A 52,568-nucleotide genomic window follows, 5' to 3' on the forward strand; every position below is an offset into this window, starting at 1 on the left:
CCCCCACGCCCGAAGGCACTACCACCTCAAGGTAGCGTGTCTACCAATTCCACCACCACCGCAGCAGGTCGCATTCTAGTAGCTTCCCTAGCAAAAGAAAAGCCTTAATTTAAATTATTCACCAGTTTTCGGTGCAGTTGGTGAAGTTTCAGGCGAAACCGGTTGCGCAGGCGCACTGGTTTGTACACTTTGCAAGCTATAAGCAGCTGTAGTCTGTTTTTTTGCAAAGACTGCCAGGGTCAGGCTGGTTACAAAAAACAGTGCAGTTAAAATAGCGGTGAGCCGGGTCATGAAGTTACCAGACCCTGAAGCACCAAATACGGTTGCCGCACCACCGCCTCCAAAAGAAGCTCCGGCGTCAGCACCTTTACCATGCTGAACCAGGATCAGTCCAATCATCAAAACAGCCAGAATAATATGTATTACCAATACAAACGTATGCATGCCGAACTCCTCATTCTTTTATTTGGGCAAATGCCTGAGCAATTTTATGGAAGGACTCGGCGTTTAAGGAAGCCCCGCCAACCAGTGCCCCATTAATATCCGGACAGGCTGCCAGCTCTACTGCATTCTCAGGCTTAACACTGCCACCGTAGAGGATGGCTATATTAGAGCCAAGCGGGGTGATTTGGCAAAGTGCTTCACGAATTTTTTCATGCATGGCCTGTGCATCTGCGGCAGAGGCAGTCTTACCCGTACCAATTGCCCAGATCGGCTCATAAGCAATCATGATATTTTGCCATTGCCCGGCCTGTACAACTTCGGCAATGTCACAAATCTGTTGCAATACCACTTGTGCTGCCTGCCCTGCCTCACGCTGCTCCAGGCTTTCCCCTACACAATAAATAATTTTCAGACCGGCATTTAATGCATTTTTAATTTTTTCTTTTAAAATCTTTAGATCATCACCTAACAGTTCTCGACGCTCTGAATGGCCTATGAGCACCCAGTGAATCTGACTGTCTTTTAATAGCTCTGCACTAACTTCGCCGGTATACGCCCCAGTTCCTGCTATACGTGAGACATCTTGTGCCACTACATGCACCGGACTTGCAGCATTTCCAAGCTGCTGTTTTGCAGAGGTCAGCGCAATTGCCACAGGCGCTATCCCCAACTGACACTGCTCAGGACTGATGTACTGTTCTATAAGTAATTGCTTAAATTGTTCAATGAGTTGCTGGGCATCTGCGTGCATTGGGTTCATTTTCCAATTACCAACAACCCAAGGAATAATTGTCGAACCCGACATACTTCTAACCTTTCATCAAAAATGCACCACATTCTACACGGAATTCATCTATTTGAAGATAAATTTCGTAACTCCATTGCTGCTATTAGGCTTTTAAAGTTAAGCTTATTGTTCTGTGATATGTCCTGACGATCTATATAGAAAATTCTTCCTAAAGATAGCCATTGTTCAGGTTAAATACATGATTTCATACCAGAGCCTTTATTTAAACTGTGGTATTTTTCGGCAACAAAAGTATAATTTTACAGAGATCTATAAATCGTCGGTCATTTAAAGGCGCAATAAACAATGACAGTTAATTTTACTCCAAAGTTTTCCGGTTTTATTCGCCGTCTGGTTGAGGATAACCACGTGTCTGCTGCTGAAATGCAGAATGCGGTCGATACTGCTAAAAGAAACCGGCAGGATATCGTGCCTTATCTGATCGATCATTTTAAGCTTTCACCCTTACTGATTGCAGAATTTATCTCGATTGAGTTTGGTGAAGCTTTATTCGATTTGGCTGTTTACGATACTGTCCAGATTCCACGAGATGTAGTTGATGAGAAACTGATACTCAAGCATCGGGTCTTGCCCCTCATTAAGCGTGGTCATACTCTGTTTGTTGCTACCAGTAATCCCACCAATATTGAAGCTTTAGAAGCTATCCGGTTTAACAGTAAACTGAATATTGAAGTTGTTATTGTCGAGCATGACAAACTGCAGCGTACTATTGAGCAGAATTTTTCTGAAGAAAGCAATTTTGATTTTGGTGATGAAGAACTCAATATTGATGTTTCAACCAGCAATTTAGATGAGGACGACAGTCAAGATAATGCGCCTCAGGAAGAAGAAGCTCCAATTGTTAAATATATTAACAAGTTATTGGTAGATGCCATTCGTATTGGTGCATCAGACTTACATTTCGAGCCTTATGAAAAATATTACCGGGTACGTTACCGGGTCGATGGCGTGTTAAGACAGGTGGCAACACCACCTTTACAGCTGGCCACCCGACTGGCTTCACGTTTAAAGGTTATGTCACAGATGGATATTTCCGAAAAGCGCGTTCCCCAAGATGGCCGGATCAAATTAAAACTCTCTAAGACCAAAGCTATTGATTTCCGTGTGAACTCACTGCCTACACTATTTGGAGAAAAACTGGTTCTGCGTATTTTGGATCCGTCCAGCGCCATGCTGGGTATTGATGCATTAGGCTATGAACCCGAGCAAAAAGCCCTGTTTATAGAAGCTTTAGAAAAGCCGCAAGGTATGTTACTCATTACCGGGCCTACCGGTTCCGGTAAAACCGTATCGCTTTATACAGGCCTCAATATTTTAAACCGTGAGGATACCAATATTTCGACTGCCGAAGACCCGGTAGAAATTAATCTTGAAGGTATTAACCAGGTCAATGTGAATAATAAAGTCGGGTTAAGCTTCTCTGCCGCGCTAAAGTCATTCCTGCGTCAGGATCCAGATATTATTATGGTAGGTGAGATTCGTGACTTGGAAACAGCAGAGATTGCCATTAAAGCAGCTCAGACCGGTCACATGGTTATGTCTACCCTGCATACCAACAGCGCTCCTGAAACATTAACACGCCTAAGAAATATGGGCGTAGCAGCATTTAATATTGCCACTTCAGTTAATCTGGTCATTGCACAGCGTCTAGCTCGACGTTTATGCAACCAGTGCAAGGTACCAGCAGAGATTCCTAGAAATAGTCTGCTTGAGATGGGCTTTACCGAAGATGATCTAGCCAACCCTAATTTTCAGGTTTATCAACCTGTCGGTTGCCCGGAATGTCGTGATGGTTATCGGGGTCGTGTGGGTATCTATGAAGTAATGAAAGTTACACCGGAAATTTCAAAAATTATTATGGAAGACGGTAACGCCCTTGAAATAGCAACAACAGCAGCACGCTTGGGTTTTGATAACTTGCGTCGTTCTGGCCTAAAGAAAGTCATGCAAGGTGTAACCTCTTTACAAGAAATTAACCGTGTGACCAGTGAATAAAGTCAGCATTTAAAAATAAGGATAAAGCAATGGCAGTCAAAAAAGCACGAATGATGCCGACTTTTGCTTATGACGGCGTCGACCGTAAAGGAATTAAAGTTAAAGGGGAGCTGACAGCCAAGAATATGGCGTTGGCTAAGGTGACTTTGCGCAAGCAAGGAATAACTATCAAAACCATTCGGGAAAAACGTCGCAATATTCTAGAAGGCTTGATGAAGAAAAGGGTTTCTACACTAGATATCACTATCTTTACACGTCAGCTGGCCACCATGATGAAAGCGGGTGTTCCCCTTGTACAAGGCTTTGAAATTGTTGCTGAAGGTCTTGAAAATCCGGCTATGCGTGAAGTGGTTTTGGGTATTAAGGCTGAAGTTGAAGGGGGCAATACATTTGCCGGTGCACTGCGTAAATATCCCCAATATTTTGACAATCTGTTCTGTTCACTGGTCGAATCTGGTGAACAGTCCGGTGCACTTGAGACTATGCTCGACCGGGTGGCCATCTATAAAGAAAAGAGTGAACTCCTCAAGCAGAAAATTAAAAAAGCGATGAAATATCCCGCCACAGTTATTGTGGTTGCAGTCATTGTAACCATTATTCTGATGGTTAAGGTAGTTCCGGTATTCCAGGACCTGTTTAGCTCGTTTGGTGCAGATCTGCCTGCATTTACCCAGATGGTTGTCAATATGTCGAACTGGATGCAGAAGTACTGGTTTATTCTTATTATTGTAATTGCTGCTCTTATTTTCGGTTTTCTTGAAGCCAAAAAGCGGAGCCAGAAGTTCCGTGATGCGCTTGACAGAATGGCTCTTAAACTGCCAATTTTTGGTGATCTGGTCTATAAAGCAATTATTGCCCGTTATAGCCGTACGCTCGCAACCACATTTGCAGCCGGCGTACCACTTATTGATGCACTGGAATCTACTGCCGGTGCAACTAATAATGTAATTTATGAGCAGGCTGTCATGAAAATCCGGGAAGATGTAGCAACCGGTCAGCAGCTTCAGTTTGCTATGCGTGCCTCTAACCGTTTTCCGCCTATGGCAGTACAGATGGTTGCCATTGGAGAAGAATCGGGCGCCCTTGATGCCATGTTAGATAAAGTCGCGACACATTTTGAAAATGAAGTTGACAATGCCGTTGACGGTCTGACTTCCATGATGGAACCCCTGATTATGGCAATTCTGGGTGTATTAGTGGGTGGCCTTGTGATCGCCATGTATCTGCCAATTTTCCAGATGGGTTCAGTTGTTTAATGCAAGAATTAATCACCTTATTAAGTAATAACCCGACTGCGCTCTATATTGTGGTTGGGCTTTTCAGTCTATGTATTGGCAGTTTTTTAAATGTCGTTATTCTTCGCACTCCTAAAATGATGGAGCAGGAATGGCGCAATGAATGTCAGTTATTGCTTCATCCAGATCAGCCCCTAATTGATGAAACAAAACTCACGCTCAGCTATCCGGCTTCTACCTGTCCCAACTGTCATACGCCGATTCGCTGGTATCAGAATCTGCCTTTGGTCAGCTGGCTGCTACTCAGAGGCAAATGTGGTCAATGCCAGAATCCGATCAGTATCCGTTACCCTCTAGTTGAACTTTTAACTGCTCTGTGTTCACTTATTGTAGTAGCTGTCTATGGCCCTACCCTGCAAATGCTATTTGGTCTGTTACTGACTTGGGCATTAATTACTCTGACCTTCATCGATTTTGATACCCAACTGCTTCCAGACCGGTATACCTTGCCGCTTGCCGCCTTAGGCCTAGCTCTGAACAGTTATGCATTATATACCTCGGCAAGCTCTGCTATTTGGGGTTATGTGATTGGGTTTTTATGCTTATGGATTGTGTATTACCTGTTTAAAGTCATCACCGGCAAAGAAGGCATGGGATACGGGGACTTTAAGTTACTGGCCGCACTCGGAGCCTGGATGGGTCCTTTAATGCTGCCTTTAATTGTGCTACTTTCATCTTTAGTCGGGGCAATTATTGGTATCGTACTGCTCAAGATTCGCAAGGAAAACCAGCCTTTTGCCTTTGGTCCCTATATTGCGATTGCCGGCTGGATCGCTTTTTTATGGGGTGAGCAAATTATGAAAATTTATCTGGGAGGCTGATATGACATTTATCTTGGGGTTAACAGGAGGAATAGGCAGTGGAAAGTCAGCTGCCAGCCAGTGGTTTGAGTCTCAAGGTATACAGGTCGTAGATGCCGATGTAGTAGCACGTGAAGTGGTACAGCGTGGCCAGCCAGCACTGGCACAAATTCATGATGCCTTTGGTGACTGGGTGTTACAAGAAGATGGCGAGTTAAACCGTCGGGCATTGCGTGAACATATTTTCAAGCTACCGGAAGCGCGTCAGACTCTAGAAGGAATTACCCATCCTGCTATCCGCCAGGCGTTAATTCAGCAGCTACAGGCTGCCCAAAGTCCTTATGCCATACTGGTTTCTCCTCTTTTATTTGAAACCAATCAGCATGAACTTGCCCAGCATACACTTTTAGTCGATACCAGCGAAGATATCCAGATTATGCGTGCCTGTGCGCGTGACCAGCAGTCTGAGGACCAGATCCGTCAGATCATTGCCGCACAGATGCCTCGCTCACAAAAACAGACTCTCGCTCATGATATTGTAACCAATGATGGCCATCTGGAGCATCTATATGCTCAATTACAGCCTCTTCATCAGCTTTACCTCATCAAGGCCGAAAAGCTAAAAGCAGATTAGGAGATGCGAGAGTCTGGACCAGAACCTTTTTTCTGGTTTTCCAGCTGTGCCTGTAAAGTATCTTTGCGGAACCAACGCCATGGCTGTAAAGCTCCAAAACTCATCCCGATTAATCCAGTAAGCACAGAGAGACTTAATGATTCGCCGAGCAGTGGTATGGCAAGCAAGGCTGCAATAAAAGGTGCCAGAGTTACAATACTTCCAGTTTTAAAAGCCCCTAAACGCTCAATGGCTGCCACATAAGTCAGGGTAGCAATGATTACTACAAAAACGCCGTGGAAAAGTGTCTGGATAACCAGATGCAGAGGTTCTGGCTCACTAAGATGTTTAGGTATAAATAATAAGTAAATTGGAACATAGATAAGGGCTGACCAAATTACGACGCTCGCCATAGAGTGCCACGCAGACAGCTTCCACTGTTTGAGCAGTACAGTAAATACGCCCCACCAGATGGCACTGATAAATAGAAGGATATCTCCTATACCAAATGCATGACTGCTTGAGCGTGAAATCAGATAACTCATGACAGCTAAAGCAAGTAGCATAATGCCAAGACTTAGCCAGGTATGCTGATCAAAAGGCTGTTTAAATAAAATCCATGCTGCTACAGCAGTGGTTAGTGGAATACAACCGTTGAGAAAAATCGCGGCATGGGCAGCAGGAGCATACAAAAATGCTGTATACACTGTTAAGCAGTATCCTAAGCCGCCAATCAGTGCCAACAGAACAGACTGTCTCGTCCATAAAAATGCAGTATCTTTTTTATACAGCAGAATAGGTATGAGAATGAAAAAGGCCAGACCGAAACGTAAGGCCGTAATATCCCAAGGGCTGATATGCCACTGGGCATTTAAACGGGAGAATAAAGTGAAACCGCCCCAGATACACATGGTAATCGCCACAAACAGATAACCTTGAACCCGGGGAGTCATGCTGCATCCTTTTAATTAATCAACTTATAAACTTTTAGCATTACGCTGACGACAGGCTTCATAGAGCGCCATACCGGTCGCCACACTGACATTTAAACTTTGCAGATTTCCAGCCATCGGAATGTAAACCTTGTGGTCGCACTGTGCCTGGGTGATAGGTCTTAAACCGGTATCTTCAGCACCCATTACAATCACTATAGGTCCGGTCAGGTCACATTGCTGAAGCGGCAATGCTTGTTCGTCGAGCATGGTTCCTATTACTCGTACTTGTGAATGCTCTTTCATCTGTGCAAGCGTACGGGCCAAATTGGTAACCTGAATGAACTTGACTTTCTCCGCCCCACCGGCTGCCACTTTCCGTGCCGTCGGTGTCAGACTGGCTGAACGGTCACGTGGCACAATAACTGCCTGTACACCCATTGCTGCGGCTGTACGGATACAGGCCCCCAGGTTATGCGGATCAGTTACCTGGTCTAGGGCCAGCAATAGAACATCTGGTGTTTGTTCAAGTAACTGTTCTAGATCTTTTTCATTCAGAACCGGATGTGGACGGACAGCAGCCACAACCCCCTGATGAAAGGGCAACCCGGCCAGCTTTTCAAGACTGTCCCGGCTGGCTTTTTGCACACTAATTCCGAAAGGTTCAGCCAGTTCCAGAATCTTTTGCAAACGCTGGTCTTCACGCCCTTTTAGTGTAAACAGGGTCAGAACCCGTTCTGGCTCCAGTTCTAATAATGACTCCACTGCATGAACGCCATAATAATATTCAGGTTTTGCCATGAACGACCTCTAAGCTGGTGACTTGTGAAAAACAAAAATCCTGCAAAGTAACTTCGCAGGATCTCCTATATCAGTCTAGTGTACCTGATTTATTGCAGAATGCTTAGCCTTCTAGGTGGCAAACATAATCAAGCACATCATCAGTTTCAATTTTAAAGGTGCTGTTACCTGGTACATAAAAAGACTGACCGGCGCGGAACAGTTCAGCCTCTTCATTATTGGCAATTTTAACACGGCATTCACCAGAGATAATCTCCATACGCTCAGGCACATGGGTTTCAAAGGTAAGCGGCTGCTCTGTCGGTAAAATGACCCCCAGAGTTTTTTTAGTACCGTCTTCAAATAAAATTGTATGGCTAATACACGAACCACCAAAATAAACATTTGATTTTTTTATTACTGATACATGATCAAACTGTGCTGACATGCGTATTCTCCAGATAATGCGCATTTATATACGTTATGATTGCGGTAGTTTAATTGCGGCGGCGCAACTAATCAATTGCCGTTTCAACAGGAAAAATCAATATTTTCCATTCCTTGCCGTTCAGTTTATTCAGATCTACAGGCAGCCTTGAACCAATAGTTGAAAGTTCCAGCATAACGGTTGATGAGCGACCATTTTTTATCATTCTCTGTCTATAACTTACTATGATATTGTGTCTGCTATATTTGTTGCACTTGTGCTTATAAAGATGAAATTTTGAGTTAAACATCTAATTCATCATTACATTTTTGATCAAACCGTATTTTTCATTTTGTAATTCTAACCATCAACAATATATGACTGGTATAACAACAATGGAACACTGATCTTTGCTGGCAATATATTCTCTTAATTAGTTTTCAGTATTGTTAAAGCGAATACAGCTTTTTGCCAAGAACAGAACAACTGTATTTACAAAATTTTTATTCGCATATTTATTTTAAGATCGCGTTATCATATTTTGAATGTCTTAAAATAAAAGCCATCTTGTGACCACAACAAAACTTGACTATCTTAGACACAAACCTTTCGCAGCCTGGATGCGTTTATGCTGACACATTTAACACTGATCAATTTTGCGCTTGCTGACCATCTGGCCCTTGATATTGAACAAGGTTTTAATGTACTCACAGGCGAGACCGGTGCTGGTAAATCCTTATTACTTGATGCACTTTCTGCCTGCCTCGGTGAACGTACCGATACCAACTATGTTCGTTATGGCACAGACAAGGCCGACATTACTGCCGTCTTCAGCTACCAGCCAGATAGCCCTGAAGCAGGGTGGCTCAGTGCGCATGAGTTAAATGATGAATCAGGTGAAATACATTTACGCCGGGTAATTTTTGCTACAGGCCGCAGTAAAGCCTGGATCAATGGCCGCCCGAGCAGCCTATCTGAACTGAAAGAAATTGGACGTCTTCTGGTTCAGCTTTATAGCCAGCATAGTCAGCAGCAGCTTCTGGAACCCCCTTATCCACGCAAGTGGCTAGACCGCTACAGTAATTTTTATAATGAGACCCAGCAAGTACGTGACGCCTATAGCCAGTGGCAGAAGAATATTCGCCAGCATCAGGCTGCGCTTGAAGCACAGGCTAGCCGATTACAGCGGATCAGTACGCTGGAGCTACAGCTTGAAGAACTTGAAGATATGGTTGCTATTCACTATAAAGAAATAGAGCAGGAATTTGACCGTCTCAGCCATCATGAACATATTATGCAGGACTGCGCTTACAGCCTGAATGTACTCGATGAAGCAGAAACCAATCTTTCTCAGGAGCTCTCTTCGGTAATTCGCCGGCTGGAAACACATGCCGGGCGTAGTGAACAGCTATCCAGTATTTATAATGCATTATTAAATGCGCAAAGTGAACTAGATGAAGGAACAGCGCAGCTACGCCAGTTTATTGACCGGCAGAGCTTTGATCCAGAACGTATGGAAGAGCTGAATACCCAGCTTGAGATTTTTCATCGTTTGGCCCGTAAGTATAGAATCCAGCCAGAGCAGCTAAAAGAAGAATATGAACTCTGGCAGCAGGAACTGGAAAAACTGCAACAACTCGAAGACCCAGAAATGCTGGCCGAACAGGTTGAACGCGCTCATCAGGACTTTTTGCAGAAGGCTGAGCATCTGGACCAGATTCGACGTGAAGCCGCGATACCACTTGCCAAACAGCTGACTGAACAGGTAAAACCACTGGCCCTGCCCGAAGCTTATTTTGAATTCCGTTTTGATGCACTGGAACAGCCTACTGCAGAAGGCCTGAGCTTTATCCAGCTACTGTTTACCGCCAATAAAGGCATACCGGCCCAACCACTGGCACGGGTAGCTTCAGGAGGTGAGCTGTCACGTATTGCACTGGTAATGCAGGTGATGAATGCCGAGAAAACTGAAGCTGAGGTTCTGGTGTTTGATGAAATCGATGTCGGGATCAGCGGCGGTACTGCCGAGATTGTAGGACGACTGCTTGGCGGGCTGGCACAGCATGTACAAATTCTGTGTATTACCCATCAGGCCCAAGTGGCGGCTCAATCTGACCAGCATCTTCTGGTAAAGAAACTGCAGACTGATCCGGCCAGCAGTACCATCATTGAACTGGATGAAGATGAAAGGATTCAGGAACTGGCCCGTATGACAGGTGGCGTTGAAATTAGTAACACCACCTTGCAGCATGCCAGACAGTTGCGTCAGCTTAAATTCCAGCAGGCTTAATAGATATATTTTTTAGCAATCAGCAGCCAGTTTGAGCTCTTGATTTTTATGAAATCGCCACAATTATCTTCAATCAGCAGATTTTATATTCTAGTCTGTCCCCATTCTGCAAGCCTTGAATAGTAAGTATTTAATTCAAGGCTACATCTGACCAATAAGTTTCTGCTTTTTTTTGCTGAAAGGCACAGATGCTTACGTGCAGAGGATTGTATTCTCGACAGTAGTCACTTATAAGTGGAGAGACCATACTCTGTAATTTTATTGAAATTTATCTTTTTGCCTCAATTTTTGTTCCAGACAAAACTTTATGCTGACAATTTAGGAGAACAGCTTAGGTGACCAAACAATATTTGACGCATCGTTGTCTTATCGCTCCTCCAGAAATTGCCGATGATTTCTTTGCTCATACGGTCATCTATCTGGCTCGACATGATGAAGACGGCGCACAAGGGATTATTATCAACCGACCTGCTGGCATTCAGATCAAAGAATTGTTGAATGACCTGGAAATTGATGCAGATAATGTCCAACCTCATGATGTGCTTCAGGGCGGTCCATTGCGCCCGGAGGCAGGTTTCGTTTTACATACTGGTCAACCCGTCTGGCATTCGTCTATTGCTATTGGTGAAAACGTTTGTATCACCACCAGTAAAGATATTCTGGATGCAATTGCACACAATGAAGGAGTGGACCGTTACCAGATAGCGCTGGGTTATGCCAGTTGGAGCAAAAATCAACTTGAAGAAGAGATTGCACGCGGTGACTGGCTCATCTGTGATGCAGATATGGACCTGATTTTTAATCTGCCTTACGATGACCGCTGGGACGCTGCCTATAAAAAAATGGGCCTAGACCGTACCTGGCTAGCTTCCGAGATTGGTCATGCCTGATGCCTCTCATCCAGGCCTGATTATGGCTTTTGACTTTGGCACTCAGAAAATGGGCATGGCTATCGGACAGGCAGCTATTCAGAGTGCTAATCCCTTGACGCTCTTCCCGATGAAGGATGGAATCCCGAATTGGGAACATTTGCTGAAGATTGTCAAAGAATGGCAACCGGACCTGTTTCTGGTCGGTTTACCCTTAAACATGGATGAGAGTGAGTCAGAACTTTCTGCCCGTGCCCGCAAGTTTGCACGGCGACTGCGTCATCAGACCAACATTGAAACCCTGATGGTGGATGAGCGTCTAACGACTCGCGAAGCCCGTAGTGAACTGAGTCAGTATCAGGCTCAGGGTGGGAACCGTAAACTTGCGGCTGACAGTATTGCAGCTGCCCTGCTGATTGAAAGCTGGTATCGGGAACCAGATGGTCTTAAGCCCTGATATTTTATCTTCTATAAAAAAGAAGAGTAATACTCTTCTTTTTAATGATTTTTGCCAAGACCGGTCAAATATGATTTTTGGCTTCAATGATTCGTACTGTTGCAGTACGGCCTGATACCAGGGTTAACCGGTTTTCTGGCAATTTATCAATCATGATTTTGACCGGTACCCGCTGTGCCAGTCGCACCCAGCTAAATGTAGGGTTGACGTTGGCCAGCAGGTTAGAACTGTTGCCACGCTCACGGTCTTCAATTCCTGTTGCTATGCCCTGCACATGGCCATAAATCTTTTCCGAATCTCCCATGAGCTGTACTGTGGCTTTATCTCCCACATGTATTCTGTCAAGTTTGGTCTCTTCAAAATAACCGACCACATAGAGCTGCTGGCGGTCGACCAAGGCAGCCACTGCCTGTCCAGATTTCACGTAATTACCAGGGCGCATATCAAAATTGGATAAAGTGCCGTCTGCCGGTGCAATAACTGCTGAGCGGTGCAGGTTGAGTTCGGCCAGATGTACCTGGCTGGTGGCAGCTTCAATCAATGCTTTCTGCTGACGGATAGTGGCCTGCGCCTGCTGAATAGCAGCCTGCATCTGTTCATGTTCGGCACGCGCCTGGTCACGCACTGCGAACATCTGGTCTTGTTCCTGCTTAGAAATTGCACCATTCATTAAGCTGGCATAACGCTGTGCATTTTTCTCTGCTAGCCGGATATTGGCTTGAGACTTGATTGAGTTGGCATGTGACTGGGCTAGAGCGGCTTCAGCTTCGGCCAGCCCAGCCCTGGCTTTAGCAAGATCAGATTTAGCCTGTTCGACATCCAGTGCCTGACGGGCGACATCTATTTTAAACAAGACCTGACCTTTTTTTACCGTCTGGTTATCTTGTACCAGAACTTCTGTGACCAGTCCGGAAACATCTGAAGAAACCTGCATCACATCACCCTTCACCCGACCGTCACGGGTCCAGGGTGCAGCATTATAGTAGTTCCATAAATGTATAATGGCATAAAGAGCAACTGCCGCCACCAGCAGCAGAGATAAGGGACGAAGCAGCTTGCGCGCATCAAATGAGTTCATCACGGTCAACCTATCACCAGAGAAAATCAAGCAGAAAAATAAAGAAAGAGCCAGTGGATACAGAGCAGTAGCACTAGATACCAGCAAAGATGAAATATGCCTGGCCACATAATCCAGCCATTTGTAACCCAGCGATGGGTAAATACATCTGTAAGCTTGAGTAATCCGTAAGCCAAAATCGCCTGTATCAGCAGAATCGGAACATAAAGTCCATAAATATTGACTTCACCCATCTCAAGCTCCTGCCATAGTAAAATGTGGTTGTGTATTGCTTATCCCGATATGGCAAATACTGCACTGGATATTGTTCAGTGAAATTAGCAGTCGAAGTCGCAGCTCATTATCTTCAACATTTGTGGCAAGTAAACGTAACTCTTGGAGCTGCCGTACAAGTTCAGTGGATGGTACAGCGTTCCACAAGCCTGCCTGCTCACGTATTTCAAAATAGTGCTCGAGCTGCTGGCCCAGCTGTGCAATCTGTTTCACCAGCAGCTCATGATCAGATAACTGACCTGCCAGTTCCTGCAGCCGGCTTAAATCGACAATCGCACTACATTCAACCAGTGCTGCATTAATCGAAGAACGAATCTCAGATGACTGAACCATTTTGGTATTCAGTACACCGATTCGGTCGAGCATGCTTCTAAGATGAATCCTGAACTGGGTACCATAAGGCAATACAAGTGCTTGGCGCATGGCTTTACTATGCAGGGCCAGTATCCGTGTTGCGCTAGTTTCTGGTGACATGGCGCGTACAAAATAGATCACAATCAGTGAGACCAGAACACCCAGAATCATGGCAAAAGAGCTGTCAAAATAGGTCACTGCATCCATATTGTAAGAATTACGCAGATTTAGCCCCATCATGGTATTAATACCCAGCACCATTCCTACTGGCATCAGAGAAGGATTGGCCATCATGGATACAGAAAACAGGAACATGGGCAGAAGCACCAGTGCCAGCTCCCAAAACGCCGTAATATGTGGAAAAATACCAAAGGCATATACAAATACCAGTCCAGCCGAAACCAGACTGCCCCAGATAAAGATACGCAGCACGGGTACCGGGTTATCAAGTGCTGTCAAAATACATGCTGTTACTGCCCCCATCTGTGCCATCATGAAGCCCATGCGCCAACCAGAAAGGATCCAGAGCGCACAAACGATCAGTGTAATCAGAAAGGCGCTGATACCTCCGCGCACTGCCACGCCATAATCACGATGTAAACTCGGATAATTTGTAGTAATTGGAGTAATACTCTCAGGGATATTTTTCTCACCTGCCTGAATCAGCCCCCACAATAATTTAACCGTCCGGATATTATGAATAAAATGCCGGATGTCCATTTTTATACTGCTTAAAACGATATATTGTTCAGGGTTAACATCTCGCAGCAATTCATTGAAGTCAGCCTCGAACTCTGCAGGCAATTCAGTCAGTTGGCTCTCGGCTACAGGCTGCTTCTGATTTAGAAAATTCAGCACATGCTGCTGAAGTTTTTCCAGATACTCAGATTTTTTAAAATCAAGTTGATGAAGCTGTTCGCGCTTTTCCGACATGGCGACCAGATTGGCAATTACCATGGACATTTGATGCAGCATTTCCTGCAACTGTTTGGTCATGCCCTGCAATTCACCCTTCTCGTAAGACAAGTGCACAGCAAGTGCATGAATATCACTACTGTCACGGGTTATTCCAGCCAGCAGTTCGCTATAGTTCTGATCTGGATGCGGATTTTTCAGCAAATTACTAAACAGGTTTTCAGTATCATTCAAAAGTTTAGTGACACGCTGTCTGATGACCGAGCCAATATGTACCGGTAAAACTGTCGCTGAGACCACAGCATGGGCAATCACCCCGATTGAAATTTCCAGTACCCGAGCCAAAGCCAGATCAAAGATGTTATAGCTGTCTATATAACCAATCGCATTACATACGATCATGGCAGTAGAATAACCGGCCAGCATAAATACATAACTGCGCGGTGTACGGTCCAAAAGAGAAATATAAAGTGCAAAACCGACCCATAGCGCCAGTACAACAGAAAATAGCCACGGTGTATTGATCAGGGGTGGAGTCAATAGCAATGCGATTATCGCCCCTGCAACCGTTCCGATAAGCCGATATACACATTTGGAAGAGACCATGCCTGAGAATGGACTGGCAATAATCATCACTGTACCAATTGACCACATCGGGTTAATCAGATCCAGACGAAAAGATACAAATAGAGCCAGCATGCCGGCAATAAAAGTTTTAAGCGCAAAAGTCAGTTCCATCCGGCCCGGACGAAAGGCCAAGATTTGTTTAAATAGCATGTGGTATCTCGAAAATAGAAATCCGTTTTAAGGCGTACTTCCAAGTCAACATCAACTTACCTAGACCTGCCAAATATCGCACATAGCAGGACCCTAGCTTTTAAGCCCTGATATAGATATTGCAGCAGTCAACACATCTCCGTTTTAAAAGCAGGATCAATGTTCAGGTAAGTTTTCTTTCAGACGAAAGAAAAGGAGAGAATAAACAGCACTTATTTTAATCTTGATAGTTTCTAAATAAGATACTTAATGTGAGTATTTTTTCAAATAAACAAAAAATAGTCAATAAAGTATCTTATTATGATAATAAATAAATTATTTTGATTACTAGTCATTCCTTAAGCTTACTTTAATAGGCCAAGTTTTCCAGCCTGAAAATATATTCACCAGTCTCTACAATTTGTTATAAAGGTAATAGCTCATCATTAAGATTTTGGACAACAGTAGGTATACATGGCACTTTCTAGTTTTGGCAAGATTCTGACGGTTCTTGATTTATTTTCAGTTTCACGGCCTGTCATCAATGTTGACATTATCTGTGAGGAACTCGGCCTGTCCAAACCGACCAGTTATCGTTACCTCAAGGAACTGGTTTCTTCAGACATTTTGCAGCGTATTAGTGGCACATCAGGTGATTATACGCTGGGTTCAAAAATTGCTGTACTGGACTATATTTCACGTACAACTGATCCTGTAGTACAGGCCAGCAGTCCGTTTATGAGTGAAATTGCAGAACGCACCGAATTGTGCTGTCTGCTCACTCACCTTAATCAGGATTACTGTATTGATGTGCATCATGAGGTTTTCCGTAATACCGACCTGCTGTCCTATGGTCGTGGTTGTCCACGTCCGGTATACGTCGGGTCTTCTCCTAAGGTTATCTTGGCACATCTGCCAAAACAGCGTCTCCATAATTATTATGAACGCTTTGCTACCCAGCTCTCTGAAGTCGGATTTGCGCAGGACCTGGAAAGCTTTATGCAGCAGATGAAAAAAATTAAAAAACAGGGCTATTATTTTTCTCAGGGCGAGCTCGACCCACGGGTATCCGGTTTGTCTGTACCCATCCGGTTTTCTTCTAAAGAAGCGCCTATGGCATTAACTGTACTGGCTTCAAGAAGCCGCTTTGAGTTTATTAACGTCAGTAAACTGATTGAGACATTGAAGGAAAATGCTGCACAAATCGAGAAGAAATTTTCTGTTATTTCAGAAGAAGGGAACTGATCTATTAAGTAATAATCTATACGATAATTTACATAAATTACTCGAAGAGATTTCTTGTAATTTTAAATAAATTCTCATATGATGATTTTGTTCTTCAGTAATTGCCAAAAGTGTTCCATGACATTACTGTTCTGTTTTTTCGAAAACAGCTCCTCTGAATAAAACAGCCCATGTCCTCCACACATGGGCTGTTTTATTTTATTGTCTCTGCTGGTCTGCCCTGCTTTTTAGCCCTCTGGCCAGAAATACCGAAATGTAAGATTAATACGGGGTTCCTGTACCCGAGTGCTTTTCATTAAGGCATGTTTCCAGAAATGCTGGGTTTCATCGCGCATTAACAGCAATTGTCCATGCTGTAATAAGACCTCTATCTTGTCATTTTGGGTTTTATGCCTAAAACAGAATTTACGGGTTGCCCCCAGGCTGACTGAAGCAATCACCGGATTTTGACCTAGAGTTTTTTCATCATCACTATGCCAGCCCATGCCTTGGCTGCCATCTTGGTACAAGTTGGCCAGACATGAGTTAAACTGTTGGCCCGTCAGTTTTTCAATATACTGTTTAAGTTTCCAGAGTCTGTCATCCCATATATGTCCTTTTCGTGTAATACCTGAATAGCGGTATTCAAATTTTTTATCACCATACCAAGCAATCATACGGCTGGTTCGTATATGCTTGCCATAAAGGATAACTTCATCATGCTGCCAGGCCAGCTGTTGTAGAAAATATTGCAGATAGGCTGTTGCGTCTGTCTCGGTCAGTATCTGACCATAATCTTTAACAGAGCCGTCATAAGGCAGCAAATTTGATCGGGGCTGGGCCGCAAAGAGCTCAAGGTTCATTACTGCTCCGGACAGATCAGGGTAATACTTATTCTAAACATAGTTTTATCACTTTGCTCAATTCACAAATTGTCACAGAGCGGTGGGTTGAGCCGATATATTTAAATCCTTAGACTGAATTTAGAACTTAAGAACAAGAACGACTTGCATGAATTTATGGCATTTATTTAAAAAGATCTCCCCTTTTGTCAGGCCGTACCGTCTGCTGGTTATGGCAACACTGGGCTTGACGCTAATCGGTGCATTTACGGCCCAGGTCAATGCACTGACCTTGCAGTATGCAGTCGACAGTATTAACCGTCTGGTCGAAGCTGGTCAGGGACTAAATGCAGGCTGGCATATTCTGGTTACCATTAGTGTAATTCTGCTGGGGAAGGAAATTATTAGTGCACTGGTTTCCTTTGGCCAAAAATTTTATGGTGAAAAACTTAGAATTCTGGTGTCACAAGACTTGGCCCAAGGCATTATTGAAAAATTTTTGACATACCGGCTAGCTTTTTTTAACCAAGAAAATAATCAGGCAGGCAAATTACAGACCCGAATTGACCGCGGAATCGGGTCTTTGACCCGACTGGTACAGATTTTTTTTATTGATATCTTGCCTCTATTTACCAGTGCAATTGTCGCGCTTGGTCTCATGTTTTATGCCAATGTCTGGGTAGGACTTGTAGCCCTGTGTATCGTACCGGTATATTTCTGGCTAACCTACAAACAAGCCCAGAAGCTGGGAGGATGGCGGCGCAACCTGCGCGATGGAAGAGAAAAAAAGAGTCAGGGCATTTTGAGTATTATTAACTCAATTACCGTAATTAAATCTTTTAATCGCGAGTCGATAGAAGCAGAGAAACAGCTCAAGCTACAAAAAGAACTGACCCAAAACCAGATGCGTACCCGTCAGACCAGCTTTTTGTTTGATGGCATGAAAACCTTTATTGAACAGATCGGTATTGTTCTGATCATTATTCTGACTGCGTATTTTGTTCTGTCCGGCCAGATGAGTATAGGGATGATCATGTATCACGTACTACTCTTCAATAACGTTTCTGCCCCTATTCGCTCGTTGCACCGTATTTATGATGAAGTTAATGATGCCATGATTTATTCAGAGAGTTTTTTCCAGATTCTGGAGGCTGATGATGAAATTGAATCAAGCGGTACACGCAAGCCGGTTATTCAGGGCCAGTTCGAGCTAGAAAATGTTGATTTTTATTATCCAAATGGACATCATGCTCTCAAGAATATAAATGTGCAGATTCAACCCAACCGTATTACTGCACTGGTAGGCCTGTCTGGTGCCGGAAAATCCACTCTTATCAGTCTGCTGGATAAATTTTATCTTCCAGCCTCAGGTAAACTCTACCTCGACGGAGTTCCAATTGAAGAGATTGATACGGCCTATCTGCGTGACCATATTGGTCTAGTGCTGCAAAAAAACCACATTTTTCAGGGTTCAATTCTTGAAAATATTCGTTATGGTAAGACTGATGCATCGCTGGATGAAGTCATCGAAGCGGCACGGAAAGCATCTATCCATGAGCAGATCATGCAGTTGCAACATAGCTATGAGACGGATGCCCTGATGCTTTCTGGTGGTCAGCAGCAGCGCATTGCCTTGGCACGGATGTTCCTTAAAGATCCACCGATTATTTTTCTGGATGAGCCCACTGCAAGTCTGGACGCGATTGCTTCCGAGCAGATCAAGCAGAGCCTAGACAAGATCAAGCAGGGACGGACGGTTATCATTATTTCACATAGCCTGTCGCAGATCATTGACGCCGACTATACGTATGTCATGAAAGAGGGACGAATTGTCGAGCACGGCGAACATGATGCACTTTATCATCAGGACGGAGTTTATAAGGAAATTTTCAATGCCATGGCGAAAAGCCTAAATATTGAAAAAATTGCCAAGACTTTTGGTGAAGAGGCTGAGGAAGAAACGCACAGTTAAGGCCTGTATTGGCTTAAATTGGCTTAAAGAAAGTTATAAAAAATCCCCTATATCATGGGGATTTTTTATAGGATCACTGTTAAGGCTGCTTTAAATAAGGCCAGGCGGCCTTTAAATAAATAAACATTGACCATAAGGTTAAAAGCACTGCGGTATAAAGCAGTGCATAAGCAATTAATTCAAGCGGCGGCCAATTCAGCAGAAATACAGAAATCGCAATCATCTGAAATGCTGTTTTGTACTTACCCACCGTAGAAACGGCTACGCTGGTCCGTGCTCCCAATTCTGCCATCCATTCACGTAAGGCGGAAACTGTAATCTCACGAGAAATAATGACAATCGCAGCAAAGGCCATTGAAATTGTCGGTTGCCATTGCACCAGCACAATCAGTGCCGCTGCAACCATCAGTTTATCTGCCACAGGGTCAAGAAAGCGCCCAAAGGCTGAGGTCTGATTCAAGGTTCGGGCCAGATAGCCATCGAACCAGTCGGTTACTGCCGCAAGTACAAAAATTGCAGTCAAAATAATATGCCGGGTCATACTGCTTTCATGCCCACTTACCTGCATTGCAGGTGGCCAGTAAACCACCAGCAAAAATACCGGGATCAATCCGATACGTGCCAAAGTCAAGATGTTCGGAATATTCAGGATACGACCTGTAGTCATAGACACCGCCAGTGTTTCCCCCTACCACATGATCATGTAATAGAAAATTTTGAGGATTTATCCATTTTTAGTAGGGTCACTTTATACGAAATGATATTTAGTGTCACTAGGCAAACACTGTTACAGTCTGCCGGGAAATCGCAATCAGGCGATTTTGGGCATCCCAGATATGGGCATATTCGGTTGAATAGCCGTCCCCTGCAAAATCTGTAAAAGCTTTATATTTAAACCAGTCATGCAACTCATGCTGGACCGGATGTACCAAAGTGATATGCCACGTCAAGGAACTGGCAGGAGCCACCTGTTTAAAGAGCGGTATCACAGCAGGTGGCCAGATATCCATCAAGGTCAACAAATGAGCCAGCTCAAGTTCACTATTATCATGAAATTCGGGCTTAAACCGGAACCAGCCACCAAAGTCCGGAGTCTTGCTGCCACTACAGGGTAACTGCCCTTCGGCCCAGCACAGTTCAAACTGCTGATAGCACGGTGGCAAGAAGCCCTCCCGATAAGGCAAACAGTTTAATTGTTCAGGCAACGGATAGTCAGGAGCATGACGCTCCTGATGGACTTCAATTGCAGATGGGCGCTCAGCACCAAAGCTGGCCAGCAGAATACTTTGGACTTCATCATTCTGCCATAACCTTACCTCTACCGTCGTTACGGATTTACCTTCACGTAACACCTCAGCGGTGATTCTGGCACGACTCTCCTGTACCGGGCCAACAAAGGTCACACTAGTGCTCAACAGCCGTTTTTGCAGATCATTGACAGTCGCTACAGCCTTGTGCATCAGTATACCCGCCACCAGTCCGCCATAAATGGTCCGGCCCTGTAACCAGCCTGCTGGAATATCAATCTCTTCTGAAACTGTCACAGCCTGAAAAAGTTGTTTTAATGACATCCCTTGCCTCAATTATTCTTGTACTCGGGCCATCATGACAAGTTTTTTAAGTGCTGTGAATGGCTGCTGACTCGGGAGTCATCCTCTACTTTGGTAATTTTTGCCTATTATTCATGCAGTATTTTATAAATCGTTCGAGCCAGTGCCGGACCCAAACCGGGAACTACCATTAACTCTTTTTCTGAAGCCTTCAGTACACCCTGAATCCCACCAAAATGGGTAAGCAAGTCACGCCGGCGCTTCGGACCAAGTCCAGGTATGACTTCCAGAACCGAACCTGCACGGCGTTTGTCCCGCTTGGCACGGTGCCGGGTTATGGCAAAACGATGTGCCTCATCACGTACCTGCTGAATCAGATGCAATGCTTTATGGTCTTCAGCGAGCTGAATCTTGCGGCCATCCGTAAAGTGCAGGGTTTCTAGTCCCGGTTTACGTCCTTCACCTTTAGAAACACCTACCATGAAAGCATCCAGGCCCAAGTCTTGCATGACTTCCATTGCCATATGTAACTGGCCTTTACCGCCGTCAATCAGCAGCAAGTCTGGTAATAGACTTTTTTTATAACGCCGGGTCAGAGCTTGCCGCATGGCTGCGTAATCGTCTCCCCCGGTGATATCCTGAATGGCAAACTGCCGATAGTCACGTTTACGTGCTCCTCCCTGATCAAATACAACACATGAGGCAATCGGTGCTTCACCCATAGTATGCGAAATGTCAAAACACTCAATTCGGTCAACTGGCCGGCCCATGACCTGCTCTAGCTGGTGAAAGCGTTCATGCAGTTCAAGATGGTTGCTCAGCTGCCCCTTAATGGCATGCTGCACGTTCATGACTGCAAGCTCCTGCCATTCGGCACGGGTTTCCCGTACTTTATGCTTGATCTGTACTTTCTTGCCAAATTCAGTCTGAATAGCCTGTTCAAGTTCCTGTGTGTTAGGTAAGGCTACATTTACAATCAGCTCAGCCGGAACCTCATCAGCTACCTGAAAATAAAAGTTAGCCATAAAGTCACTAAGCATCTGTCCTAGGTCATCACTTTGCATGTCGGGAAAATAGCTTTTACCCCCTAACATCCGGCCATTACGCACATGCATAATCTGGACACAGGTTACTCCGGCCTGATAGGCAATTGCCAGAATATCGGCTTCACCCTTGACCTTATAAACTGCTTGCTGGGCCTGTACTTCGCGCAACAGTCCCAGACGGTCCCGATAAAATACGGCCTTTTCAAATTCGAGCTTTTCTGCGGCCTCTTCCATTTTGGCAATCAGTTCCTGATTCAGCTCTTTGGTATCACCTTGCAGAAAGCGAATGGTATTCTTTACATCTTCCTGATAATCCTCAGGACTTACCAGTCCGACGCACGGTGCAGAACAACGCTTAATCTGATATTGCAGACACGGCCGTTTGCGCTGGGCAAAATAGCTGTTTTCACACTGGCGTACATTAAACAGCTTTTCCAGTACCACTAAGGTGTCACGAGCACTATATGCACTGGGATAGGGTCCAAAAAACTTGCCAACCTGATGCTTGCCCTTGCCCCGGCCACTGGCTACCCGTGGATAAGGCTTGTCACTCGACACAAAGATATAGACATAAGATTTATCATCACGCAGCATGATATTGTACGGCGGACGGTGCAGCTTGATCAGGTTTTGTTCAAGTAATAAGGCTTCTGTTTCAGACCGGGTGATTAGAGTCTGAATATCATAAATACGTGCCACCAGTGCCTGAGTTTTGGGATGCTCGATAGTTTTAACAAAATAGCTCGACACACGATTTTTTAAATTCTTGGCTTTTCCTACATATAAGAGTTCACCATCTTTACCTAACATACGGTATACCCCGGGTAAAGTGGTCATGTTTGCCAGAATTTTTTCTATATGTTCGCGTGCATTTTCGTTCACATGGGGCCTATATTGACAAGATCTTGCTCTTCACATGATGTGATGCTTTTACTGGCTTTTTCAAGCATCTTCACAATTTTCAAAGAAATTCACTAGCCTTTAACATCAAACTCATTACGTATAGATATATTATTTGAAAAATCAAATTTTGCTGGTCATTTAAGAAAACACCTGTGAAGAAATATTAATCCCTGATCTTGCTAGCCGGTTTTGTTTATACTTAAAAAATTGAATATTAGTTATCGCGTAATAGTCTGAATACTTTAAATTTATTTAATTTTTAGAAATATCAATTATAGAACAGGAAATTGTATTAAACAGAGTAAAATAACTTACGACTTATAGCAATGGGTTCATTAGTCCTGGTTCAAAACACCTTTAAAAGCGCACATTCTATTTTTATCAAAATTGATCTATCTGTTTTGATGTACATCCTGCTAAGTTATGCCTGATTTATCAAAGTATTCGAATATAAAAATGCCCCGCAGGGCATTAAATTTTTAAGTAATATATGGCCGGATAAAAATCAGGAAGAAAATACCCAGCATTAAAAACCATTTTAAAACGTAATAAAGTTGGCGGTTGGTCTTTTTCAATGCTTTGGCTTTAAGCCTAATCTGGTAGACATAAGCAAACAATTTATTTAAACCGCCTGTCTGGTCGCCAGCCTCATTCGGCGAGCTGGCCGCAGTCATCACTTTTTTACCAAACCAATGATTAAAATTTTGCATCAAACGTGTCTTTAATGGACGCTCTACATCACAAAACAGAATAATCCGGTTTTCATCTGTCTTGTTCTCTGCATAATGGATATAGGTTTCGTCGAAAACCACGCTCTCCCCGTCCCGCCATGAGTAACGTTGCCCATCTACATCAATAAAGCAGCGATCATCATTAGGAGTCAATAAACCCAGATGATAGCGTAATGAACCAGCATAGGGGTCGCGATGTCGAACTAACCGGCTATCTGGGGCGAGCTCAGTAAACATGGCAGCTTTAATGGTCGGTAATGTTTTTAATAGTGCCGTGGTTTTTGGACAGAGTTCTGCTGCAGACGGATGGCTAGAATCATACCATTTCAGGTAAAAACGTTTCCATCCAGTCTTAAAGAACGAATTAAAACCCAGATCGTTATAACTGCTGGCTGCCTTGATCCCGCCCTGCTGGTACAAGGCTCTGGCCTCATCCCGAATCATTTCCCAATGCTTGTCCAAGGTTTGCAGATCCTTAAAATGCTGGGTAGCAATATAAGGCTGGTTAGGTACCTTAGAAAACAGGTACATTAAAAAATTAATCGGTGCGAGAAGCGTTGAATGGTCAAAAAATTGACGATAGAACGAATGACGCACTTTACCGCGATTTTGGATATACAACGCTGAAATCACAAAAATCGCCAATACGATCCATTTAATCATATAGCTACTCTGCCACATAAAAAGAGAGAGATTAGAGCTGCTCGACAGGTCAATGGCTCTGTAAATGGCGGCGATTTTATCAAATGTTGATAAAAAAGACGATAAAGGGTAGCCAAAGTAGAATTCTATCTAATGATGTATTATCAATAACAACTCCTAAACATAACAATTTCAGTGCATTCAGAAATTTTAAAATTGAATTTAACAGGTTACTAAAACATAACCTGAGTATTTAAACTGCCTATTACGGTAGATATTCTCTTGTTTTCTATAAATAGTTTATATCAACTGATTGAAATAATAATTATTATAATTAATGACTTATTTCAAATAATCTATCAAAGATTTACTTATTGGAATCACAACCAGAATATTGACCTTTAAAATTGATGACCCTTGCGTCACGGCTTGATACAACTTGTTATGTTCTTTTTGGATATAGTTATCGTAAGATTAGCGGAGCATCGATGTGTGCGGGAAATGTACACACGCTTCATTACATCAACTTAGAAGTCCTCCAAAATAAAGGAGATCAGGGCATGATCCACGCTGGCAATGCCATTACCGTCCAAATGCTTGAGGACGGGATTGCAGAATTCCGCTTTGACTTACAAGGTGAGTCGGTTAACAAATTCAACCGTGCAACGATTGAAGATTTCAAGGCTGCGATTGACGCTGTATCCGCTGCTGATATTCAGGGTTTAATCGTTACTTCAGGCAAATCTACATTTATCGTTGGTGCTGATATCACTGAATTCGGTGATAACTTTGCACAAGGTGAGCAGGCAATTGTTGATTGGGCGATGCCTGTCCATGAAATTTTTAACAGCTTCGAAGACCTGGACATTCCTAAAGTGGCTGCTATTAATGGCATGGCACTAGGTGGCGGTTTTGAAATGTGTCTGGTCTGTGACTACCGTGTCATGTCAGAACAGGCACAGGTGGGCTTACCTGAAATCAAGCTGGGGATCTTCCCGGGTTTTGGCGGTACAGTTCGTTTAAGTCGTGTTATTGGTATTGATAACGCTGTTGAATGGATGGCAACTGCTGCACCGAAAAAACCGGCTGCTGCACTAAAAGACGGTGCTGTGGATGCTGTTGTGTCAGCTGATAAGCTCAAAGATGCTGCAATTGATCTGGTTAAGCAGGCTATTCATGGCCGTCTGGACTGGAAAACCAAGCGTCAGGAAAAGCTCGACCCTGTAAAATTGAGTCCACTTGAGCAAATGATGGCGTTTAATACAGCCAAGGGTGCGGTACTGGCTAAAGCTAATCCGGCTCAATATCCTGCTCCAAAACTACTATTGGATTCTTTGCAGGCAGGTGCAAGCTTACATCGTGACGAAGCTTTGAAAGCTGAAGCTGAAGGTTTTGCCAAAGCAGCCATTACTCCGCAAGCAGGAGCACTCATTGGTCTGTTCTTAAATGATCAGGTTGTGAAAAAAGCTTCTAAGCAGCATGAAAAAGGTGCACATCCTGTAAATCAGGCAGCTGTTCTGGGTGCGGGGATCATGGGTGGCGGTATTGCTTACCAAGCGGCAAGCAAAGGTACACCAATTATCATGAAAGATATTGGTAACCCGCAACTGGCCTTGGGTATGTCTGAGGCAAACAAACTGCTGACCAAGCAGGTTGAACGCAAGAAAATGAAACCTGCGCAAATGGGTGAAACCCTGGCACGTATTCGCCCGACTTTAAGCTATGAAGAGTTTAAAGAAGTAGATATCGTGATTGAAGCAGTCACTGAAAACCCAAGAATTAAAGAAGCGGTTCTGGCAGATACTGAAAAATCGGTACGTGAGAATACAATTATTGCATCCAATACTTCTACAATTTCGATTACGCGCCTGGCAAAAGCCTTACAGCGTCCGGAAAACTTTGTTGGTATGCACTTCTTTAACCCGGTACACATGATGCCGCTGGTTGAAGTCATCCGGGGTGAAAAGACATCTGAAGAAGCAATCGCAACAACAGTAGTTCTCGCCCAGAAAATGGGTAAAACTCCGATTGTTGTTAACGACTGTCCGGGCTTCCTGGTTAACCGTGTATTATTCCCTTACTTTGGTGCATTTGACCTGTTACTTAAAGATGGTGCTGACTTCCAGCAAATCGATAAAGTCATGGAAAAATTTGGCTGGCCGATGGGTCCTGCCTACCTGATGGATGTTGTGGGTATCGATACCGGCGTACATGGTGCAGAAGTCATGGCTGAAGGTTTCCCTGACCGTATGAAGCCAGATTACAAAGGTTCTATCCAGACCATGTATGAAGCAAAACGCCTGGGTCAGAAAAATGATGTCGGTTTCTACAAATATGAGCTCGACCGTAAAGGCAAGAAAGCCAAAACTGTTGACCCGACTGCCTATGATGTCATTGCTCCGGTAATATCAGGTGAAAAACGCGAATTTGATCCTCAGGAAATCATTGACCGCATGATGCTGGCTTTCTGTAATGAAACAGTTCGTTGCTTGGAAGACAACATTGTGGCTACTCCTGCTGAAGCAGACATGGCGATGATCATGGGTGTAGGCTTCCCTCCATTCCGTGGTGGCCCATGCCGTTACATTGATCAGACCGGTATTGCTGAATATGTAGCGCTTTGCGATAAATATGCGCACCTAGGTAAAGCTTATGAAGCGCCACAAATGTTGCGTGACATGGCAGCTAACAATAAAAAATTCTACGGTTAAGGAGTGACGTGAATGGCTACTTTAAATCCACGTGACGTTGTGATTGTTGATGGTGTACGTACAGCCATGGGCAAATCGAAAAACGGTATGTTCCGCAATGTACGTGCCGACACCATGTCTGCTGAACTTATCCGTGCACTGATGGTACGTAACGAATTCGACCCGAATGAAGTTGAAGACGTGATCTGGGGCTGTGTAAACCAGACCCTTGAACAAGGTATGAACATTGCCCGTAATATTGCTTTGCTGGCGGACCTTCCAAAAACTGTTGCCGGTCAAACCGTTAACCGTCTGTGTGGTTCTTCCATGCAGGCCATTCATACAGCAGCTGCACAGATTGCGACCAACCAGGGTGATATTTTTATCATCGGTGGTGTAGAGCATATGGGCCATGTAGGCATGATGCACGGTATCGACCTGAACCCGGCTGCTTCCAAGCATTATGCTAAAGCATCTAATATGATGGGTCTGACTGCTGAAATGCTGGGTCGTATGAACGGTATTACCCGTGAAGAACAGGATGCCTTTGGTGTGGAATCACACCGTCGTGCTTGGGCTGCGACTGAAAATGGTCTGTTCCAGAACGAGATTGTGGGTATTGAAGGTCATAATGCTGACGGTTATAAAGTATTGTGTGATATCGATGAAGTAATCCGTCCGGATGCCAATATTGAATCTTTCCGTGCTTTACGCCCAGTATTCGACCCTAAAGGCGGTACAGTCACTGCTGCAACCTCTTCTGCATTGTCTGATGGCGCATCTGCCATGTTACTGATGTCTGCTGAACGAGCTCAGACTCTTGGCCTGAAACCACGTGCCGTAATCCGCTCTATGGCAGTTGCAGGCTGTGATGCTGCGATCATGGGTTATGGCCCGGTTCCAGCAACCCAGAAAGCACTAAAACGTGCTGGTCTCTCGATTGCTGACATGCAGACAGTTGAGCTAAATGAAGCGTTTGCTGCACAAGGTCTGTCTGTACTGAAAGGTTTAGGCCTTTATGACAAACAAGACATCGTAAACTTAAGTGGTGGCGCAATTGCGTTAGGACATCCACTGGGCTGTTCTGGTGCGCGTATTACCACTTCTCTGCTGAACATTATGGAACAGCAAGATACACAAATCGGTCTTGCGACCATGTGTATCGGTTTAGGTCAGGGTATTGCTACCATTATCGAACGTGTTTAATTCTTAAAATACTAAACTTAAAGAAACCCTGCTCAATGCAGGGTTTTTTTACAATTTTTTGAATAAAAAACTTGGCTCTGCAACCAAAAAGAATCAATATCAATACTCAATGTGACGAATAATAACTTATTGCACATTTTTCTTTCACAATTAATCTTATATTACTCAAATGAAAAAAATTTTATTCAGCTTAAGCTGTGCTGTAGTACTTACAGGTTGTAATACTATGGCGATTAAACCCGAAACACGTAACGCTTTAGACCGTCAACAAAATGAGCTCCGACAATCTTCTGTAGCAATTTTAACTGATAGCTGTTTATCGCGTGCAGAGTTAGGGACTTCTCACATTATTGGTCAAGAAAGTGCTCAACTGGCCCTAGGCTTTAATGAGGCTCTTGCCCAGCAATTAAAAGAAGTTTCGGTTAATACAACTGTGAAATCAGCACCCTTCATTTGCGGTTTTATGCCAAAGAAACAGATAATAGGGTATGACATCCGTTTACATCCAAAGGATAAACGGCAGGAAATTAATCAGTTTCCTGTGCTTAACGCTTTAAATCACACTACGCCCAATCTATCTCAACAAGACACCCTTTTACGTCTGTTTGAAAAATTGAATAAAACCACTGTTTCACCCAACCAGAATACTTTTCAACCAGTCAATCTGGATTTATCTGCTGAAGATTTAAGTACGCTTAAAACCTTTACTCAGGCAGATAAAATGTTTGTTGTGAATATTTCCGGAGCTCAGCCGTCTTTCGGGCGTAAATTCTCACAAGCGACCTTGAGTGCAGGCGTATCACTGGCAACCATGGGAGCAGGCGCTGGACTAATTTATTATTCAATGCCGGTTGAAGGTCAACGTTATTCTTTAAATCTGATAGATCTCAGTAAAAATCAGATAGTGTGGCATCAACAAAATAACTTTTCTGGAAAACTTTATAAAGTAGAGAAAGTGGATTTTGTCGCGCCTAATTTCCTGGATCCACTTTTCCCTGCTACAGTCGCGAAAAAATAAATCGCCTTTTATTTTAACCCTAAAAAAGAATCATCCCTGAACACTACAGGGATGATTCGAGCTAGAAACAACATGATTTCGAGGCTCTTAAGCTATAGTTCTTGCTTCAGGGCTTCGACATTTTTCTGTTCAATCTTTTCGATTTCAGCATTAAGCTGTAATACTTCCTGATATAAAGTGTTGAACTGTTTTACCTGCTCATCTTCATAAAACAGAATTGTTTCACCTTGCTTGACCCATTTGTACTTTTTCAGCATTTCAAACATGGCTTCTGCTTTTTCTAGAATTTGTAGTTCTAACTGAAAAATTGCCTGATCTTCGTCACTTTTCTGGCTACGTTCAAGCTTGGTGAGCATAGCTTTACGCAAATCAGTACGAATGGGTAACTGCTCTACTTTTTCTAAAGTCTGCTGTTTAATCTGGCTGGTCTGCTGCTGATACTGCTGCGAAATCTTGCGAACCTGCGCCAGCATTTGCTCAGTTTCCTTATAATTCTGTTTCCGGTCTTTATCGAGCCGGTCTACATCCAAAAAATCAACCCAGTCAGATTTCTCCAGTTCCCGTAAATAACGGTTACGTGCCTCTGCACTATTTACCCAATAACTGAGCAAAGTATCAGCCATGAGCTGGTAATCTCCAGACAAACGCTGGTCTTTCGTTTGTAGATGTATAGGGGTGGTCCAATCTTGAGCCTGAAGATACAGCTGCTGCATTTTTTCAGTCATCACTGTTTCAAACTGCTGTGCCTGTACCTCATCCTGACGCTGTGTTGAGTACTGATAAAATAATAGGGCAAATACCGCAAAGGTCACTACACCTAAAATCATGAATATACGTGGCATATTTAGCTCCAGTGACCGCTTCATTTTTATACTAACCTGAATCAGAACACAGCACTGTTTGACTTTTATGACTAAAAACAGATCTTTATATTTCAAAAAATAAAGGAATCCGGGCTGACTTGCATTTTATTACAGCCTCTCTCTTTAAAAGCGCTCATGTCGCCCTTATCATTTGAAATGAAGCATAGAAAAGAGAAACAGCATGCGTGTAGATATCTGGTCAGATGTAGTCTGTCCTTTCTGCTATATCGGAAAGAAACGTTTAGAGTCGGCAGCTGAACAGGCAGGAGTTGAGCTTGAAGTCTATTGGCATAGCTATGAGCTTGATCCAGAAGCACCAGTCAAGCATGAACAGTCCAATACAGAGCGTCTAGCCCAGAAATACGGGCGTACAGTTGAAGAAATGGAAGAAATGCAGCAAAAAATTGCTGCTATGGCCGAAGAAGAAGGAATTGAATTTAACTGGAAACAAGCAAATTCAGGTAACACCTTTGATGCTCACCGTATTATCCATCTGGCCCAGAGTAAAGGTTTAGGCAATCAGGCCGAAGAAGCATTTTTCTATACTTATATGACACAGGGCTTAGCCATTGGCGAGCGCGAAACAGTAGAAGATGTGGCAGCGCGGATCGGGTTAGATGCAGCGGAAGTCGAATATGTACTAGATACTGATACCTTCGCAGATTTTGTGCAGCATGATGAGAAGCTGGCTCGTGAACAGCTTAAAGTTACGGGGGTTCCTTTTTTTGTGTTTGACCAGCGTATTGCTCTGGCAGGTGCACAGCCACGTGATGTGTTCATACAAGTTTTTGACCAGGTTTTAAAGACACAGCAGGAAACAAGTATAAATCAGCCAGAAGATGGCGTAGTTTGTACCGATGAGAACTGCGAGATACCTGACCAAAAATAATTTTATTAATAAATCCCCACAAGCTGGGGATTTTTATATAAAAGTTTATAGACTTAATTTATTTTACTGACTTTTAAAAATAAATTATTAAAAATACTTAAGATATTTATAATATTTAATAATTTTTATTTTCTAATATGGATTAAAATCTAATAATATAAATTAAATTTCTAATTTTTAAATTTATTTTAATATTAAAACAACAACTTAAACTTAAATATATTTAAATTATAATTTATCCTGATTTCAATAAGTCATATATTACTTACCAAAGTTTAAAATAACTTTAATATAGCTACAAGAGACACTTTTTATTAACTAAAAGCAAGGTCAATATAACAGCACTTCAACATTAAAATTTTCTATTTTCCTTAATATAGATGACTAACCTGTTTTATTTTTACATGAGGGAAAATATATGACTACTGCAAAAAATGATAGCAATACTTCAAATACTCATGCATCTACACAACATGACAATCAGCAAGACTCAAGCGTAATGAACAATGTCATGGAAAAAGTAGATCAAATTAAAGAAAAGGCACAAAATAGCCTAGAGAAGATCAATAAAGATGCAGCAGAGCATGGTGGTGTAACTAATATGGTTAAAGATAAAGTAACTCATATGATGGATAACGCTGGTGGTCAAACAAATAGTAAAGGCAAATCTGGCTATGACACATCTGCTGGCAAAAAATCACGTTTTTCCCCTACAGTTAAAGGTGTAATGATTGGTGCTGTAGCCGGTAGTGTATTACCTGTATTTGGCACATTTAGTGGTGCGATTATTGGTGGTATTGCAGGTAAAATGTATGACCGTCGCTGCAAGATGAAACTATCTCACTCTTAATTTTGTAAACTGAATAATAATTTAAAATCAGCTGTATCTCTTTCCTACTCCTCATCCCCCCATGAGGAGTTCTTTTTATCTAGTTAGCCATTTTTAGAGCAGTTTGATTTTTATATAACTTCTCACGCGAACATAGTTAACATCAGCATCTGTAGAGCAAATGTAATTAATGTCCGTTTTTTAGACAATTTTATAAAGTTGCGGCTTTTTAAAACAGCAATTCAGATAATGAAGTATTAAAATAAACCTTACTGTTAAGATAGTCACTCTTATACAGACCGTTTTTTTTAATGAAGGAATTTTTTCATGGGCTTTATGAAATCTGTAGTTGCTGTTGCCATAATTATGGTATCGGGACAGGTATCGGCTGCAGGCGAAGCTATGAATACTCAGCCCATAACAACAGAAGGCAAGATATCCGATAATCAACTGCAGAATAAACCCCGTTCAGCTGCCAAGTCTGAACCTTCGGTTGAAAGTACCAAGCAAGAAGCACAAGCTCCTTTGAGCAAATCAGAACAGGAAAAACAGAGAGCTGCGGCTCAAGAACAATTAGAAAAGATGAAAGAAAAAACAATTGCTGAAAGCTCACCTAGAAAAGGCTTTTTTCAATGGTTTAAGAAGTCTGCTGTCTAGTTATTAGAAAATTGTTAAAGAGAGCCATAGTATTGGCTCTTTTTACAAGCGTCTTTAAATTTAGCATTCTATACTTTCAGCTAATAGGCTCATAAAATGGGCTTAATCTGACAGTCTATAACAGTATAAATTAGTCTAAATACTCTAACGTTAAAATAATAAAGGATTTTTTTTTATTTTGTAGCTATATCTTGCATTTATAGGACAAATCAACAAAAGTGTTAGCCGACAAATGTAACAATAATGATTTTACAATGAAAAAACTTAAGGTTTTAAATTTATTTTTACAAGGGCTAATCTTTACGGCTGGGGCATTAGGTAGTGCATATAGCTTTGCTGAAACTAAAACAGCCACTCTTCCCTACGCCAATTATCTAGGCGATAAAAGCCAGGATAATGAAGCTGACTTGCCTGTTGAAGAGCGGGGACCAGAATGGCTGGACTATATCCCATCATGGGTAGATAAAACGCCTACTCTGTTACCCAAGCAGTCTGATGAACCTATTGTGCCTCCAACAGAGGTAACTGAAGACAAAAGTTGGGCCGACCGCAAACAACGTCAGATCCGCAACTGGGCTGATAGATCTTCAAATAAAATTGATAACTGGTTTGGTGAGACAGATCCAAACAAACCAGCAGATGCAACACTACGAATTTTAATTGATAACCGCTGGGATAAACATGATGGCTATGAAATTAAACCGCGTATTCGGGGTAAAATTAATTTGCCCACCTTGGAAAAACGTTTAAGCATTGTATTTGGTGATGAATCTCTTGATAACGAGATTCGTAATAATGTCGCAATTAGTAATGAAAACCGTAATGAGCCGGGTAAATCTCTTGATACGCGTCGTACCCGTGAAGAAAATTCTTCTCTTGCTTTACGCTGGTCGAATTTTGCCAAGCGCCTACCCTTTGAAATTGATGCTGACTTAGGTATCCGCTCAGGTGATGATATCTATGCGCGGATAAAGGCCGAACGTGATTGGCAACTGCGTAATGATTTTACTTTCCATGCTGAACAAATCTATCGTTATGGTATCGACAGTGAAAATTATTTAAGGACCAATCTGGAACTGGTGCATGCCCGTCCAGAGCAACCTGTGCTTGCTAACCAGTTTTCACTAGTCTATGCCGATGAACAGGATGATGACCTCACTTGGGACAACCGGGCCTATCGCGAACACCAGTTCTTTGCCGGAAACCGTTTTAACTATGGTCTTTATACGGGCGGTTTTTATAATAATAGCGACCTGCGTTTAAACAGTTGGGGGCCCTTTATTTCATGGCGTCAACCGCTTTGGCGTGAATGGTTCTATGTACAGGGAGACCTGAATTATCAAAATGATCAACGTGAAGACCGGAGTCATTACTTAAGTACACTGGTGCGTCTGGAAGCAATTTTTTAATTTAACAGTAAATTAATAGGTAGAAAGATATTGTATAGGTCTACAGGAATCATTAAATATAATACGCTGCTATATATAGGAGTGTATTCCAATATTATGAGTCTTCATAGGAACTTATTTAAATATCCAGTTTATAGAACTTAAAGGTTTAGTTTTTTAGTCATATTAATAGATATTAGTGTGGCTAAGATGATAAGGAAATGACTAAAATTATATTACCCCAGTTAATTCTATAATTTAAATTGAATTGATTTTATAGATTATTTATTTAAGTCTAAGCTGAATGAAAGTTTATAAATAGATGTATAACCACATCATATAAAAAAGCCTCCCAAAGGAGGCTTTTTTATAAAAATTTTATTTCAGTAATAAACTGTTGATACGTTTTAGATAGGCTGCCGGGTCTTCTGGTAAGCCCCCTTCTGCAATCATGGCCTGATCAAAGATTACGTTTGCCAATTCATCAAACTGCTCAGTATTTTCAAGCTTTTGTACCAGCGGATGTTCAGGATTAATTTCCAGAATTGGTTTGCTCTCTGGAATAGGCTGCCCGGCCTGTTTCAGCATACGAACAAGTTGTGGAGAAAGCTCACCTTCAGCTGTAACCAAACAGGCCGGTGAATCAACCAGACGCGTAGTTACACGGACTTCTTTGGTTTTATCTTTCAAGGCTCCACTCAGCTTTTCTACCACCGGCTTAAGCTGTTCCTGTGCTTGTTGAAGAGCTTTCTTCTCTTCCGCATCCTGAAGATCACCCAAGTCCACTGCCCCTTTGGAGATATTCTGCATCGGTATGCCATCGAACTCATTTACAAAGTTCATAGCCCATTCATCAACACGCTCAGACATCAGCAGAACTTCAATACCTTTCTTTTTGAATAATTCCAGCTGAGGGGAGTTTTTGGCAGCAGTTAGACTATCGGCAGTAACATAATAAATTGCCTTCTGACCGTCCTTCATGCGTGCTTTATAATCTGTCAGAGAAGTGGTGACTTCATCATTGTTTGAAGTTGCATAGCGTAACAGTTTAAGAATACGCTCACGATTGCTGAAATCCTCTCCTAAGCCCTCTTTCAGCACTGCACCAAATTCAGTATAGAACTGCTTAAATTTTTCCTGGTCTTTTTCATCTTCAGATTTAGCCAAGGTATCAAGCATGGTCAAAATACGGCGTGCATTGCCTTCGCGGATGGTTTTAACATCACGGCTTTCCTGTAGCAATTCACGACTCACGTTTAATGGAAGGTCAGCACTATCTACCACGCCCTGTACAAAACGCAGATAATTTGGAATCAGGTTATCTGCATCGTCCATAATAAAGACACGCTTTACATAGAGCTTGATACCAGCTTTGGCCTCACGAGTGAAAATATCATGTGGTGCTTTACTCGGTACATATAACAACTGGGTATATTCGGTACTGCCTTCAACCCGGTTATGTGCCCATGCTAAAGGAGCTTCAAAGTCATGCGTTAAATTTTTATAAAACTCGATATATTGCTCTTCGGTAATCTCGTTTTTATTACGGGTCCAAAGTGCGCTGGCTGAGTTGATAACTTCCCATTCATCAGTTTTGACCATCTTGCCACCCTTGGCTTCTTCACCTTCGGTCGCTTCTGCTTCCTGCCAGACTTCTTTTTGCATCTGTATTGGCAGGCTGATATGGTCAGAGTATTTATTCACAATCTGTTTAACTTTATAGCTTTCCAGATACTGCAACGCATCTTCACGCAAATGCAGAATAATATCTGTACCGCGAGATACTTTTTCAATTTGCTGAACTTCAAATTCACCAGTACCACCGCTAATCCAGCGTACGCCTTCATTTGCTTCGGCACCAGCACGGCGCGATTCTACTGTAATCTTGTCTGCTACAATGAAACCCGAATAAAAACCGACACCGAACTGTCCAATCAGCTGAGCATCAGATTTTTGATCGCCTGTCAGTTTAGACATAAAGTCTTTCGTACCTGATTTGGCAATCGTACCCAGATTATCAATCGCTTCCTGCTGACTCAGACCGATACCGTTATCAGAAATGGTTATGGTTTTATTGTCTTTATCCAAACTGATACGTACATGCAGATCTGGATCGTTTTCATAATATTCAGGATGGTTGATACCTTCAAAACGCAACTTGTCACAGGCATCTGATGCGTTAGAGATCAGTTCGCGAAGAAAAATTTCAGGATTGGAATAGAGAGAATGAGTAACCAGATGTAATAACTGGGCTACTTCAGCCTGAAAGCTATAGTTTTGTGATGTGCTTTGTTCACTCATGATTCACTCCTTCAGATAAGCAGTCATTTTTATTGAATGCCTTATCAATGGAGTGTGGCTTATATTTTTCAATAGATCCGGGTAAATATTTTTATTTTAAAAAGGTCTTTGTGGGTATGACTATAATCTGTAGCCCTCCGGTTGCTGTAACTTGTATACGTCCTGAAAGCATGCGATAGAGGCAACATACTGGTCACGCAGATACAACTATTTCACCTATTGTTTCTAAATAATGGCAGGAATAGCCATCAGTACTCACTGCTTCACAACAGAATAAATTATCGCTATTTTATTATTCGCATCAGGTAGAGTCTGGTATTGGCAGATGATAGGCTCACTTGAAGACTGAGTCTTTCATAAAAAGAACTATGGCAGTAGTGTAAAACTGATATTTCTAAAAATAGTCAGCCTGCAATCCTATATTTCAATCTAACCGCCTCTTATCTGAAATTAATTTAAAACCCGATTAAGAAAACCCTATAGATTAGGGGCAATGATTTTTAACAAGAATGAAATGAACAAAAGCTCTGAATGATTTTTAATCTTTTTATTGTGTTATACCCTGACATCCTGTCTGGGTATATGGGTTTTACATATTTCAAAAATTTAGAATTTATAACTATAGCCGAGTGTATAAACCCACGGATTAATATCCAGCGTACCAATATCTGTACCATTTAAACTCAAGTCAGATTCAACCTGTGCATAACGTACATCGACAAATACTCCCCAGTTTTGTGCATCAGCAGGCTGGAAATTAAAGCCCACCTGTCCGGCTACACCATACGTCACATCAGCTTCAAGTTTTGCATCAGAACCTTTGAGTTTTTCATCCCATGGCACGGCTACTGTGGCACCGATGCCAATATAAGGTGTAAAACGGCTGGCATTCTTGAAATTATATTTTGCAGTAAGCGTTGGTGGTAAATGTTTAAAACTGGCTTCTCCTACATTTTCCAGAATAACATCATGTTTAAATGGTGTAGCAAGCAGAAGTTCTACAGAAAAAGGGGAATCTGCAAAGAAATATTCTATCGATGGAGTAAAGCCAATTTCATTGCTCACGGTTGCTGTTGTGTTTGCAATCGTCCCATTATCATCATTTTGAGGAGCCAATACACTAGCGCCCATTTTCACTTGCCAGTCCCCAGCAAACACAGAAGTAGATAATCCCAGCAAAGCAAAAACAAGTATATTTTTTAACATGTTTAAATCACCTCAACAATTAACATTTTTATAATAATCGTGTGTATTAATAATATGCAATAGCATAAATAATATAAATTTTATTTTATTTTTAATACATTGATTTATAATGTTTTTATTTTAAATTTACTAAAATACTAGGTTTTAAATTAAAAGAAAAAATATTAATCCGAGTAATACAATATAGTTTATTTAAAATATATATTATCAATATAATTATCTATAGGCTTAATTATTCATATTAATTTAATCGGATTTATTTTAATTTTAACTTTATATTAAAATAAAATAGGCTCCAGATTTTCTCTTTAAACAGCTCATTTTTAAGATGAGCTTAAGAGGATAAATCGGAGCCTTGAAAAAGCTAATAACCAGATGGATTTAAAGTACCATCGCAGCAATCCAGCCGAAGATAAGCAGCGGAATATTAAAATGGATAAATGTAGGTATTACTGTATCCCAAATGTGATCATGCTGACCATCTATTCCCAAACCGGCAGTAGGCCCTAAAGTGGAATCTGAAGCAGGAGAACCGGCATCACCTAGAGCTGCCGCTGTACCAATCAGTGCAACTGTGGCTAAAGGACTAAAACCGAACTGTACACATAGCGGAACATAAATTACTGCTAGTACTGGCACACTCGAGAACGATGAACCAATACCAATGGTGACAAATAGGCCGATAAACAGCATAAGAAATGCAGCCAGTGCATGGTTATCTCCAATTAGATGTACAACCCCATTAACCAGACTATTAATGTCACCGGTATGGGTCATCACTGAAGCAAAACCAGCAGCCGAGATCATGATAAAGCCGACCAAGGCCATCATGCGCATACCCTGTACAAATACGTCATCAGCATCTTGCCACTTAAAGATACCTGAAGCAGAAAGTACTGCAAAACCGACTAGACCACCCAGAATCATTGAACCTGAATAGAGTTGAGCAGCCAGAGTTAATGCAATTGCCAGAAAAGCCATGATCATGGTTTTCTTTGAAATAACTGGAGCTTCACTCGCAACCTGCTGCAATTCTTTGGCATCTTCCTCAAGTTTTACTTCACCAATGCGAACAGGTTTATCTAAATCAATAGTGGTGACACGGGTGACCGCTTTATCTACGTAATGGCGTGGTTTACGGTAACTGATGAATACAGCCACTAAAGTACCAAGAAGCATACCTAATACAGGAATAGCCATACCCATAGGCATCATCCAACGGTCCACATGCAGATTATAAGCAGCCCCAATCTTGTTAATATTTCCCATGAGAATCTGCTCAAGGAAAATCGCCCCAAAACCGACTGGCAGGAAGATATAAGTCCCCACTAAACCTAGTGTTAAGACACAAGCAGCTGCTCGACGATCCAGATTAAGATGATTCATGACCTTAAGTAAAGGCGGAACCAAGACCGGAATAAAAGCGATATGAACTGGAATCAGGTTTTGAGAACAGATAGCTGAAATCAGTAATATTCCTAACAGCAAAAACTTTACTTTCTTAGCACGTGCCTGAGAGACTTCTGCTCCGAGCAAGCCGATCAGTTTATGTGCCAGTAAATCTGGTAAACCTGATTTAGATAAAGCCAGGGCAAAAGCACCTAATACTGCATAAGCGAGTGCTACTTCGGCACCATCACCCAAGCCTGCATTAAATGCACTTACTGTATCAGATAGGCTTAAACCAGCAACCAGGCCCCCAATCATTGCTGAAATGACTAGTGTCAAAACAACAGAAACTCGCGCGATGGATAAAATAAACATCACGGCAATTGCGATTACGACTGCGTTCATGAATTTAATGAAGAAACAAAAAGTGCCTCATTTTAACAGAATTTTTTCAGTCGCAAGCTTACTATCAGCTGCTATAGAAAACTCATAGGGACCATGCAGATAAGAACCAAGTTTAGTCAATATTTTTCAAATATTTATAGTTATTTTGAATTTATTTACTCTAGAGTTTTTATTGATAATTTAACTAATCTGTTTGCAAATTTGTATAGATTGACCATTTATTCAGACGAGAACAGTATATGATCAATGCGATTTTATCTTAGTTAACTTAATATTATTTTATAAAGACAAAAATTATAGGTCCGTATGAATCTTTTAAAGAAACTCCAGAATATTCCTGTAGTGTCCAAATTCATGATTAACCGCTATTCCCCTTATCGCGGTGCCGGAATTATGATCGATCAGATTGATCTGCCCAATTATCATATCCGGGTTAAAATGCCACTGACCCGTAAAAACCAGAATATCGTAGGAACTCATTTCGGTGGTAGCCTTTATTCCATGGTCGACCCATTTTATATGCTCATGCTTATGCACCACTTAGGCAATAAATATATTGTATGGGATAAAGCAGCCTCTATCAGTTTCCTTTCGCCAGGACGCAGCACTGTATATGCCGATATACGTCTAAGCCAGGAAGAACTTGAAGAAATCAGAAGGCTGGCCCACAATTATGAACCTGTCCTTCGTCACTACACCTTAAATATTCTGGATGATCAAGGCGTCAGAATTGCTGAAGTGCAAAAAACCTTATATATCCGCCGTAAAAAATCTAAAACGCTGATTAAACCCTATACTCAAATTTAATCTATGCAAAAAAATAAGCGCATCTAGCGCTTATTTTTTCTGTGCTGTTAGCGACGTCTTTCCTGGATAACTACACCGGCGCCACCACCAAGCGCCCCACCAATTGCAGCGCCAGCATTACCACCAATGACTGCTTCACCAACGACTGCTCCCAGACCTGCACCAATTGCACTACCTGTGGTACTGCCGCGCGTGCCACCTTGAGAATTAGTACCTACGCCTGCGCCAGCCGCTGCACCTAAACCAGCACCGACTTTACCGCCTACTGCATTCCCTGCTCCACCACCTACCGCACCACCTAAAGCCGCCGCACCAATGCGCTGCTCACGAGGTGACATGTTTTCACAACCTGCCAACATAAATACTGATGCAGTGGTCACTGCCAATACGCTAACTAATTTTTTCATGGTTATTATCCCCTGCTTCTATGCTTTATTAGCTTAGTTTAAATTTATGCAGCAATTCTGATGAATATGTTATGAACTAAGTAAGTATTCAGTAATTTATGTAAAAAACTCATGCACTTTATCAGGTATGATTTATCAAGAAATATCATTTCGCAGCTATAAAAAAAGCACCCTTAGGTGCTTTTTTTAAATTCTAGAACTTAAAGCTCTTCATTCAGTGCTTGAGAAAATGCCTGATCTACTTCAGAGAAGTCATTAGCCAAAGCGAATTCTGCAGCTTCTGCTTCCTGACGACGACGCTCCAAGTGATAAGCCAAGCCTGTTCCTGCCGGAATCAGACGGCCTACTACCACGTTTTCTTTCAGGCCGCGCAGATCATCTTCCTTACCTGTTACAGCTGCTTCAGTTAACACACGAGTGGTTTCCTGGAACGATGCAGCAGAAATGAAGGAGTCAGTCGACAATGATGCTTTGGTAATACCCATCAGTTGACGTTCAAACTTCGCAGGGAACTTGTTCTGAGACAGAACTGCCTGGTTCTCTTGAACCACGCGGATATAATCCACTTGTTCACCTTTAATGAAGCTTGAATCACCACCATCAGTGATTTCAACCTTACGCAGCATTTGACGTACGATGACTTCAATATGCTTGTCATTGATTTTTACACCCTGAAGACGGTAAACGTCCTGAACTTCGTTCACGATGTAGTTGGTCAATGCCACTTCGCCTTTCAAACGCAAGATATCATGTGGATTTTGTGGACCATCAGAAATGACTTCACCACGATTCACATGCTCACCTTCGAACACGTTGATCTGACGCCATTTAGGAATCAGCTCTTCATAAACTTCAGCACCATCATCCGGAGTAATTACCAGACGGTTTTTACCTTTGGTTTCTTTACCGAAGCTTACTACGCCTGATACTTCTGCCAAGATCGCATGCTCTTTTGGCTTACGTGCTTCAAACAGGTCGGCAACACGTGGCAGACCACCGGTAATATCACGAGTACGTGAAGATTCCTGTGGTACACGGCCAATAACATCACCTACGCCAATTGTTTCACCGCTGCGTACAGTCACAATCGTGTTCTGTGGCAGGAAGTAGAACTGTTCACCGCCATCTGCTGTATCAAGTACGATCGCTGGACGCAAATCTTTACCTGATGCAGGACGAGCAGTCACTGGCAGAATCTCAACAGTAGTCATACCTGTTGCATCATCTGTTTTCGATGTTGCAGTCACACCATCAGTAATTTGCGAGAAACGCGCCTTACCAGCCACTTCTGTTACCAGCGGATGGGTATGCGGATCCCAAGTTGCCACAATACCACCAGCTTCTACAGCTTCACCTTCTTTCAGCAGAATGCTTGCACCATACGGCAGTTTGTAACGTTCACGCTCACGACCCAGCTCATCAGCAATACCAACTTCACCCGAACGGGAAACTGAAACCAAGTGGCCTTTAGCATGCTGTACAGTTTTCACATTATGGAAACGTACAGTACCTTTGTTACGTACCTGAACACTGTTTGCAGCAGAAGTTCGGCTTGCAGCACCACCCACGTGGAAGGTACGCATGGTTAACTGTGTACCTGGTTCACCAATCGACTGCGCTGCCATAACACCAACAGATTCACCTGGATTCACAAGATGTCCACGTGCAAGGTCACGACCATAACATTTTGCACAAACACCAAATGCAGAGTCACAGCTGATCACTGAACGTACACGGATTTCATCGATACCTGCTTCTTCAAGCTGAGTAGCAATTTTTTCGTCAATTAACGTATTACGCGGGAAGAGAACCTCTTCACTGCCTGGACGGATAACATCTTCAGCAATCACACGGCCCAGTACACGATCACGTAACGGCTCGATCACGTCACCACCCTGAATGAGTGGAGTCATCGTCAAGCCACCCACAGTGCCACAGTCCGGCTCAGTAATAACCAAATCTTGCGCTACGTCAACCAGACGACGCGTCAGGTAACCCGAGTTCGCAGTTTTCAATGCGGTATCGGCCAGACCTTTACGTGCACCGTGAGTCGAGATGAAGTACTGAAGTACAGTCAAACCTTCACGGAAGTTTGCTTTAATTGGTGTTTCAATGATCGAACCATCCGGTTTCGCCATCAGACCACGCATACCTGCGAGCTGACGAATCTGCGCTGCACTACCACGCGCACCAGAGTCAGACATCATATAAATCGAGTTAAATGATTTCTGCTTTTCTTCCTGGCCTTCACGGTTGGTTACACTTACAAATGACAGGTTATCCATCATCGCTTTTGCAACCTGGTCATTAGTACGTGCCCAGATATCCACTACTTTGTTATAACGCTCACCTGCGGTAACAAAGCCCTGTTCAAACTGCTGTTCAATTTCACGAACCTCAGTTTCCGCCTTGTCAATAATTGCCTGTTTCTGTGGCGGAATAACCATGTCTTCCATACCAACAGATACACCAGAGCGAGTCGCTTGACGGAAGCCCAAGTACATTAACTGGTCAGCAAAAATAACAGTATCTTTCAGGCCCAGCTTACGGTAGCAAGAGTTAATCAGTTTCGAGATATTTTTCTTGGTCATCTCTACATTGATCTGCTCGAAGCTTAAACCTTCCGGCACAACTTCCCATAGCAGGCAGCGGCCTGGCGTGGTCTGTACAATGATTGTCTGCTGCTCGCGCTCACCATTTTCATTAATAATGGTCTGGTGTACACGTGCTTTTACGCGGGCATGCATCGCTACCTGACCGGTAGCCAGTGCACGGTTTACCTCATGCGTATCAGCAAACACCATGCCTTCACCTTTGGCATTCACTGCATCACGGGTGATGTAGTAAAGACCTAAGACCACGTCCTGAGACGGCACAATGATCGGTTCACCATTCGCAGGAGACAGGATGTTATTAGTCGACATCATCAGTGCACGTGCTTCAAGCTGGGCTTCAAGCGTCAATGGTACGTGTACAGCCATTTGGTCACCGTCAAAGTCGGCGTTAAATGCGGTACATACCAGTGGATGCAGACGGATTGCCTTACCTTCAATCAGGATCGGTTCAAAAGCTTGAAGACCCAGACGGTGAAGTGTTGGCGCACGGTTTAGCATAACCGGGTGCTGACGAATAACATGAGCAAGAACGTCCCAAACTTCTGGAGTTTCGCGCTCAACCATTTTCTTGGCAGCTTTAATGGTAGTTGCTTGGCCTGAAGCCTGCAATTTTGCAAAAATAAATGGCTTGAACAGTTCAAGTGCCATTTTCTTAGGCAGACCACACTGATGCAGTCGTAGAGACGGCCCTACCGTAATTACTGAACGGCCAGAATAGTCAACACGTTTACCCAGCAAGTTCTGACGGAAACGACCTTGCTTACCTTTGATCATGTCTGCCAAAGATTTTAAAGGACGTTTGTTAGAACCAGTAATGGCACGACCACGACGTCCGTTATCCAGCAATGCATCTACAGATTCTTGAAGCATACGTTTTTCATTACGTACGATAATATCTGGAGCAGCCAGGTCAAGAAGACGTTTTAAGCGGTTGTTACGGTTGATCACACGACGGTAAAGATCATTCAGATCAGAAGTCGCAAAACGGCCGCCCTCAAGTGGAACTAACGGACGAAGATCTGGTGGAAGTACTGGCAGTACATTCATCACCATCCATTCCGGCTTATTGTTCGACTCTTTAAAAGCTTCCATCAGTTTAAGACGTTTTGATGCTTTCTTGAGCTTGGTCTCAGACGTAGTTTGTGGAATTTCTTCACGCAAACGAGAGATTTCTGCTTCAAGATCAATATCTTTTAACAGGTCTTGAACAGCTTCCGCACCCATTTTTGCGGTGAATTCATCACCGTGTTCTTCAAGTGCGTTGTAGTATTCTTCATCAGTAAGCAACTGGTATTTCTCAAACGGAGTCATACCCGGATCAGTCACTACATAAGATTCGAAATACAGTACACGTTCAATATCACGCAAGGTCATGTCAAGAAGCAGACCAATACGGCTCGGCAATGATTTCAGGAACCAAATGTGTGCCACTGGAGAGGCAAGCTCGATGTGACCCATACGTTCACGACGAACTTTCGCAGTTGTTACTTCAACGCCACATTTTTCACAGATGACGCCTTTGTACTTCATACGCTTGTATTTACCACACAAGCATTCGTAATCTTTTACTGGACCAAAAATTTTGGCACAGAATAAACCGTCGCGCTCCGGTTTAAAGGTACGATAATTAATTGTCTCAGGCTTTTTCACTTCGCCGTGAGACCATGACTTAATCATTTCTGGTGACGCAAGACCAATACGGATACGGTCAAATTCAACCGGTGCATGACCGTCTGAATCCGTTTTCTTACGCATGATATCGAGCAAGTCTTTCAATTTTTTTCTCCGTGTGCCGGTGGGCACATCGCCCGCCCGGCTGGGTCACAAATATTGTGTTTACCTGAAAAGGTGAAAGGTCCTAGACCTTAGTCACCATTTTTCAGTTCAATGTTGATACCTAAAGAACGGATCTCTTTGGTCAATACGTTGAACGATTCAGGCATGCCCGGATCCATATAATGGTTTCCATCTACAATATTCTTATAGATGCGGGTACGGCCTTCAACGTCATCCGACTTCACGGTCAGCATCTCTTGAAGAGTATATGCTGCACCGTAAGCTTCAAGTGCCCAGACTTCCATCTCACCGAAACGCTGACCACCGAATTGTGCTTTACCACCAAGCGGCTGTTGCGTTACTAGCGAGTAAGAACCGGTAGAACGCGCATGCATCTTGTCATCCACCAAGTGGTTGAGTTTAAGCATGTACATGTAACCTACAGTTACCGGACGGTCAAACTGTTCGCCTGTACGTCCATCAAACAGGATCTGCTGGCCAGAACGTGGCAGTTCTGCAAGTTCAAGTAACTCTTTGATCTGGCCTTCTTCGGCACCATCAAATACTGGAGTTGCCAGTGGCACACCCTTGCTGAGGTTTCCTGCAAGTTTCAAGATTTCATCATCAGTCAGTGTATCAAGCTGTTCTTGCTCACCACCGACTTTATTGTAAATCTTATCAAGGAAATCACGCAGTTCAGCAATAGCACGCTGCTGTTTAAGCATCTTGTCGATCTGCTCACCCAAACCTTTTGCAGCAAGACCCAAGTGTGTTTCCAGAATCTGTCCCACGTTCATACGTGATGGTACACCTAGCGGGTTTAATACTACATCAACCGGAACACCATTGGCATCATGTGGCATGTCTTCTACAGGCAGGATTTGTGATACCACACCCTTGTTCCCGTGACGACCCGCCATTTTATCACCCGGCTGGATACGACGTTTAACTGCCAGATAAACCTTCACAACTTTCAATACGCCATGAGTCAGCTCATCACCCGTAGAAAGCTTGCGTTTCTTCTCGGCAAACTTCTCGTCAATCTCGGTGCTTTTCTCTTTCAAGAACACCTGGATCTGGGTTAAACGTTCAGCAATCGCTTCATCGCTTGGCTGGATTTCGAGCAGATCAATCAGTTCAAGGCCAGAGAGCAATTCTTCAGACAGTTTCTCACCACGTTTGGTATTTCCACCGCCGTTAGACACCTGATCTTTCAGCAAACGTACAATACGTTCACGAGCCGCTTCTTCAAAGATTTTATATTCTTCTTTCAAATCTTTACGATAAGCGTCAAGTTGTGCTTTCTCAATCGCCAGTGCACGGTCATCTTTTTCCAGACCATCACGTGTAAACACCTGAACGTCAATTACCGTACCTTTGGTACCTGATGGAACACGTAAAGATGAATCTTTTACATCAGCTGCTTTCTCACCGAAGATAGCACGAAGCAGTTTTTCTTCAGGTGTGAGCTGAGTTTCACCTTTAGGTGTCACTTTACCAACCAGAATATCGCCAGCCGTTACTTCTGCACCGATATAAACAATACCGGATTCATCCAGTTTAGAAAGCGCAGCTTCACCTACGTTTGGAATATCCGCAGTAATTTCTTCTGCACCCAGTTTGGTATCACGTGCTACACATGACAATTCCTGAATGTGAATAGAAGTTAAACGGTCTTCCTGAAGTACACGTTCAGAAAGCAGGATTGAGTCTTCGTAGTTGTAACCATTCCAAGTCATGAATGCAACACGCATGTTCTGACCAAGCGCTAATTCACCACCATCCGTAGACGGGCCATCAGCCAGTACATCACCACGACCAACTTTATCACCCAGATTCACCAGAACTTTCTGGTTAATACAGGTATTCTGGTTTGAACGTGTGTATTTGATCAAGTTGTAGATATCTACACCCGCTTCACCCGCAATCATCTCGTCTTCGTTAACACGAATAACTACACGTGACGCATCTACGAATTCAATGGTACCGCCACGTTTTGCAATTACACATACACCTGAGTCACGTGCAACATTCGCTTCCATACCTGTCCCTACTAGCGGTTTGTCCGCAATCAGTGTCGGTACAGCCTGACGCTGCATGTTTGAACCCATCAATGCACGGTTGGCATCATCGTGCTCAAGGAATGGAATCAGGGATGCCGCTACAGAAACTACCTGCTGTGCAGAAACATCCATATGCGTAATACGCTCTGGAGCCATACGCACAAATTCGCCCTGGTAACGCACAGAAACCAGCTCTTCGGTTAAATAACCATCTTTATCGAGTGCAGAGTCGGCCTGTGCAATCACAGTTCCTACTTCTTCAATTGCAGACAGATATTCAACTTCATCTGTTACACGGCCATCTACCACTTTACGGTAAGGCGTTTCCAAGAAACCAAATTCATTGGTTTTTGCGTATACAGACAGCGAGTTAATCAGACCGATGTTTGGTCCTTCAGGGGTTTCAATCGGACACACACGACCATAATGGGTCTGGTGTACGTCACGTACTTCAAAGCCTGCTCGCTCACGGGTCAAACCGCCTGGTCCAAGTGCCGATACACGACGCTTATGTGTAATTTCAGATAGCGGGTTATTCTGATCCATAAACTGGGACAACTGGCTTGAACCAAAGAATTCTTTGATTGCAGCAGCTACCGGTTTAGCATTGATCAGGTCCTGTGGAGACAGGTTGTCAGTTTCTGCCTGTGACAGACGCTCTTTAACTGCACGTTCAACACGGACCAGACCTACACGGAACTGGTTCTCAGTCATTTCACCTACAGAACGAACACGACGGTTACCCAGATGGTCAATATCATCGACCTCACCCTTACCGTTACGAATTTCAACTAAAGTACGTAATACATCGATGATATCTTCATTCGAGAGAATACCTTCAACTTCACGTGACTTCTGGTCAGTTCCTACTTCGTATGGGCGACCTAAACGACGGTTGAACTTCATACGACCAACAGGTGACAGGTCATAACGCTCAGAAGAGAAGAACAGGTTATTGAACAGGTTCTCAGCAGCTTCTTTTGTTGGCGGCTCGCCTGGACGCATTACCTTATAGATCTCAACCAGGGCTTCTTCACGGCCACTTGTTGTATCTGCACGTAAGGTATCTGCCACGAATGAACCACGGTCAATATCATTGGTATACAAGATATTAAACTGCTTCACGCCACCTTCAGCAATCTTCACCATGATCTCATGGCTCAGCAAGGTATTCGCAGCAATTACATCGCCTGATTTCAGGCTAATATCTTCAGCAGTAATCCGTTCGTACAGGTACTCATCAGGAACTGGCAGTTTAGTCAGGCCAGAAGCTTCCATTTGACGTACATGACGTGCATTGATACGTTTACCTTGCTCAACAATTACTTTGCCATCATTGTCAGCAATATCGAACTGGGCCATTTCACCACGCAGGCGTTCAGGCACGAGATCAATCTGATAACTGCCCATATCCAGATACACAGGGACTTTCTCATAGAACAGATCCAGAATCTGTTCATTGTTATAGCCCAGCGCACGCATAACTACAGTAGCAAGTAATTTACGACGACGGTCGATACGTACATATACCAGATCTTTGGCATCAAACTCAAAATCAAGCCATGAACCGCGGTAAGGAATAATACGTGCTGAATACAACACTTTACCGCTTGAGTGGGTTTTACCCTTGTCATGGTCAAAGAATACACCCGGTGAACGATGTAACTGAGATACGATTACACGCTCGGTACCATTGATGACAAAGGTACCATTTTCAGTCATGAGTGGAATTTCACCCATATAGACTTCTTGTTCACGAACATCTTTGATTGATTTTGTTTCGCGATCTTTAATGATCAGACGAATCTTTACGCGCATTGGTGCCGCATAGGTTGAGCCACGAAGAATACATTCGCGGACATCAAACTCGGGTTTACCAAGGCTATACTCAACAAATTCTAAAGCAGCATTGCCAGAATAACTTTCTATAGGAAAAACTGAACGAAATGCGGCTTGGAGACCGATATCTTCGCGGTTTTTTGGAGTTTTGCCGTCTTGCAGGAAAGTACGGTACGAGTCGACTTGAATAGACAACAGGTACGGTGCTTCCATGACTTGGGGCAATTTACCAAAATTCTTACGGATCCGTTTCTTTTCGGTATATGAGTATGCCATCTGGAGTCCTCGGAAAGTAAACCAAGCCCGCCTGCAGAACGGGCTCAGAAGGAATTACGCAGGCCGATATGGCCACCACTTTTTACAAAAGCTGCAATCTTGAGTGGTATGAAAACGCTTATCAATATTTTCAAATCAAAAAATATTGGTAAGCGTTTGAATTTATTTGATTTATTATTAAATTAACCGATATATTCAGCAAACTAACAAAAATCGAGCCGATTATTGTAACGCAAAAAGGCTGATGACCCAAGAGCCATCAGCCATTTTATGGAGCCGATTAAAAAATCGACTCCTTAAAGAATTACTTAAGAGTAACTGTAGCACCAGCTTCTTCAAGTTTTTTCTTAAGCTCTTCGCCTTCTTCTTTAGAAACGCCTTCTTTAACAGCTGAAGGAGCGCTTTCAACAAGATCTTTCGCTTCTTTAAGACCAAGGCCAGTTGCTTCACGAACTGCTTTAATTACAGCAACTTTGTTCGCGCCGAAAGAAGTCAACTCAACGTTGAATTCAGTTTGTTCTTCAGCAGCAGCAGCGCCAGCACCTGGAGCAGCAGCAACAGCTACAGCAGCAGCAGATACATTGAATTTCTCTTCGAAAGCAGAGATCAGTTCAACAAGCTCAAGAACAGTTTTTTCAGCAACTGCATTTAAGATTTCTTCGTTAGTTAAAGCCATGAGAGTAACTCCAAATGGATATTGAATGGTGTGAAAGTAGATTTAAGCTTAAGCAGCTTCTGACTCGTTTTTCTCTTTGAGCGCAGTAATAAGGCGACCCAATTTCGAGATAGGAGCCTGAAGAACATTGGCAAGCATAGTAAGTGCTTTTTCTTGGTTTGGAAGATTCGCGATTACGCTAACTTCAGCACCTTCATAAACTTTGCCATCAAAGGCAGCAGCTTTAAGTTCAAATGCTTTGTTAGTTTTAGCAAATTCTTCAAACAAGCGTGCAGCTGCACCCATGTCATCTTCAGAAGTTGAGAAAGCCAAGATTGTTGGGCCAACAAGGTTGTCATTCAAGATATTGAATTGAGTATCTTGAAGAGCACGCTTAGCCAGAGTGTTACGCACGATACGTGTAGTAACACCAAGCTTACGAGCTTCAACACGAAGAGCAGTTAACTGCCCAACTGTCAGACCTTGGTAGTCAGCAACAACAGCTGAGAACGCTTTAGAAGCAACTTCACTTACTTCTGCAACGATCTGTTTTTTGTCTTCGATAAGAAGAGCCATTGTAAAACCTCCTAACGGTGATTTATGTACCCAAACAGGTACACTCCCAATTCGTAAATCCAATCATTGGACTTACACGCGGAGGAGGAATAAATCACACCACCGCGTCTACGCAGGCTGGGCTATTAAGAGTTCAGGTACAGGACCTTCCCTCGCCTGAGGTCTTTGACGCTAATAGGCTTTAACCTATCAATTCAAAGTCCACTCCAGTTGCTAAAAATTTATATTTCCAAGCTACTGGAGATTTTAAGAATTCTGTCTAAGAATAAACTTAGTTAGAAACGTTGCTTACATCAACAACCAGACCAGGACCCATAGTAGAGCTTAGTGTGATTTTCTTGATGTATACACCTTTTGAAGTCGCTGGTTTAAGTTTTTTCAAATCAGCAATCAAAGTTTCAACGTTTTGACGAACAGCAGATGCTTCAAAGCCAATCTGGCCGATTGCAGCATGGATAATACCTGCTTTGTCTACACGGTAACGTGCTTGACCTGACTTTGCATTTTTAACTGCATTTGCCACGTCAGGAGTTACAGTACCCACTTTCGGGTTTGGCATTAAGCCACGTGGACCAAGGATCGTACCCAATTTACCTACAACGCGCATAGCGTCAGGCGCAGCGATCACAACATCAAAGTTCAGATCACCACCTTGGATGCTCTCAGCAAGGTCATCAAAACCAACAATATCAGCACCAGCTGCTTTAGCTGCTTCTGCTTGTGCACCTTGAGCAAAAACTGCAACACGTACAGTTTTACCAGTACCTGCAGGAAGCGTAGTCGCACCACGAACAACCTGGTCAGATTTACGTGGATCTACACCCAGGTTTACTGCGATATCCAAAGATTCTTTGAATTTCGCTGCTGGAAGGCTGCTTAGAACCTGTACTGCTTCTTCTAAAGTGTAAACTTTGTTTGCTTCAATAGCAGCAGCAATGGCTTTTTGACGTTTAGTTAACTTTGCCATGTCTTATAGCTCCACTTCCAAGCCCATAGAACGCGCAGAACCAGCAATGGTACGTACACGTGCGTCTAAATCAGCACCAGTTAGATCTGGTTCTTTAGTAGTCGCAATTTCTTCTAATTGAGCACGAGTCAACTTACCCACTTTAGTTTTGTTAGGTATAGCTGAACCTTTTTGGATACCAGCAGCTTTCTTAAGAAGAATTGCTGCAGGTGGAGTTTTCATGATAAAAGTGAACGATTTATCATTGTACACAGTGATCACGACAGGAATTGGCAGACCTGGTTCAACTTTTTGTGTAGCAGCATTGAATTCTTTACAGAATGCCATGATGTTTACACCACGTTGACCTAGTGCAGGACCAATCGGTGGAGATGGATTCGCTTTACCAGCTGGAACTTGCAGCTTGATATAGCCGTCAATCTTCTTAGCCATTATTAAATACCTCTGGGTACAAACGCCGTCAGGCTCCCCGATTTATTGATGTAACAGTAATCGTTACCATAACAATGCCCGACGAATCGGGCGTTTTAACACCAACCTAGCTTAAACTGATTTTTCGACTTGACGAAACTCGAGTTCAACCTGTGTAGGTCGGTTAAATACATTGATGGTCAGCGTTAAACGTGACTTATCGTATTGAACTTCTTCCACCACGCCTTTAAAGTCGGTGAATGGACCGTCAACTACGAGTAATTCTTCACCTGGCTCGAACATTGTCTTAGGACGAGGTGCTTCACCAGTATTGCGAACACGTGCAAGAATCGCATCTGCTTCACGCTGAGTGATGGGTGCAGGTTTTTCAGGCGTACCACCGATAAAACCAAGCACTTTTGGACATTCTTTTACAATATGCCAAGTATCATCATTCATTTCCATTTCGACTAACACATAGCCTGGAAAGAATTTACGTTCAGATTTACGTTTTTTGCCATCCTTCATCTCTACCACTTCTTCGGTAGGGACCAGGACTTCACCAAAGCTGTCGGCAACAGCGCTACGCTGGATTCGATCATTAAGCGAACGCATCACTTGTTTTTCATAGCCCGAATAGGCATGAATAATGTACCAACGTTTCATAGCTCTTTACCCGATAATTAGCTTAATCAACCAACCCAATCCGTAGTCAAAACACCACAATACCACTGATGCAATGATAACAACCACAAGAACCTGCCAAGATGCGGTCACGGTTTCTTGCTTGGTTGGCCAAGTGACTCGGCGCAGCTCAACTCGCGCGTCTTTCAACAAACGAATAAAGGCTTTGCCTTGATGGGTGGCGTATAATAAACCTAAAGCCACTACGATACAAGCCAAAATTACCCCAACGCGCACCCAAATATCATTTGCAGGTGCCCAATACGCTGGCAGATGCTGGTTCACCAAAGTCGCACTGATTAATAAGGCTAAAGCAATAAGCCATAGCAAAACATCTAGCACAGACCCGGAACGGACAACTTCAGCAGGATTATTTCTTTGAGGAATTGGCGCGTCGCTCAATGCGTCACGCGATTTATCATTCGACATTTTTGTACTCGTCGTAGGATTCGCGACTTATTATATGACAATTCAGCCAGCATCAAGCTTTTTTATTCAGAAAAAGTGGCAGGCCAGGAGGGACTCGAACCCCCAACATTCGGTTTTGGAGACCGACGCTCTACCAATTGAACTACTGGCCTGTAAGACAAGCCGCAAATCAGGGTTCACGGCTTGAAGATTCAACTATTATATATTATGCAGTTACTTTCGCAAC

At 43.0% G+C, this 52,568-nt stretch carries 44 protein-coding genes and 1 tRNA gene; 17 read left to right on the forward strand and 28 right to left on the reverse strand.

What is annotated here, in order from left to right; all coding sequences use genetic code 11:
* Positions 1-114: 114 nt before the first annotated feature.
* A complete protein-coding gene (gene secG / locus B3R63_RS00230; RefSeq protein WP_046206287.1) occupies positions 115-444 on the reverse strand; it encodes a preprotein translocase subunit SecG in 330 nt (109 codons plus the stop codon).
* A gap of 10 nt (positions 445-454) precedes the next feature.
* Positions 455-1,249, reverse strand: coding sequence for a triose-phosphate isomerase (gene tpiA, locus B3R63_RS00235; RefSeq protein ID WP_286727462.1), 795 nt, complete (start codon positions 1,247-1,249; stop codon positions 455-457).
* A gap of 288 nt (positions 1,250-1,537) precedes the next feature.
* Between tpiA and pilB the strand changes: the two genes are divergently transcribed.
* Genes pilB through coaE form a run of 4 tightly spaced genes read left to right on the forward strand, consistent with a single transcriptional unit; the run spans position 1,538 to position 5,976 of the window.
* Entirely contained in the window at positions 1,538-3,247 is a 1,710-nt protein-coding gene (gene pilB, locus B3R63_RS00240; protein WP_286727463.1) for a type IV-A pilus assembly ATPase PilB, read from the forward strand.
* 29 nt (positions 3,248-3,276) lie between these two features.
* Positions 3,277-4,503, forward strand: a complete 1,227-nt coding sequence (locus tag B3R63_RS00245) for a type II secretion system F family protein (protein ID WP_286727464.1) — start codon at positions 3,277-3,279, stop codon at positions 4,501-4,503.
* Complete coding sequence (locus tag B3R63_RS00250) at positions 4,503-5,363, forward strand: prepilin peptidase (RefSeq protein WP_005016989.1); 861 nt, start codon at positions 4,503-4,505, stop codon at positions 5,361-5,363. The genes B3R63_RS00245 and B3R63_RS00250 overlap by 1 nt, the downstream gene beginning before the upstream one ends.
* Position 5,364: 1 nt before the next feature.
* Complete coding sequence (gene coaE / locus B3R63_RS00255; RefSeq protein WP_034683446.1) at positions 5,365-5,976, forward strand: dephospho-CoA kinase; 612 nt, start codon at positions 5,365-5,367, stop codon at positions 5,974-5,976.
* Here the strand turns inward: coaE and B3R63_RS00260 are convergent.
* From B3R63_RS00260 to B3R63_RS00275, 4 genes are all read right to left on the reverse strand, one after another.
* Positions 5,973-6,908 (reverse strand): DMT family transporter, encoded by a 936-nt coding sequence (locus B3R63_RS00260; protein ID WP_286727465.1) that lies wholly within the window; start codon positions 6,906-6,908, stop codon positions 5,973-5,975. The genes coaE and B3R63_RS00260 overlap by 4 nt on opposite strands.
* A gap of 24 nt (positions 6,909-6,932) precedes the next feature.
* The gene (gene rlmB, locus B3R63_RS00265) at positions 6,933-7,688 is read right to left on the reverse strand and encodes a 23S rRNA (guanosine(2251)-2'-O)-methyltransferase RlmB (RefSeq protein WP_017400663.1); all 756 of its coding nucleotides are present in this window, start codon (positions 7,686-7,688) and stop codon (positions 6,933-6,935) included.
* Positions 7,689-7,791: 103 nt separating this feature from the next.
* Positions 7,792-8,115 carry a pyrimidine/purine nucleoside phosphorylase gene (locus tag B3R63_RS00270; RefSeq protein WP_005016998.1) on the reverse strand — a complete coding sequence of 108 codons (324 nt, stop codon included), beginning with the start codon at positions 8,113-8,115 and terminating at the stop codon, positions 7,792-7,794.
* Between the two features lie 67 nt (positions 8,116-8,182).
* Positions 8,183-8,320, reverse strand: coding sequence for a hypothetical protein (locus B3R63_RS00275; RefSeq protein WP_286727467.1), 138 nt, complete (start codon positions 8,318-8,320; stop codon positions 8,183-8,185).
* Positions 8,321-8,722: 402 nt separating this feature from the next.
* Between B3R63_RS00275 and recN the strand changes: the two genes are divergently transcribed.
* From recN to ruvX, 3 genes are all read left to right on the forward strand, one after another.
* The gene (gene recN, locus B3R63_RS00280; RefSeq protein ID WP_286727468.1) at positions 8,723-10,384 is read left to right on the forward strand and encodes a DNA repair protein RecN; all 1,662 of its coding nucleotides are present in this window, start codon (positions 8,723-8,725) and stop codon (positions 10,382-10,384) included.
* A 335-nt stretch (positions 10,385-10,719) separates the two neighbouring features.
* The gene (locus B3R63_RS00285; RefSeq protein WP_005017002.1) at positions 10,720-11,274 is read left to right on the forward strand and encodes a YqgE/AlgH family protein; all 555 of its coding nucleotides are present in this window, start codon (positions 10,720-10,722) and stop codon (positions 11,272-11,274) included.
* On the forward strand, positions 11,267-11,710 hold the full coding sequence (gene ruvX / locus B3R63_RS00290) for a Holliday junction resolvase RuvX (RefSeq protein WP_005017006.1): 444 nt from the start codon (positions 11,267-11,269) through the stop codon (positions 11,708-11,710). The genes B3R63_RS00285 and ruvX overlap by 8 nt, the downstream gene beginning before the upstream one ends.
* A 64-nt stretch (positions 11,711-11,774) precedes the next feature.
* Here the strand turns inward: ruvX and B3R63_RS00295 are convergent, their stop codons facing one another.
* The 3 genes from B3R63_RS00295 to B3R63_RS00305 are packed head-to-tail and all read right to left on the reverse strand — an operon-like array spanning position 11,775 to position 15,107.
* Positions 11,775-12,788, reverse strand: coding sequence for an HlyD family secretion protein (locus tag B3R63_RS00295; RefSeq protein ID WP_286727505.1), 1,014 nt, complete (start codon positions 12,786-12,788; stop codon positions 11,775-11,777).
* Between the two features lie 26 nt (positions 12,789-12,814).
* On the reverse strand, positions 12,815-13,021 hold the full coding sequence (locus B3R63_RS00300) for a DUF1656 domain-containing protein (RefSeq protein ID WP_005017009.1): 207 nt from the start codon (positions 13,019-13,021) through the stop codon (positions 12,815-12,817).
* 1 nt (position 13,022) lies between these two features.
* Positions 13,023-15,107, reverse strand: coding sequence for an FUSC family protein (locus B3R63_RS00305; protein WP_286727469.1), 2,085 nt, complete (start codon positions 15,105-15,107; stop codon positions 13,023-13,025).
* Positions 15,108-15,560: 453 nt separating this feature from the next.
* Here B3R63_RS00305 and B3R63_RS00310 point away from each other — a divergent pair, with 453 nt between their 5' ends.
* A complete protein-coding gene (locus B3R63_RS00310; protein ID WP_005404539.1) occupies positions 15,561-16,331 on the forward strand; it encodes an IclR family transcriptional regulator in 771 nt (256 codons plus the stop codon).
* Positions 16,332-16,558: 227 nt separating this feature from the next.
* Here the strand turns inward: B3R63_RS00310 and B3R63_RS00315 are convergent, their stop codons facing one another.
* Positions 16,559-17,173 (reverse strand): alpha-ketoglutarate-dependent dioxygenase AlkB family protein, encoded by a 615-nt coding sequence (locus tag B3R63_RS00315; protein WP_265768880.1) that lies wholly within the window; start codon positions 17,171-17,173, stop codon positions 16,559-16,561.
* Between the two features lie 148 nt (positions 17,174-17,321).
* On the opposite strand from B3R63_RS00315, the gene B3R63_RS00320 reads away from it, so the two are divergent.
* The gene (locus B3R63_RS00320) at positions 17,322-19,124 is read left to right on the forward strand and encodes an ABC transporter ATP-binding protein (RefSeq protein ID WP_286727471.1); all 1,803 of its coding nucleotides are present in this window, start codon (positions 17,322-17,324) and stop codon (positions 19,122-19,124) included.
* Between the two features lie 79 nt (positions 19,125-19,203).
* Here the strand turns inward: B3R63_RS00320 and pgsA are convergent, their stop codons facing one another.
* The 4 genes from pgsA to lpxO form a co-directional block, all read right to left on the reverse strand.
* Complete coding sequence (gene pgsA, locus B3R63_RS00325) at positions 19,204-19,791, reverse strand: CDP-diacylglycerol--glycerol-3-phosphate 3-phosphatidyltransferase (protein ID WP_005017019.1); 588 nt, start codon at positions 19,789-19,791, stop codon at positions 19,204-19,206.
* 106 nt (positions 19,792-19,897) lie between these two features.
* Positions 19,898-20,695, reverse strand: coding sequence for an acyl-CoA thioesterase (locus B3R63_RS00330; RefSeq protein WP_248132766.1), 798 nt, complete (start codon positions 20,693-20,695; stop codon positions 19,898-19,900).
* Positions 20,696-20,802: 107 nt separating this feature from the next.
* Positions 20,803-22,602, reverse strand: a complete 1,800-nt coding sequence (uvrC, locus tag B3R63_RS00335) for an excinuclease ABC subunit UvrC (protein WP_005023049.1) — start codon at positions 22,600-22,602, stop codon at positions 20,803-20,805.
* Between the two features lie 500 nt (positions 22,603-23,102).
* The gene (lpxO, locus tag B3R63_RS00340; RefSeq protein WP_286727475.1) at positions 23,103-24,017 is read right to left on the reverse strand and encodes a lipid A hydroxylase LpxO; all 915 of its coding nucleotides are present in this window, start codon (positions 24,015-24,017) and stop codon (positions 23,103-23,105) included.
* Positions 24,018-24,556: 539 nt separating this feature from the next.
* Here lpxO and fadB point away from each other — a divergent pair.
* The 3 genes from fadB to B3R63_RS00355 all read left to right on the forward strand — a co-directional run bounded on the left by fadB (position 24,557) and on the right by B3R63_RS00355 (position 28,910).
* Positions 24,557-26,707 carry a fatty acid oxidation complex subunit alpha FadB gene (gene fadB, locus B3R63_RS00345; RefSeq protein WP_286727477.1) on the forward strand — a complete coding sequence of 717 codons (2,151 nt, stop codon included), beginning with the start codon at positions 24,557-24,559 and terminating at the stop codon, positions 26,705-26,707.
* A gap of 12 nt (positions 26,708-26,719) precedes the next feature.
* The gene (gene fadA, locus B3R63_RS00350) at positions 26,720-27,892 is read left to right on the forward strand and encodes an acetyl-CoA C-acyltransferase FadA (protein ID WP_286727479.1); all 1,173 of its coding nucleotides are present in this window, start codon (positions 26,720-26,722) and stop codon (positions 27,890-27,892) included.
* Between the two features lie 169 nt (positions 27,893-28,061).
* Entirely contained in the window at positions 28,062-28,910 is an 849-nt protein-coding gene (locus B3R63_RS00355) for a lipoprotein (RefSeq protein WP_414630826.1), read from the forward strand.
* Between the two features lie 92 nt (positions 28,911-29,002).
* Here the strand turns inward: B3R63_RS00355 and B3R63_RS00360 are convergent, their stop codons facing one another.
* Positions 29,003-29,752: a hypothetical protein gene (locus B3R63_RS00360; protein WP_248134756.1), complete on the reverse strand. Its 750-nt coding sequence runs from the start codon at positions 29,750-29,752 to the stop codon at positions 29,003-29,005.
* Positions 29,753-29,954: 202 nt separating this feature from the next.
* Between B3R63_RS00360 and B3R63_RS00365 the strand changes: the two genes are divergently transcribed.
* The 4 genes from B3R63_RS00365 (at position 29,955) to B3R63_RS00380 (ending at position 33,557) form a co-directional block, all read left to right on the forward strand.
* Complete coding sequence (locus tag B3R63_RS00365) at positions 29,955-30,662, forward strand: DsbA family oxidoreductase (protein WP_286727484.1); 708 nt, start codon at positions 29,955-29,957, stop codon at positions 30,660-30,662.
* 628 nt (positions 30,663-31,290) lie between these two features.
* Positions 31,291-31,512, forward strand: coding sequence for a DUF456 domain-containing protein (locus B3R63_RS13850; protein ID WP_372410743.1), 222 nt, complete (start codon positions 31,291-31,293; stop codon positions 31,510-31,512).
* Between the two features lie 306 nt (positions 31,513-31,818).
* Complete coding sequence (locus tag B3R63_RS00375) at positions 31,819-32,148, forward strand: hypothetical protein (protein WP_138000425.1); 330 nt, start codon at positions 31,819-31,821, stop codon at positions 32,146-32,148.
* Positions 32,149-32,402: 254 nt separating this feature from the next.
* Entirely contained in the window at positions 32,403-33,557 is a 1,155-nt protein-coding gene (locus tag B3R63_RS00380; RefSeq protein WP_005404530.1) for a hypothetical protein, read from the forward strand.
* A 357-nt stretch (positions 33,558-33,914) separates the two neighbouring features.
* Here B3R63_RS00380 and htpG read toward each other — a convergent pair whose 3' ends face one another.
* From htpG to B3R63_RS00395, 3 genes are all read right to left on the reverse strand, one after another.
* Complete coding sequence (gene htpG / locus B3R63_RS00385; protein WP_138000424.1) at positions 33,915-35,837, reverse strand: molecular chaperone HtpG; 1,923 nt, start codon at positions 35,835-35,837, stop codon at positions 33,915-33,917.
* Between the two features lie 606 nt (positions 35,838-36,443).
* Entirely contained in the window at positions 36,444-37,043 is a 600-nt protein-coding gene (locus B3R63_RS00390; protein WP_286727494.1) for an OmpW/AlkL family protein, read from the reverse strand.
* 381 nt (positions 37,044-37,424) lie between these two features.
* Positions 37,425-38,837 carry a Na+/H+ antiporter family protein gene (locus B3R63_RS00395; protein ID WP_034684788.1) on the reverse strand — a complete coding sequence of 471 codons (1,413 nt, stop codon included), beginning with the start codon at positions 38,835-38,837 and terminating at the stop codon, positions 37,425-37,427.
* A 306-nt stretch (positions 38,838-39,143) separates the two neighbouring features.
* Here B3R63_RS00395 and B3R63_RS00400 point away from each other — a divergent pair, with 306 nt between their 5' ends.
* On the forward strand, positions 39,144-39,644 hold the full coding sequence (locus tag B3R63_RS00400) for a DUF4442 domain-containing protein (RefSeq protein WP_286727495.1): 501 nt from the start codon (positions 39,144-39,146) through the stop codon (positions 39,642-39,644).
* A gap of 47 nt (positions 39,645-39,691) precedes the next feature.
* Here B3R63_RS00400 and B3R63_RS00405 read toward each other — a convergent pair whose 3' ends face one another.
* From B3R63_RS00405 to B3R63_RS00450, 10 genes are all read right to left on the reverse strand, one after another.
* Positions 39,692-40,051, reverse strand: a complete 360-nt coding sequence (locus B3R63_RS00405; RefSeq protein WP_005017055.1) for a hypothetical protein — start codon at positions 40,049-40,051, stop codon at positions 39,692-39,694.
* Positions 40,052-40,251: 200 nt separating this feature from the next.
* The gene (gene rpoC, locus B3R63_RS00410; RefSeq protein ID WP_005405985.1) at positions 40,252-44,442 is read right to left on the reverse strand and encodes a DNA-directed RNA polymerase subunit beta'; all 4,191 of its coding nucleotides are present in this window, start codon (positions 44,440-44,442) and stop codon (positions 40,252-40,254) included.
* Positions 44,443-44,531: 89 nt separating this feature from the next.
* Entirely contained in the window at positions 44,532-48,620 is a 4,089-nt protein-coding gene (gene rpoB / locus B3R63_RS00415) for a DNA-directed RNA polymerase subunit beta (protein WP_005017058.1), read from the reverse strand.
* Positions 48,621-48,924: 304 nt separating this feature from the next.
* The gene (gene rplL, locus B3R63_RS00420) at positions 48,925-49,296 is read right to left on the reverse strand and encodes a 50S ribosomal protein L7/L12 (RefSeq protein ID WP_005017060.1); all 372 of its coding nucleotides are present in this window, start codon (positions 49,294-49,296) and stop codon (positions 48,925-48,927) included.
* Positions 49,297-49,344: 48 nt separating this feature from the next.
* The gene (rplJ, locus tag B3R63_RS00425) at positions 49,345-49,851 is read right to left on the reverse strand and encodes a 50S ribosomal protein L10 (RefSeq protein ID WP_005017063.1); all 507 of its coding nucleotides are present in this window, start codon (positions 49,849-49,851) and stop codon (positions 49,345-49,347) included.
* Positions 49,852-50,122: 271 nt separating this feature from the next.
* Positions 50,123-50,818, reverse strand: coding sequence for a 50S ribosomal protein L1 (rplA, locus tag B3R63_RS00430; RefSeq protein ID WP_005017065.1), 696 nt, complete (start codon positions 50,816-50,818; stop codon positions 50,123-50,125).
* A 3-nt stretch (positions 50,819-50,821) separates the two neighbouring features.
* Positions 50,822-51,250, reverse strand: a complete 429-nt coding sequence (gene rplK, locus B3R63_RS00435) for a 50S ribosomal protein L11 (RefSeq protein WP_005017067.1) — start codon at positions 51,248-51,250, stop codon at positions 50,822-50,824.
* A gap of 111 nt (positions 51,251-51,361) precedes the next feature.
* Positions 51,362-51,895: a transcription termination/antitermination protein NusG gene (gene nusG, locus B3R63_RS00440; RefSeq protein ID WP_005023018.1), complete on the reverse strand. Its 534-nt coding sequence runs from the start codon at positions 51,893-51,895 to the stop codon at positions 51,362-51,364.
* A 6-nt stretch (positions 51,896-51,901) separates the two neighbouring features.
* The gene (secE, locus tag B3R63_RS00445; RefSeq protein WP_286727501.1) at positions 51,902-52,342 is read right to left on the reverse strand and encodes a preprotein translocase subunit SecE; all 441 of its coding nucleotides are present in this window, start codon (positions 52,340-52,342) and stop codon (positions 51,902-51,904) included.
* A 76-nt stretch (positions 52,343-52,418) separates the two neighbouring features.
* Positions 52,419-52,494: transfer RNA gene (locus B3R63_RS00450), tRNA-Trp, on the reverse strand.
* Positions 52,495-52,568: the final 74 nt, after the last annotated feature.

This window comes from Acinetobacter sp. UBA1297 (assembly GCF_002307755.1).
GTDB classification, from domain to species: domain Bacteria; phylum Pseudomonadota; class Gammaproteobacteria; order Pseudomonadales; family Moraxellaceae; genus Acinetobacter; species Acinetobacter radioresistens.

What these genes read in the sequence shown, in the direction of transcription:
- secG (WP_046206287.1), bottom strand. Translation starts at nt 444, where the DNA reads ATGCATACGTTTGTATTGGTAATACATATTATTCTGGCTGTTTTGATG.
- tpiA (WP_286727462.1), bottom strand. Translation starts at nt 1,249, where the DNA reads ATGTCGGGTTCGACAATTATTCCTTGGGTTGTTGGTAATTGGAAAATG.
- pilB (WP_286727463.1), top strand. Translation starts at nt 1,538, where the DNA reads ATGACAGTTAATTTTACTCCAAAGTTTTCCGGTTTTATTCGCCGTCTG.
- B3R63_RS00245 (WP_286727464.1), top strand. Translation starts at nt 3,277, where the DNA reads ATGGCAGTCAAAAAAGCACGAATGATGCCGACTTTTGCTTATGACGGC.
- B3R63_RS00250 (WP_005016989.1), top strand. Translation starts at nt 4,503, where the DNA reads ATGCAAGAATTAATCACCTTATTAAGTAATAACCCGACTGCGCTCTAT.
- coaE (WP_034683446.1), top strand. Translation starts at nt 5,365, where the DNA reads ATGACATTTATCTTGGGGTTAACAGGAGGAATAGGCAGTGGAAAGTCA.
- B3R63_RS00260 (WP_286727465.1), bottom strand. Translation starts at nt 6,908, where the DNA reads ATGACTCCCCGGGTTCAAGGTTATCTGTTTGTGGCGATTACCATGTGT.
- rlmB (WP_017400663.1), bottom strand. Translation starts at nt 7,688, where the DNA reads ATGGCAAAACCTGAATATTATTATGGCGTTCATGCAGTGGAGTCATTA.
- B3R63_RS00270 (WP_005016998.1), bottom strand. Translation starts at nt 8,115, where the DNA reads ATGTCAGCACAGTTTGATCATGTATCAGTAATAAAAAAATCAAATGTT.
- B3R63_RS00275 (WP_286727467.1), bottom strand. Translation starts at nt 8,320, where the DNA reads ATGATAAAAAATGGTCGCTCATCAACCGTTATGCTGGAACTTTCAACT.
- recN (WP_286727468.1), top strand. Translation starts at nt 8,723, where the DNA reads ATGCTGACACATTTAACACTGATCAATTTTGCGCTTGCTGACCATCTG.
- ruvX (WP_005017006.1), top strand. Translation starts at nt 11,267, where the DNA reads ATGCCTGATGCCTCTCATCCAGGCCTGATTATGGCTTTTGACTTTGGC.
- B3R63_RS00295 (WP_286727505.1), bottom strand. Translation starts at nt 12,788, where the DNA reads ATGAACTCATTTGATGCGCGCAAGCTGCTTCGTCCCTTATCTCTGCTG.
- B3R63_RS00300 (WP_005017009.1), bottom strand. Translation starts at nt 13,021, where the DNA reads ATGGGTGAAGTCAATATTTATGGACTTTATGTTCCGATTCTGCTGATA.
- B3R63_RS00305 (WP_286727469.1), bottom strand. Translation starts at nt 15,107, where the DNA reads ATGCTATTTAAACAAATCTTGGCCTTTCGTCCGGGCCGGATGGAACTG.
- B3R63_RS00310 (WP_005404539.1), top strand. Translation starts at nt 15,561, where the DNA reads ATGGCACTTTCTAGTTTTGGCAAGATTCTGACGGTTCTTGATTTATTT.
- B3R63_RS00315 (WP_265768880.1), bottom strand. Translation starts at nt 17,173, where the DNA reads ATGAACCTTGAGCTCTTTGCGGCCCAGCCCCGATCAAATTTGCTGCCT.
- B3R63_RS00320 (WP_286727471.1), top strand. Translation starts at nt 17,322, where the DNA reads ATGAATTTATGGCATTTATTTAAAAAGATCTCCCCTTTTGTCAGGCCG.
- pgsA (WP_005017019.1), bottom strand. Translation starts at nt 19,791, where the DNA reads ATGACTACAGGTCGTATCCTGAATATTCCGAACATCTTGACTTTGGCA.
- B3R63_RS00330 (WP_248132766.1), bottom strand. Translation starts at nt 20,695, where the DNA reads ATGTCATTAAAACAACTTTTTCAGGCTGTGACAGTTTCAGAAGAGATT.
- lpxO (WP_286727475.1), bottom strand. Translation starts at nt 24,017, where the DNA reads ATGATTAAATGGATCGTATTGGCGATTTTTGTGATTTCAGCGTTGTAT.
- fadB (WP_286727477.1), top strand. Translation starts at nt 24,557, where the DNA reads ATGATCCACGCTGGCAATGCCATTACCGTCCAAATGCTTGAGGACGGG.
- fadA (WP_286727479.1), top strand. Translation starts at nt 26,720, where the DNA reads ATGGCTACTTTAAATCCACGTGACGTTGTGATTGTTGATGGTGTACGT.
- B3R63_RS00355 (WP_414630826.1), top strand. Translation starts at nt 28,062, where the DNA reads ATGAAAAAAATTTTATTCAGCTTAAGCTGTGCTGTAGTACTTACAGGT.
- B3R63_RS00360 (WP_248134756.1), bottom strand. Translation starts at nt 29,752, where the DNA reads ATGCCACGTATATTCATGATTTTAGGTGTAGTGACCTTTGCGGTATTT.
- B3R63_RS00365 (WP_286727484.1), top strand. Translation starts at nt 29,955, where the DNA reads ATGCGTGTAGATATCTGGTCAGATGTAGTCTGTCCTTTCTGCTATATC.
- B3R63_RS13850 (WP_372410743.1), top strand. Translation starts at nt 31,291, where the DNA reads ATGGATAACGCTGGTGGTCAAACAAATAGTAAAGGCAAATCTGGCTAT.
- B3R63_RS00375 (WP_138000425.1), top strand. Translation starts at nt 31,819, where the DNA reads ATGGGCTTTATGAAATCTGTAGTTGCTGTTGCCATAATTATGGTATCG.
- B3R63_RS00380 (WP_005404530.1), top strand. Translation starts at nt 32,403, where the DNA reads ATGAAAAAACTTAAGGTTTTAAATTTATTTTTACAAGGGCTAATCTTT.
- htpG (WP_138000424.1), bottom strand. Translation starts at nt 35,837, where the DNA reads ATGAGTGAACAAAGCACATCACAAAACTATAGCTTTCAGGCTGAAGTA.
- B3R63_RS00390 (WP_286727494.1), bottom strand. Translation starts at nt 37,043, where the DNA reads ATGTTAAAAAATATACTTGTTTTTGCTTTGCTGGGATTATCTACTTCT.
- B3R63_RS00395 (WP_034684788.1), bottom strand. Translation starts at nt 38,837, where the DNA reads ATGAACGCAGTCGTAATCGCAATTGCCGTGATGTTTATTTTATCCATC.
- B3R63_RS00400 (WP_286727495.1), top strand. Translation starts at nt 39,144, where the DNA reads ATGAATCTTTTAAAGAAACTCCAGAATATTCCTGTAGTGTCCAAATTC.
- B3R63_RS00405 (WP_005017055.1), bottom strand. Translation starts at nt 40,051, where the DNA reads ATGAAAAAATTAGTTAGCGTATTGGCAGTGACCACTGCATCAGTATTT.
- rpoB (WP_005017058.1), bottom strand. Translation starts at nt 48,620, where the DNA reads ATGGCATACTCATATACCGAAAAGAAACGGATCCGTAAGAATTTTGGT.
- rplL (WP_005017060.1), bottom strand. Translation starts at nt 49,296, where the DNA reads ATGGCTTTAACTAACGAAGAAATCTTAAATGCAGTTGCTGAAAAAACT.
- rplJ (WP_005017063.1), bottom strand. Translation starts at nt 49,851, where the DNA reads ATGGCTCTTCTTATCGAAGACAAAAAACAGATCGTTGCAGAAGTAAGT.
- rplA (WP_005017065.1), bottom strand. Translation starts at nt 50,818, where the DNA reads ATGGCAAAGTTAACTAAACGTCAAAAAGCCATTGCTGCTGCTATTGAA.
- rplK (WP_005017067.1), bottom strand. Translation starts at nt 51,250, where the DNA reads ATGGCTAAGAAGATTGACGGCTATATCAAGCTGCAAGTTCCAGCTGGT.
- nusG (WP_005023018.1), bottom strand. Translation starts at nt 51,895, where the DNA reads ATGAAACGTTGGTACATTATTCATGCCTATTCGGGCTATGAAAAACAA.
- secE (WP_286727501.1), bottom strand. Translation starts at nt 52,342, where the DNA reads ATGTCGAATGATAAATCGCGTGACGCATTGAGCGACGCGCCAATTCCT.